41 protein-coding genes and 4 pseudogenes are annotated in these 51,042 nt (G+C 66.7%); 28 read left to right on the top strand and 17 right to left on the bottom strand.

Annotated features, from left to right (window positions below):
- From ACWCO2_RS29850 to exaC, 4 genes are all read right to left on the bottom strand, one after another.
- A partial coding sequence (locus ACWCO2_RS29850; protein ID WP_450131122.1) for a hypothetical protein occupies positions 1 to 182 on the bottom strand: 182 nt, incomplete at its 3' end.
- 63 nt (positions 183 to 245) lie between these two features.
- A complete protein-coding gene (locus tag ACWCO2_RS29845; RefSeq protein ID WP_450131119.1) occupies positions 246 to 941 on the bottom strand; it encodes an adenylate kinase in 696 nt (231 codons plus the stop codon).
- Positions 931 to 1,305 (bottom strand): DUF779 domain-containing protein, encoded by a 375-nt coding sequence (locus ACWCO2_RS29840; protein WP_450131118.1) that lies wholly within the window; start codon positions 1,303 to 1,305, stop codon positions 931 to 933. The genes ACWCO2_RS29845 and ACWCO2_RS29840 overlap by 11 nt, the downstream gene beginning before the upstream one ends.
- Complete coding sequence (exaC, locus tag ACWCO2_RS29835) at positions 1,305 to 2,828, bottom strand: acetaldehyde dehydrogenase ExaC (protein WP_450131117.1); 1,524 nt, start codon at positions 2,826 to 2,828, stop codon at positions 1,305 to 1,307. The genes ACWCO2_RS29840 and exaC overlap by 1 nt, the downstream gene beginning before the upstream one ends.
- Positions 2,829 to 3,051: 223 nt before the next feature.
- Here exaC and ACWCO2_RS29830 point away from each other — a divergent pair, with 223 nt between their 5' ends.
- The 5 genes from ACWCO2_RS29830 to ACWCO2_RS29810 all read left to right on the top strand — a co-directional run bounded on the left by ACWCO2_RS29830 (position 3,052) and on the right by ACWCO2_RS29810 (position 8,647).
- Complete coding sequence (locus ACWCO2_RS29830; protein WP_450131116.1) at positions 3,052 to 4,530, top strand: GAF domain-containing protein; 1,479 nt, start codon at positions 3,052 to 3,054, stop codon at positions 4,528 to 4,530.
- 195 nt (positions 4,531 to 4,725) lie between these two features.
- Positions 4,726 to 5,541 carry an iron-containing alcohol dehydrogenase gene (locus ACWCO2_RS29825; RefSeq protein WP_450131115.1) on the top strand — a complete coding sequence of 272 codons (816 nt, stop codon included), beginning with the start codon at positions 4,726 to 4,728 and terminating at the stop codon, positions 5,539 to 5,541.
- Entirely contained in the window at positions 5,538 to 6,920 is a 1,383-nt protein-coding gene (locus tag ACWCO2_RS29820; RefSeq protein WP_450131114.1) for a MadS family sensor histidine kinase, read from the top strand. The genes ACWCO2_RS29825 and ACWCO2_RS29820 overlap by 4 nt, the downstream gene beginning before the upstream one ends.
- Complete coding sequence (locus tag ACWCO2_RS29815; protein ID WP_450131113.1) at positions 6,913 to 7,596, top strand: MadR family response regulator transcription factor; 684 nt, start codon at positions 6,913 to 6,915, stop codon at positions 7,594 to 7,596. Before ACWCO2_RS29820 ends, ACWCO2_RS29815 begins: the two co-directional genes overlap by 8 nt.
- Before the next feature lie 310 nt (positions 7,597 to 7,906).
- Positions 7,907 to 8,647 carry an IS630 family transposase gene (locus tag ACWCO2_RS29810; RefSeq protein WP_450131112.1) on the top strand — a complete coding sequence of 247 codons (741 nt, stop codon included), beginning with the start codon at positions 7,907 to 7,909 and terminating at the stop codon, positions 8,645 to 8,647.
- 48 nt (positions 8,648 to 8,695) lie between these two features.
- Here ACWCO2_RS29810 and ACWCO2_RS29805 read toward each other — a convergent pair whose 3' ends face one another.
- On the bottom strand, positions 8,696 to 9,340 hold the full coding sequence (locus ACWCO2_RS29805) for a hypothetical protein (RefSeq protein ID WP_450131111.1): 645 nt from the start codon (positions 9,338 to 9,340) through the stop codon (positions 8,696 to 8,698).
- A gap of 478 nt (positions 9,341 to 9,818) precedes the next feature.
- Here ACWCO2_RS29805 and ACWCO2_RS29800 point away from each other — a divergent pair, with 478 nt between their 5' ends.
- The 13 genes and pseudogenes from ACWCO2_RS29800 to ACWCO2_RS29740 all read left to right on the top strand — a co-directional run.
- Positions 9,819 to 11,333 (top strand): acyl-CoA carboxylase subunit beta, encoded by a 1,515-nt coding sequence (locus tag ACWCO2_RS29800; protein ID WP_450131110.1) that lies wholly within the window; start codon positions 9,819 to 9,821, stop codon positions 11,331 to 11,333.
- A gap of 40 nt (positions 11,334 to 11,373) precedes the next feature.
- Complete coding sequence (locus ACWCO2_RS29795; protein WP_450131109.1) at positions 11,374 to 12,570, top strand: thiolase family protein; 1,197 nt, start codon at positions 11,374 to 11,376, stop codon at positions 12,568 to 12,570.
- A gap of 25 nt (positions 12,571 to 12,595) precedes the next feature.
- Positions 12,596 to 13,360, top strand: coding sequence for a TetR/AcrR family transcriptional regulator (locus ACWCO2_RS29790; RefSeq protein ID WP_450131108.1), 765 nt, complete (start codon positions 12,596 to 12,598; stop codon positions 13,358 to 13,360).
- Complete coding sequence (locus ACWCO2_RS29785; RefSeq protein WP_450131107.1) at positions 13,357 to 13,617, top strand: biotin/lipoyl-binding carrier protein; 261 nt, start codon at positions 13,357 to 13,359, stop codon at positions 13,615 to 13,617. Before ACWCO2_RS29790 ends, ACWCO2_RS29785 begins: the two co-directional genes overlap by 4 nt.
- A 376-nt stretch (positions 13,618 to 13,993) precedes the next feature.
- Positions 13,994 to 14,815: an enoyl-CoA hydratase/isomerase family protein gene (locus ACWCO2_RS29780; RefSeq protein ID WP_450131106.1), complete on the top strand. Its 822-nt coding sequence runs from the start codon at positions 13,994 to 13,996 to the stop codon at positions 14,813 to 14,815.
- A gap of 43 nt (positions 14,816 to 14,858) precedes the next feature.
- Positions 14,859 to 16,520 carry a methylmalonyl-CoA mutase family protein gene (locus ACWCO2_RS29775; protein ID WP_450131105.1) on the top strand — a complete coding sequence of 554 codons (1,662 nt, stop codon included), beginning with the start codon at positions 14,859 to 14,861 and terminating at the stop codon, positions 16,518 to 16,520.
- Positions 16,521 to 16,547: 27 nt separating this feature from the next.
- Positions 16,548 to 16,958 (top strand): cobalamin B12-binding domain-containing protein, encoded by a 411-nt coding sequence (locus tag ACWCO2_RS29770; RefSeq protein WP_450131104.1) that lies wholly within the window; start codon positions 16,548 to 16,550, stop codon positions 16,956 to 16,958.
- Between the two features lie 23 nt (positions 16,959 to 16,981).
- Positions 16,982 to 17,878 (top strand): 3-hydroxyacyl-CoA dehydrogenase family protein, encoded by an 897-nt coding sequence (locus tag ACWCO2_RS29765; RefSeq protein ID WP_450131103.1) that lies wholly within the window; start codon positions 16,982 to 16,984, stop codon positions 17,876 to 17,878.
- Between the two features lies 1 nt (position 17,879).
- Complete coding sequence (locus ACWCO2_RS29760) at positions 17,880 to 18,905, top strand: MBL fold metallo-hydrolase (protein WP_450131102.1); 1,026 nt, start codon at positions 17,880 to 17,882, stop codon at positions 18,903 to 18,905.
- Positions 18,902 to 19,885, top strand: coding sequence for a methylmalonyl Co-A mutase-associated GTPase MeaB (gene meaB / locus ACWCO2_RS29755; protein WP_450131101.1), 984 nt, complete (start codon positions 18,902 to 18,904; stop codon positions 19,883 to 19,885). Before ACWCO2_RS29760 ends, meaB begins: the two co-directional genes overlap by 4 nt.
- Positions 19,886 to 19,930: 45 nt before the next feature.
- A pseudogene (locus ACWCO2_RS29750) lies at positions 19,931 to 20,152 on the top strand (acetyl/propionyl-CoA carboxylase subunit alpha); the annotation flags it as partial.
- A gap of 142 nt (positions 20,153 to 20,294) precedes the next feature.
- A complete protein-coding gene (locus ACWCO2_RS29745) occupies positions 20,295 to 21,869 on the top strand; it encodes an AMP-binding protein (protein WP_450131100.1) in 1,575 nt (524 codons plus the stop codon).
- A 207-nt stretch (positions 21,870 to 22,076) separates the two neighbouring features.
- Positions 22,077 to 22,884, top strand: a pseudogene (locus ACWCO2_RS29740) (IS630 family transposase); the annotation flags it as partial.
- Between the two features lie 235 nt (positions 22,885 to 23,119).
- On the opposite strand, the gene ACWCO2_RS29735 reads toward ACWCO2_RS29740, so the two are convergent.
- Both ACWCO2_RS29735 and ACWCO2_RS29730 read right to left on the bottom strand, forming a co-directional pair.
- On the bottom strand, positions 23,120 to 24,772 hold the full coding sequence (locus tag ACWCO2_RS29735) for an APC family permease (RefSeq protein WP_450131099.1): 1,653 nt from the start codon (positions 24,770 to 24,772) through the stop codon (positions 23,120 to 23,122).
- A gap of 44 nt (positions 24,773 to 24,816) precedes the next feature.
- Positions 24,817 to 25,248, bottom strand: coding sequence for an Lrp/AsnC family transcriptional regulator (locus ACWCO2_RS29730; protein ID WP_450131098.1), 432 nt, complete (start codon positions 25,246 to 25,248; stop codon positions 24,817 to 24,819).
- A 112-nt stretch (positions 25,249 to 25,360) separates the two neighbouring features.
- Here ACWCO2_RS29730 and ACWCO2_RS29725 point away from each other — a divergent pair, with 112 nt between their 5' ends.
- On the top strand, positions 25,361 to 28,276 hold the full coding sequence (locus tag ACWCO2_RS29725) for an aminotransferase class III-fold pyridoxal phosphate-dependent enzyme (protein WP_450131097.1): 2,916 nt from the start codon (positions 25,361 to 25,363) through the stop codon (positions 28,274 to 28,276).
- A gap of 413 nt (positions 28,277 to 28,689) precedes the next feature.
- On the opposite strand, the gene ACWCO2_RS29720 is transcribed toward ACWCO2_RS29725, so the two are convergent.
- Positions 28,690 to 29,853, bottom strand: a complete 1,164-nt coding sequence (locus ACWCO2_RS29720) for a TDT family transporter (protein WP_450131121.1) — start codon at positions 29,851 to 29,853, stop codon at positions 28,690 to 28,692.
- A 70-nt stretch (positions 29,854 to 29,923) separates the two neighbouring features.
- Between ACWCO2_RS29720 and ACWCO2_RS29715 the strand changes: the two genes are divergently transcribed.
- Both ACWCO2_RS29715 and ACWCO2_RS29710 read left to right on the top strand, forming a co-directional pair.
- On the top strand, positions 29,924 to 30,847 hold the full coding sequence (locus ACWCO2_RS29715; protein WP_450131096.1) for a LysR family transcriptional regulator: 924 nt from the start codon (positions 29,924 to 29,926) through the stop codon (positions 30,845 to 30,847).
- A 97-nt stretch (positions 30,848 to 30,944) separates the two neighbouring features.
- Positions 30,945 to 31,208 (top strand): annotated as a pseudogene (locus ACWCO2_RS29710) (IS3 family transposase); the annotation flags it as partial.
- Between the two features lie 98 nt (positions 31,209 to 31,306).
- Here the strand turns inward: ACWCO2_RS29710 and ACWCO2_RS29705 are convergent.
- On the bottom strand, positions 31,307 to 31,681 hold the full coding sequence (locus tag ACWCO2_RS29705) for an endonuclease (protein ID WP_450131095.1): 375 nt from the start codon (positions 31,679 to 31,681) through the stop codon (positions 31,307 to 31,309).
- Between the two features lie 80 nt (positions 31,682 to 31,761).
- On the opposite strand from ACWCO2_RS29705, the pseudogene ACWCO2_RS29700 reads away from it, so the two are divergent.
- Positions 31,762 to 32,001, top strand: a pseudogene (locus ACWCO2_RS29700) (PhzF family phenazine biosynthesis protein); the annotation flags it as partial.
- 226 nt (positions 32,002 to 32,227) lie between these two features.
- A complete protein-coding gene (locus ACWCO2_RS29695) occupies positions 32,228 to 33,154 on the top strand; it encodes a LysR family transcriptional regulator (RefSeq protein ID WP_450131094.1) in 927 nt (308 codons plus the stop codon).
- A gap of 85 nt (positions 33,155 to 33,239) precedes the next feature.
- Here ACWCO2_RS29695 and ACWCO2_RS29690 read toward each other — a convergent pair whose 3' ends face one another.
- The 8 genes from ACWCO2_RS29690 to ACWCO2_RS29655 all read right to left on the bottom strand — a co-directional run bounded on the left by ACWCO2_RS29690 (position 33,240) and on the right by ACWCO2_RS29655 (position 45,244).
- Positions 33,240 to 33,458, bottom strand: a complete 219-nt coding sequence (locus ACWCO2_RS29690; protein WP_450131093.1) for a formate dehydrogenase subunit delta — start codon at positions 33,456 to 33,458, stop codon at positions 33,240 to 33,242.
- A gap of 3 nt (positions 33,459 to 33,461) precedes the next feature.
- Positions 33,462 to 36,284: a formate dehydrogenase subunit alpha gene (gene fdhF / locus ACWCO2_RS29685; protein WP_450131092.1), complete on the bottom strand. Its 2,823-nt coding sequence runs from the start codon at positions 36,282 to 36,284 to the stop codon at positions 33,462 to 33,464.
- Entirely contained in the window at positions 36,281 to 37,840 is a 1,560-nt protein-coding gene (locus tag ACWCO2_RS29680; RefSeq protein ID WP_450131091.1) for a formate dehydrogenase beta subunit, read from the bottom strand. Before ACWCO2_RS29680 ends, fdhF begins: the two co-directional genes overlap by 4 nt.
- Positions 37,837 to 38,310: an NADH-quinone oxidoreductase subunit NuoE family protein gene (locus ACWCO2_RS29675; RefSeq protein ID WP_450131090.1), complete on the bottom strand. Its 474-nt coding sequence runs from the start codon at positions 38,308 to 38,310 to the stop codon at positions 37,837 to 37,839. Before ACWCO2_RS29675 ends, ACWCO2_RS29680 begins: the two co-directional genes overlap by 4 nt.
- A 473-nt stretch (positions 38,311 to 38,783) precedes the next feature.
- On the bottom strand, positions 38,784 to 40,469 hold the full coding sequence (locus tag ACWCO2_RS29670) for a PQQ-dependent dehydrogenase, methanol/ethanol family (protein ID WP_450131089.1): 1,686 nt from the start codon (positions 40,467 to 40,469) through the stop codon (positions 38,784 to 38,786).
- Between the two features lie 14 nt (positions 40,470 to 40,483).
- Complete coding sequence (locus tag ACWCO2_RS29665) at positions 40,484 to 40,945, bottom strand: MSMEG_3727 family PQQ-associated protein (RefSeq protein WP_450131088.1); 462 nt, start codon at positions 40,943 to 40,945, stop codon at positions 40,484 to 40,486.
- Positions 40,946 to 41,357: 412 nt separating this feature from the next.
- Positions 41,358 to 43,601: a catalase/peroxidase HPI gene (gene katG, locus ACWCO2_RS29660; protein ID WP_450131087.1), complete on the bottom strand. Its 2,244-nt coding sequence runs from the start codon at positions 43,599 to 43,601 to the stop codon at positions 41,358 to 41,360.
- Positions 43,602 to 43,849: 248 nt separating this feature from the next.
- Positions 43,850 to 45,244 (bottom strand): LytTR family transcriptional regulator DNA-binding domain-containing protein, encoded by a 1,395-nt coding sequence (locus tag ACWCO2_RS29655; protein ID WP_450131086.1) that lies wholly within the window; start codon positions 45,242 to 45,244, stop codon positions 43,850 to 43,852.
- A gap of 708 nt (positions 45,245 to 45,952) precedes the next feature.
- Between ACWCO2_RS29655 and ACWCO2_RS29650 the strand changes: the two genes are divergently transcribed.
- The 5 genes from ACWCO2_RS29650 (at position 45,953) to pqqE (ending at position 50,898) form a co-directional block, all read left to right on the top strand.
- Positions 45,953 to 47,404, top strand: a complete 1,452-nt coding sequence (locus ACWCO2_RS29650; protein WP_450131085.1) for a LytTR family transcriptional regulator DNA-binding domain-containing protein — start codon at positions 45,953 to 45,955, stop codon at positions 47,402 to 47,404.
- Between the two features lie 506 nt (positions 47,405 to 47,910).
- Positions 47,911 to 48,813 carry a pyrroloquinoline quinone biosynthesis protein PqqB gene (gene pqqB / locus ACWCO2_RS29645; RefSeq protein ID WP_450131120.1) on the top strand — a complete coding sequence of 301 codons (903 nt, stop codon included), beginning with the start codon at positions 47,911 to 47,913 and terminating at the stop codon, positions 48,811 to 48,813.
- A complete protein-coding gene (pqqC, locus tag ACWCO2_RS29640) occupies positions 48,810 to 49,505 on the top strand; it encodes a pyrroloquinoline-quinone synthase PqqC (protein ID WP_450131084.1) in 696 nt (231 codons plus the stop codon). The genes pqqB and pqqC overlap by 4 nt, the downstream gene beginning before the upstream one ends.
- 35 nt (positions 49,506 to 49,540) lie before the next feature.
- Entirely contained in the window at positions 49,541 to 49,780 is a 240-nt protein-coding gene (pqqD, locus tag ACWCO2_RS29635) for a pyrroloquinoline quinone biosynthesis peptide chaperone PqqD (protein ID WP_450131083.1), read from the top strand.
- The gene (gene pqqE, locus ACWCO2_RS29630) at positions 49,777 to 50,898 is read left to right on the top strand and encodes a pyrroloquinoline quinone biosynthesis protein PqqE (protein ID WP_450131082.1); all 1,122 of its coding nucleotides are present in this window, start codon (positions 49,777 to 49,779) and stop codon (positions 50,896 to 50,898) included. Before pqqD ends, pqqE begins: the two co-directional genes overlap by 4 nt.
- Positions 50,899 to 51,042: the final 144 nt, after the last annotated feature.

Below are 51,042 nucleotides of genomic sequence, written 5' to 3'. Positions count from 1 at the left end.
GCCTGCTCGGCCCAGAACGCATCCCGATCGGCATCCGCCTGGTCGTAGAGCTCGGCGGTGGCGTTCGCCTGCGACGCGAACTCCGCCGAGGGCGGATGGCCCCGTTCTTCGGTGAGCAGATTGTCCAAAGTGCTCTGTGCGTGTTTGCCCACTTCCGACCTCTCGACGCGATCACGTGACAGCGTGATCGCTTTTTCGTTGCGGCTTTCCCAGATCCGTCAACCTGTTGGACGAATCTACGGCGGTCAACGTTGCGGCGACGTTGCGCTGTTGTTCGGTCGGGCGCCGAGCGCGGCGGCCACCCGCTCGCCGACAGCGTCGACCGGACCGGACGCGTCGACCCGCACCAGCCTGTTTTTCTCCTGGTAGTGCACGAGCATCGGTGCGGTCTGCTGCTCGTAGAGCTGCAGACGGCGTCGGATCGCGTCCTCGCGGTCGTCGTCGCGCCGATGCAGCGGACCGGCGCAGGCGTTGCAGCTGCCCTCCACCCTCGTGGCGTTGAAATCCACGTGCCAGCTCCGCCCACACGTGCCGCACACGCGCCTTCCGTTGAGGCGACGAACGATTTCCTCCGCGGGCACCTGCAGTTCCAGCACCATGTCGACGGTGCGTCCGGAGTTTCGCAGTGTGTTGTCGAGAAACTCGGCCTGCTCCCGGTTCCGGGGGAACCCGTCGAGCAGGAAGCCGTCGGCGTCGTCCTCACCGAGACGTCTGCGCACCATTTCGTTGGTCAGCTCGTTCGGAACCAGGGCGCCGCTGTCCATGTAGGACTTCGCCCGCAGTCCGAGATCCGTGCCCTCGCCGACGTTGCGCCGGAAGATGTCCCCGGTGGAGATGTGTGGAACACCCAGTCGGGCCGAAATCGCTTCCGCCTGCGTTCCCTTGCCGGCGCCCGGCGGCCCGATCAGGACAACGCGGCTAGGCTCGTGTTCAGCTCGCATTCAGTCGTTTCCATTCCTCTTCGGTGAGCAGCCGGGACCGGATGAGGAAGCGGACACCATCGGGCGCCTCGAGGGAGAAGCCGCTGCCCCGGCCTGGTACGAGGTCGATGGTGAGGTGGGTGTGCCTCCGGTACTCGAACTGCGATCTGGACATCCACACCGGTACCGCTTCGCTGTCCACCGCCAGGTCGCCGAGGTGCACGTCGGCTTCGCTGGTGGCGAATTCCCCCTCCGGGTAGCACATAGGGGCGCTGCCGTCGCAGCATCCGCCGGACTGGTGGAACATGACCGGCCCGTGCTGCGCCCGGAGGCGGCGGATCTGCTCCGCAGCCTCCGGGGTCACCGCGACTCGGTCGCTGGCCATCAGAAGAATCCCAGCGCGTTGTTGGAGTAGCTGACCAGCATGTTCTTGGTCTGCTGGTAGTGGTCCAGCATCATCTTGTGGGTCTCGCGCCCGATGCCGGACTGCTTGTAGCCGCCGAACGCGGAGTGGGCGGGGTAGGCGTGGTAGTTGTTCACCCACACCCGGCCGGCCTGGATGTCGCGGCCGGCGCGGTAGGCGGTGTTGCCGTTTCGGGACCACACGCCGGCGCCGAGGCCGAAGAGGGTGTCGTTGGCGATCTTCATCGCGTCGTCGTAGTCTTCGAAGCTCGTGACCGCGACGACCGGGCCGAAGATCTCCTCCTGGAAGATCCGATGCTTGTTGTGTCCCGCGAACACCGTCGGGGCGACGTAGAATCCGCCGGCCAGTTCGCCTTCGAGCTCGACCCGGTGGCCGCCGGTGAGGAGCTTCGCGCCCTCCTGCTCGCCGATGTCGATGTAGGAGAGGATCTTCTCCAGCTGGTCGTTGCTGGCCTGCGCGCCGATCTGGGTGTCGGTGTCCAGCGGGTTGCCCTGCTTGATCTTCTCGGTTCGGGCCACCGCGTCGGTGAGGAACGCGTCGTAGATGCTGGACTGGACCAGCGCCCGTGACGGGCACGTGCACACCTCGCCCTGGTTGAGGGCGAACAGCGCGAACCCTTCCAGCGCCTTGTCGTAGAAGGCGTCGTTGGCGTCGGCGACGTCGGAGAAGAAGATGTTCGGGCTCTTGCCGCCGAGCTCGACGGTGACCGGGATGATGTTCGCGCTGGCGTACTGCAGGATCAGCCGGCCGGTGGTGGTCTCGCCGGTGAAGGCGACCTTGCGCACCCGCGAGCTGGAGGCCAGCGGCTTGCCGGCCTCCACGCCGAAGCCGTTGACCACGTTGAGCACGCCCGCGGGCAGCAGGTCGGCGATCAGGTCGATCAGCACATGGATCGACGCGGGCGTCTGCTCGGCGGGCTTGAGCACCACCGCGTTGCCCGCGGCCAGTGCCGGAGCCAGCTTCCAGGTCGCCATCAGCAGCGGGAAGTTCCACGGGATGATCTGGGCGACCACGCCCAGCGGCTCGTGGAAGTGGTAGGCGACGGTGTCGTCGTCGATCTGCGAGAGAGTGCCCTCCTGGCCCCGCAGCACGCCCGCGAAGTAGCGGAAGTGGTCGATCGCCAGCGGGATGTCGGCAGCGAGCGTCTCCCGGATCGGCTTGCCGTTGTCCCAGCTCTCGGCGACCGCCAGTTTCTCGAGGTTGGCCTCCATCCGGTCGGCGATCTTGAGCAGGATCCCCGAACGCTCCGCCACCGACGTGCGGCCCCACGCGGGCGCGGCCCCCTCGGCGGCGTCGAGCGCGCGTTCCACGTCGTCGGCCGTGCCGCGGGCGACTTCGGTGAACGTCCGGCCTGTGACCGGCGTCGGGTTCTCGAAGTAGCCCCCGCCGACCGGAGCCACGTACTCGCCGCCGATGAAGTGGTCGTAACGCGAGCGGAACTCGACCGCCGAACCCACCGTGCCCGGCGCTGCATGCAGAACCATCTGTTCGCCTCTCGTGTGCTGGTGCGGTCCTCCGCGGGCCGCCGTGAGCTGGGCCACTCATGCCTCTGGTGTGGCGAGAAGCTACGAGTCGCAACGTTGCAGCGACGTTGCAACGGGGTGAACCGGTGTCGCGGGCGCACTTGCCCGTAACCTGTGTCACCCCGCACTATGAGTCTTTCGGCGACCGGATGTTCCCGCGTTCTCGACACTTCTGCGCAGGCGAATGGACACCAGCTACGACACCTCGGTTGATCCGCTCGAGCGAGCCCGACTGCTCGAGCGGGTGCACGCTGCCGTCCTGGCCGGTGACCGGCTCTCGCACGAGCCGCGACCGGTCATCTCCGAGTCCTGGAGGCGTTCGCTGGCAGCCCGGATCGATCCCGATCTCAGGCAACCGCCGCTGGCGTTCGACTCAGGCAGGCTCGACGACGTCCGCCAAGCGCACCCGCTGGCGCGCTGGGTGCCGATGCTGCGCCAGACGCTGCTCGATGCGGCCGACGGCACCAGCCACGTCATGATCATCACCGATGCCGACGGCAACATCCTCTGGCGGGAAGGACATCCCCAGGTCTGCCGGGAAGCCGACCGGGTCCAGCTCGCCGAAGGCACCCGGTGGGCCGAGAGCGCGATCGGCACCAACGCGATGGGCACCACGCTCGCCACCGGGGCTCCCGTGCAGATTCACTCCGCCGAGCACCTCGTGCGGACCTACCACTCCTGGACCTGCGCCGCCTGTCCGGTCCGCGATCCCGATACGGGTGCGCTGCTCGGAGCGGTCGACCTCAGCGGGCCGCTGCACACGATGCACCCGGCGCTGCTCGCGCTCGTGGTGGCCGGTGCGCGGCTGGTCGAAGGCGAGCTCCGCTGGCGCCTGGCCGCCTCCGACGACCTGCTCCGGGAGCGCAACGCCCACCACCTCACCGAGTCCGGTCGGGATGCGGCGCTGCTGAGCCCCAGCGGACGGATCGTCGCGAGCGCACCCTCGACGCGGTTCGTGCCGGGGCAGCGGATCGGCCTCGACGACAGCGGAACGGTCCGGCTGGACGACGGCGAGGATGCCGAGGTCGAACCGCTCGACGGCGGCTACCTGCTGCGCGTCGGGCAGCGCCGGTCCCATCGCAGGCCGCAGTTGTCGTTGAGGCTGCTCGGCGACGAGGTTCCAATGGTCACAGTGGACGGTGTCGGGTGGGAGCTGAGCCTGCGGCACGCCGAAATCCTCGCGCTGCTGGCGATGAACCCCGGCGGGCTGACCGCGGAACGGCTCGCGCTGCTGCTGCACGGGGAGCAGGGCAACCCCACCACGGTCCGGGTGGAGATCCACCGCATCCGCAACGCCCTGGGCCAGCACGTGGTCAAGACCAGGCCGTACCGCATCGCGGCGGATGTGGACAGCGACCTGCACGCCGTCCGCGAGGCGCTGCGCCAGGGCGATGCCGACGCCGCCGTGGACCGAGCCGGACTGCTGCTGCCGCACTCGGAGTCCGTCGCGATCCGCGCCGAGCGCGACGAGCTCGTGGCATCGTTGCGCGGCTGGGCACTGGGCAGCGGGGACCCTGAACTGCTCTGGCGCTTCGCCAACACCGATGCGGGGCGCGATGATCTGGAAGTGCTGGAAAGAGCACGGGACCTGATAGCGCCGGATGCTCCGCAGCGCAACGTGCTCGAAACCCGGCTGCGCCTGCTACTGGAAGAAACTGCGTAGCGCACCTGTCCGATCGGACAGGTCAGGGGTGCTCATCCGGACAGTTTCGAGGTACAGTCCCGACTGTAGGTTCACCTGTGGTTTACGCCACAGTAATGCTTCTGGTCTGCCTGCAGCTGGTCTCGCCGCGGGCCGCGCACCGGCCGGACTCGTTCGCAGGCGAAGGCTCATCGGCGGGTCGGGAGGACCACGAGAATGCCGGAGCTGGAAATCGCGTTAGAAGATGTGGGCGTGCCGCGCCAACCCAGCCGTGACGATGTCGGCGAGCAGTGCCCGGCCTTGGCGAAGTTCCACGCGCCGGAAATTGTGTTCGGCCCCGATTCGCTGGCCGAGCTTGGCCACTCGGCTCGACGGCTCGGCGCGCGCCGCCCCTTCTTGGTCACCGATCCGGGCATCGTGGCGGCAGGATGGGTGCGCGAGGCAGTGGCGCACCTGCGCGAGGTGGGTCTGGAACCGGTCGTCTGGCACGAGCTGACGCCGAACCCGAAGGACCACGAGGTGCAGGCGGCCTACTGCGAATACGCCCAGGCCGGCGCGGACGTGATCATCGCCGCAGGCGGCGGCTCGTGCATCGACGCGGCCAAGGGCGTGGCGATCGTGTCCGCCAACGGCGGGGCGTTCACCAACGCGATCCTCGGCGCCACCCACGCCATGAGCCACCAGGTCGGCGGGCTGCTCGACGCGCCGCACGGCGTGATCAACGGGGTTCTGCTGCCGCACGTGATCCGGTTCAACGCGGAACTGAGCCCGACTCGCTACGTGCCGCTGGCCGCCGCCGCGGGCATCGACACCGACCGCGTACCCGCGGCCGAGGTCGCCGAGGTGCTCGCCGATCGGGTCCGCGAGCTGGCCGACTCCGTCGGCGTCCCGCGCGGTTTGTCCTGCCTCGGGGTCGGCGAGCACAACGTCGCGCACCTGGCCAGGACGACGATGAAGGACGCGTGCCTGGCGACCAACCCGCGCCAGGTCACCCAGGCGGAGATCGAGTCGTTGTTCCGAAAGGCCATGTGAGGTCGAAGGTGTCCGGTGGTGGCCGCGTCCGCGCGGGGGAGACGACGCTCGGTGAGCTCACCGGGATGCGATCGAGCAAGCGGTCGTTCTACCCCGAGTACCGGCGCTCGAACGAGCGGCTGGCCGTGGCCGTGCAGGCGCTCGACGAGATCTCCCGCGCTGTGGTGCGCTCGGCGGAGGGGCCGAGGGCGCTGGTGGAGGCGGTCGTCGTGGCCGCCGTCGAGCACCTGAAAGCCGAGTGGGTGCTGCTGGCCTTCGCCGACGGGGCGTTGCGGGGGATACGTCCGGGTTTCCTGTTCGCCCGGAACGGCGAGCTGATCGACCAGGAGCACGATCTGCCCGCCGAGGTCCGCGAGCAGCTCGAGGTGATCCGCCAGCGCCCGTGGGAGCTCGAACCGGGTGAGGCCGGGCCGGGCTGGGTGCGCGCGCCGATGCTGCTCGACGAGGAGCCGGTCGGCGGCGTCGTGGGTCGGCCCGGTGCGGGAGTGGAAGTCACCGGGACCGACCTCGCGGTCCTGCGGGTGCTGGCCAATCAGGCCGCGGTGGCGCTGTACAACTCCTACCTGTTCCACACCGCGGCCCAGTTGAAGGGGCACGCCGAGCAGTTGAACGAGGAAGCTTCCCGGCAGGCCAAGGATCTCGTCGAACGCAACGCCGAGCTGCAGGAGGTCCAGCGCCGGCTGACCGAGGTGATGCAGCGGCAGGTCATCGACGAGGAACGGCGCCGCATAGCGCGGGAGCTGCACGACAGCGTGACCCAGGCCGTGCTCAGCGCCGGCATGACCGTGGAGGTGTGCCGGTCGGAGCTGGCGGCGATGGGCGCCGACGCGCGGCAGGTCGCCGAGCGGCTCATGGTGGCCAGGGACCTGACCCAGCAGGCGGTCGCCCAGCTGCGGTCGGCGATCTACGCGCTGCACCGGGGTGCCGACGAGGGCCCCGGCTCGCTGCCGGTGCTGCTGGAACGGCTGTCCAACGTGCACCTGCCGACATCAGTCGACGTTGTGGTCCGGATCGAGGGCAAGCCGGTGCCGCTGCCCGGCGAGGCTGAGCACTCGCTGCTGCGGCTGACCGGCGAGGCCCTGTTCAACACCGCGACCCACTCGGGCGCGGGTCGCGCGTCGGTGCACCTGAAGTACGAGACCGACCGCGTTGTGCTGTCGATCGCCGACGACGGCACCGGGGTTCCTGCACAGCTGCGGCGAATGCTGCGGGCGGCGCGCACCAATGACCTCAACGGGCACCACCGGGGGCTGGCGAACATGGCCGCACGAGCCGAAGAACTCGGCGGTGAGCTCAACATCGGCAGGGCGAAGATGGGCGGGGTGCTCATCAGGCTGGAAGTGCCGATGCCGCTGTCAGAAGGGGACACCGATGTCTGAGGAAGCCGCGTGGCAGTCCGGGGGCGCGGTGAGCGCACCGCCGGGTCCGGTCCGGATCGTGATCGTCGACGACCACTCCATCGTCCGGCAGGGGCTGCGGTCGCTGCTCGAACGGGAACAGGACCTCGAAGTGGTCGGGGAGGCCTCCACCGCGGCGGAGGCGGTCGCGGTGGTCGGCCGGACGCGGCCCGCGGTGGTGCTGCTGGACCTCAAGCTGTCCTCCGGTGAGGACACCGAGGGCCTGGCGCTGTGCGAGCGGTTGACCGGGGAGCACGAAGGGCTCGGGGTCCTGGTGCTGACGACCTTCCTGGACGAGAAGCTCGTCGTCGACGCCGTGCACCGCGGTGCCCGTGGTTACGTGGTCAAGGACGTCGACACCACCGAGCTGGTCCGGGCGATCCGCGCGGTGGCCCGCAAGGAGAGCGCGTTCGACTCGCGCTCGGCCGCGGCGATAGTGCACTCGATGAACAACCGCTCCACCGCACCGGAACTGACCGAACGCGAGCTGGGTGTGCTCCGGCTGATGGCCACCGGGTCGAGCAACCGGCACGTCGGCGGCCAGCTCTACATCTCCGAGACGACGGTGAAGTTCCACGTGCGCAACATCATGCGCAAGCTCGGTGTCTCCACACGCGCGGAAGCCGTCTACGAAGCAAGCAAGCGCGGGCTCATCTGAGCGTGGATCTTGACCTGTTGCAGTGTCGATCACGATGTGGTGCCACGATCACCAGCAACGGCCCTTCCCAACAGTGCTCAAGGACCGACACGCCCCATTAGCCTCCGTGTTTCTCGCGCCCAGCAGGCTGGAGGTGACCACGTAGATCGTCTGTGGTCGTAAGCTTGTCGTCGCTTGCCGGTGTGAGTCCGGTCCGGGGAGTTGCCAGGAAGCCCGGTAGCAGACTCGCGGCTTGGTCTGGAAACGGGTCAGGTCGAAGCCCAGTGTCGAAACCCCTGTTCAAAGGGGGAGCGACTGTGCGGTCCGTAGCATGACGCGAATCCTGCGGCGTCGTTACGTGGCGAAACTGTGGCGGGATAACGGGTTGTGGCCCCACCGGCAGGGCACGTTCAAGGTCAGCAAGGATCCGGCCTTCGCCGAGAAGGTAGCCGGCATCGTCGGGTTGTACCTGGATCCGCCGGGAGGGGCGGTGGTGCTCTCGGTTGACGAGAAGACTCAGGTTCAGGCATTGGACCGGACCCAGCCGGTGCTGCCGATCGCCTTTGATGCCAGCGAGAAACGTACTCATGATTACGTACGGCATGGCATCACGAACCTCTTCGCAGCGCTCAATGTGGGCACCGGCGAGGTGTACGGGGAATGCAAACCGGTGCGGGATGGCGCCAACTTCCTGGCCTTCCTGAAGAAAGCCGTCAAACCCCACGCGGACAAGGACATCCACATCGTGCTGGACAACCTGTCCACGCACACCACCCCTGACGTGATGGGCTGGCTGGAGAAGAACCCGAACGTCACGTTTCACTTCACTCCGATCGGTTCGTCGTGGATCAATCAGATCGAAACCTGGTTCGGCATCATCACTCGCCAGGCCATCCGCCGCGGCACATTCACCTCAGTCAAGGTCCTCATTGGACAGATTCGCGACTACATCACCCACTGGGACACCAACCCCAAGCCCTTCACCTGGACCGCTACCGCCGACGAGATCCTGGCCAAGGTCCGCATCGTCCAGACCAACATCAGAAAACTCGTCGACAACAACGCAAAGTAAGAAGATCAGGATCACAGGACACTAGGGCTGGTCAGAGATCCCCCTTTTTTAGCCCTGACAGAGGCTCCGTCCAGGACGGCGGCGATGCGCGGTAGGCACGTCCGAGGTACTGGGGTGGAGTGCAGTTTCTGGAAGTTCGGTGCGATCGTGCGGGTGGAGCAGGCTCGGTCCAAACCACGGCGGCCGCTTGTCTCGGAATGCGGCGATGTCCTCCCAGCCGTCCGACGTGCCGACAAGGCTCGCGATAGTGTGCGCTTCTTCGCTCGAGTGTTCTTCCAGGTGAGCATGCGGAGTAGCCCGCATCAGTCGCTTCGTCTCAGCGATCGCTTTTCGCGGGCCTTGGGCAAGCAGCACCGCGGCGGTCATGGCCTTGATGTTCAGCTCGCCATCTTCGACGACACGGCTGACGAGGCCACTGGCTCTTGCTTCCTTGCAGACAACCAGCGCCTCACCGAGGCCAACACGAGCCTGCGGGAGTGCAGCGACGCGCTCAAGCAGCGCATTGCTGAGTTCGAAGACGATCTGGTCGCAGCCCGCACCAGCCTGCGGCGGCACTCGTAGACGCGCACCGAACGAGCCGCTTGGGTCGTTCTTCTCCACTACGAACACCGAGATCCTGCCGCGGGTCTTCTTGTCTGGGGCGGTTACCGCCATCACCGTGTAGAACTCCGACTCCCGGCGTTGATGATCCACCGCTTGGGGAAGTTGTTCATGGCGGTCCCTTCTCGGGATGGTTCTTCACCGGTGTCTTGTCGAACTCACAGCTCGTGTGGTGGCCACTGCCAGTCCGTGAGGCGCGTGAGGGCCTGAAGGAACTTGGCCGGACCGCCGAACGATTCGCGGCGATGTCCCGCCCGCGTCTCGTAGAGCACGCCAGCCCATGGATCGTCCGCCGCTATCACGAGCTTCCAGCGAACGGGTCGCTTCGATGACCCCGGCTCCGTGGCCATCGAAGCGTCGGAGGTGTCCCGCGCGGGCGCGTGAGCTGACCGCGGTGCCTTGGTGGCGCTGTCCTTTCGCATGTCCTCCTCCTCTTCTCGCGGACTCGCGGCGCCTCCCGGCTCAGATTTCCGCGTCCGCGTGGTCGGCGTCCCCAGAACCATAGAAGTCTGTTGCTCCATCTTCAACCGGTTGGTAGGTTTATCTACCGACTAGACAGATAGGGGTAGTCATGATCGTCGACCTCAACAGCACCGAACGGGCTGGCGACCAGATCGGACCTCTCCTCGCGCGCTCCGAGCGCCTGAGTCGCCTGGACGTCAAGCCGCCGCGGCATCTCTCGGCTCGAGATCGGGCTCGTTCGCTGTGCGACGATGGCGCCTTCCGCGAGATCATGGCGCTCCGGGAGGGTCGGCGGTCCCTCGCTGACGGCTCGGACGTGCCGCTCCCGGGAGACGGCGTGGCGGTGGGCTGGGGCCTTGTCCACGGGCGACCGACTGCGATGGCGAGTCATGACTTCAGCGTCACGGGCGGCTCGATCGGCGCCGTGTTCGCCGACAAGGTGGAACGCCTTCAGCGGTTCGCCATCGACAACGGGATGCCCATCGTCTACATCAACGATTCCGGTGGAGCGCGCATCCACGAGGGGATCGAGGCGCTCCACGGTTGCGGCCGGATCTTCACGCAGAACGTGCGGGCCAAGAAGCACGTCCCCCAGGTCTCCGTGATCATGGGACCGTGCGCTGGCGCCGCGGCCTACTCTCCGGCCTTGACCGACTGGACGATCATGGTGGGCGGCCAAGGCCGGCTGTTCCTCACCGGGCCGGAGGTAGTCAAGGCGGCGACCGGCGAAGAGATAGACCCCGAGGACCTTGGCGGAGCCGGACTGCACACCCGGGACAGCGGAGTCGCTCATCTAGAGGCCTCCGACGAACGGGAGGCGCTGAAGCTCACCGGCGTCCTGCTGGGTTTCCTCCCGCAACGCCGCGGCGGCGAGCTACCGCTTCATGCCGCGCGAGACCCTGAGGGGGACCCGGAGGATCTGCGCGAGATCATCCCCCAGGCCAGCAACGTTCCGTTCGACGTCCGCCGGGCGCTCTCCTGCATCGTCGACGCAGGAAGTCACCTAGAGATCGCGGGCAGGTTCTCGCCGAGCGTCGTGACCGGCTTCGCGCGGCTGAACGGAGTCCCGATCGGTATCGTCGCCTCCCAGTCCTGGCGCCGAGGCGGCATCCTGGATGCTAAGGCCGCCCAGAAGGTGGCGCGATTCGTCCGGTTCTGCGGTCGGTTCGGGGTTCCGATCACGACGTTCGTCGATGTCCCCGGGTTCATGCCGGGCGCGGTGGAGGAGCAGCGCGCCGTCATCACGCATGGCGCGGACATGCTCGATGCCTACGTCGACGCGCAGTCCCCCCGGCTCACCGTGATCATGCGCAAGGCCTACGGCGGGGCATACATCGCGATGGGCTCCCGGTCGCTGGGAGCCGACTTCACGTGGGCGTGGCCCGGTGCCGAGGTCGCCGTCATGGGTCCCGAAGCGGCCGTGGGCATCCTGAACCGCCGGGAGCTGGCGGAGGCAGAGGAGCCGCGAGCGGTTCGCGCCGAGCTCGCCGCGCGCTTCCGAGCCGAGTTCACGCACCCCTTCCGGGCCGTCGACGCCGGAATTGTCGACGACGTCATCGCGCCGGAGCGGACCCGGGAGACCCTCATCGCCGCCTTGTGCAGCATGGGGCTCGGCCTCCACTAGGCATCCGAACACCCTGCCTCAACTATCGAAGGAGACTGCGATGGCGAAGGTCTATCTGATCGACGGCGTGCGAACCCCGATCGGCCAGTTCGGCGGCAGCTTCAGCTCCCTGACGGGAACCGATCTTGCCACCACCGCAGCGCGCCGTCTCTTCGAGCGAACGGGAGTAGCGGCCTCCGCGGTCGATCACGTCGTCGGCGGGTCCGTGCTGCAGAACATGACCGAGTCGAACCCGGCCCGGATCGTCAGCCAGCGAGTCGGCGTGCCGGACTCCGCGCCTGCTTTCACGCTCAACATGCAGTGTGCTTCAGGAATGGCTGCCTTCATCAAGGCTGCACAGGCGATAGCCCTCGGCGACGCGCAAGTGGCGCTGGCCCTGGGGCAGGAGTCCATGAGCAACGCGGCCTTCACCGTCAACGGTGCTCGCTGGGGATTGCGGCTGAAGCACGGACAGTTCACCGACTCCCTCAAGGAATGCACCCTCGCCGGTTCACACCAGTGGGGTGAGCCCTGGTACATGATCGATGTCGCCGAGCACCACGCCGTGGTCGACCAGGTGTCGCGTGAGGACATGGACGCCTACGCCGTGCAGTCCCACATCAAGGCTGCGCAGGCCCGGGAGGCCGGTCGGCTGGCCGGCGAGATCGTGCCGGTGGAGGTCGCCGACAAAGGTGGAAGTCAGCTGGTGAGCGAGGATCAGCACATTCGCCCCGATGCCACGATCGAGAGCCTGAGCGAACTCAGCTCCGTCAAGCCCGGCGGTGTCATCACGCCTGGCAATGCGTCGGGCATCAACGACGGTGGGGCCGCCGCGCTGCTCTGCTCGCCCGAGGCAGCGGAGCGGCTCGGCGTGGAGCCACTGGCCGCGCTCGATGTCACGCACACGGCTCTCGCGGGGTGCAACCCGTACCTCATGGGGTACTCGGCCGTCGAAGCACTCAACAATGCACTGGAGCGCGCCAAGCTGTCGCTCGGCGACCTGGACCTGATCGAGTGCAATGAGGGCTTCGGGGTGCAGGGTGTGGCTTGCGAACGGCTGGGCGGTTGGCCCAGTGAGCGGGTGAACGTCGACGGCGGGAGCCTCGGGCTGGGGCATCCCGTCGGTATGTCCGGGCTTAGGATCGTCATTCACCTCGCTCATGCGCTGCGCGAGCGGCAGCTGCAGCGGGGGGCTGCGACGGTTCCCGCGGGTAGTGGTCTCGGTGCCGCCGTCGTGCTCGAGGCAGTTAATCCCTGAGAGGTCCATGAGAAAGGGGCGCGTGGTGGAACGAGGGCCGAACGCGCAGCGAGTGACGTACCAACGGCTGGTCGCGGTAGCGGGGGAGCTGTTCGCCGAACGGGGCTACCGAGCGACGACGCTCGACGATGTCGCCGACGCACTCAACGTGAAGAAAGCGTCCCTGTACTACTACATTGACTCCAAGAACAGTCTGTTGCGGGCGATCTACGACCAGATCCTGGGGCGGATCGCAGACCAGGTTCTGCCCATCGCCGAGCTGGACTTGCCAGCGGACGAGCGGCTGCGTCGGATGATCCAGTCGCACATCGAGTTCGTCACCCAGGAGCGCAGCCTGCTCTCGGTGGTGTTCCAGGAGGAGTCGGAACTGCCTGATGAGATGCAGGAGAGCATCAAGCACACTAAACGCAGGTACGAGGACGCGTTCGAGAATGTGGTTCTCCAAGGCCAGAAGGACGGGATGTTACGCCCGGGTTCGGCGCGGCTGATGGTGCTCGCGCTGCTGGGCATGACGAACTGGATGTACACCTGGTACGCCCCAGGCCGACACGACCGTCGCGAGATTGTCGGTGAGTTCGTCCAGATGCTCGAACGAGGCTGGCTGTCCTCCGACGCGCCGACCCGTCCGGCGTGGCCGCGCGCTGATTCGGTCGAGTCCGCGCTGGCTGATTCCTTCACACTCCTCAACCAAGTGCGCGAAAGCTATGAGGCGCTCGAGGTAGAGCTCTCCTTCGCCAAGGAGCGTCTGGAAGAAGGTGTCATGAACACCGAGAACGGAGGCTCATCATGACAGACTCCCGAGCTAGCAGCACTCTTGGCGAGCACGAGGTCCGCGCAGAACTGGTGGCCAACGTGTTCCGGATCCTGGTCGATGTGGGTGAGGTCGTGTCCAAGGGCGACCAGCTGATGATCCTCGAGTCCATGAAGATGGAGATCCCGGTGATCGCCCCCCGGCCTGGGACGGTACGCCGTCTCGGAACGACGCCGGACGCAGTCGTCAGTGAGGGCGACGTGCTTCTGGTGCTGGCTGATTCCGACCCGGGCTGAGCGACAGCGCCAGCCTTTTCATCCGGCATCCGGGCCACCGATCCCTCGTCGGTCCGGAGACCCGGCTCGCGGTCCACCGTCACCACGGCGAGCCGAACCGTCTGAGCGACCCACGTAGCGTACGGCGCGACCGGGTGGTCCTCGGGTCTGGACCGCCGCTGCGGCGTACCCCTAACTGCACCACGCCGGTGAGGCTCATCCCTGTCGCCCCGGAGCCGTCCGGGGAAGGCGAGGCCCTTGCTTGCAGGGGCTCGGACGTATCCTCTCCCGCCCGTCATAACACGAATCGGCAGTCTGCCCTGGCACCGTTGACACTGCTATTTCCGATCAGTAGGTTCACTGACCAATTAGTCGGTAGATAGGGGATTGTTGCCGAATGAGCACCGTGGAGATCGAACGCCGCGACTCGGTCGGCGTGGTGCGGCTCAACCGTCCGGAGCGGGGGAACGCACTGGACAGCACCATGCCGACTGGCGTTCGTTCGGCGATCGAGGAACTGGGTTCGGACACCGCCGTGTCCGGGATCGTTCTCACCGGAGCGGGCCGGTTGTTCTGTGCGGGGGGAGATATCTCGACGCTGTTGGAATGGCGAGAGCTCGACCTCGACGGGCGAACCGGGAAGTACTTGGCCTCCCAGGAACTCGTGCACGCCATGAAGGCTTGTCCGATTCCCATCATCGCCGCCGTCAACGGGGCGGCTGCTGGGGCGGGTGTGGACCTCGCGCTCGCTGCCGACCTACGGATCATCGCTGACACGGCCAGCTTCACCGCGGCATTCGCGTCTGTCGGTCTCGTCCCCGACCTCGGCGGCAGTTGGTTCCTGGCGCGCACGATCGGCGTTCCGCACGCCTTGCGCTTCCTGCTTGCCGGGCAGCGGATGAGCGCGGCCGAGGCATTGGAGAAGGGCGTCGTGGACCAGGTCGTCGAGGGCGAGATGCTTCTGCCCACCGCGTGTGAGGTGATCGCGGAGCTCACCGCGCAGGTGCCACGGCAGGTGGTGACGGAGACCCTGCTGGCAGTTCGTGGCGCTGTGGGGCAGGACCTGGCGACGTCCATGAGCCTCGCAGCGCGGTCGCAGGCACGACTGATGTCGAGTCCGGAGCACGAGGAGCGCGTGGCCGCGTTCTTGTCGAGCAGCCCCCGTTTGACACCACAGGTAAGGAGAACGTCACATGCTCTCGGAAGACGACCGGCTTAAGTCCCAGCGTCTGCAGGAGGGCTGGGAGGCCGACTATCACAGGATGGTGAAGCGTTTCGGTGACGCGGTGCCGAAGCAGGCGACGCAACCGGCTTCCCACTCGGGGCTTCCGCTGAAGAGCGCCTACTTCCCCCACGACATCGAAGGGATCGATGTCGAGGAGCAGATCGGTCGGCCGGGGGGATATCCGTTCACCCGCGGGAACCTGGCCGCTCAGCACCAGCTGATGGCGTGGGCCAACCAGCCGGTGATCGGGTACGGCCTGCCGGAGAACACCCGCGACCGGATGGACTACCTCGAATCGCAGGGCATGGTCGGATACTTCGGCCAGCGTTTCTACAACCTGGTCTACGACTTGGTTTCGCACGAGGGACTCGATCCCGACCACCCTGCCGCCCGAGGACGGGTCGGCCAGTGCGGAATGGGCGTCTACAACGTTCGTGACATGGCGCGTCTCTTCGACGGGCTGGACCTGCGCAAGATCAACGTCGTCCACATCACCTACTACCAGACGATTCCTGCGTTGGCGCAGTACATCGCCTACGGCGAACGAATGGGCGTGCCGCCCGAGGACCTGCGCGGTAACTCGATGAACTGGTACCACCAGTCCGCGTACGTCGGGATGAGCGCGTTCCCGCCGGATCAGGGGCTCAAGCTCGCCACGGAGCTGGTGTCCTACTGCGCCAAGCGCATGCCGCGGTGGAACACCACCAACTTCTTCGGTTACGGCATCGAGGAGGCGGGTGGCACGGCTGCACAGGAGACCGGCCTGATGCTCGCCTTCGGGCGCGAGCTCGCCCGAGCCTGTCTGGCCGCGGGCATGGAGGCGGACCAATTCCTTCCCCGGTTCGGATTCCAGTTTTCCCAGGCGAACGACTTCTTCGAGGAGATCGCGAAGATCCGGGCGATGCGCCGGATCTGGGCGACCACGATGCACGACGAGTTCGGTGCGAGGGACCCGCGGTCGATGCACGTCCGCATCCACTCGCACACATCAGGCGCAGTGCTGACCGCGCAGCAGCCCCTGGTCAACCTGATCCGGACCTCCATCCACGCGCTGGGTGCGGTGATCGCCGGTACGCAGGCGATGGAGGTCTCGGCCTACGACGAAGCCCTGGCCATCCCCTCCCTGGAGGCGCACACGCTGGCCCTGCGGGTCCAGCAGGTGGTCCAGGAGGAGACCAACGTCACCGCCGTGTCGGACCCGCTGGCGGGCTCCTACTACGTCGAGTCGCTCACCGACCAGCTCGCGCAGCGCGCGATGGAGATCGCCGACGAGGTGGAGAAGCAGGGCGGGTACGTCGCGGCGCAGCAGTCCGGCTGGATCCGGTCCGAGGTGGAAGCGTCGGCCGAGCACTGGCGCGACCTCGTCAACCGCGGCGAGCGCCGCATCGTCGGGTTGAACTGCTACCAGGTCGAGGAAGAGGAGGAGCGCGAGGTCTTCTCGGTGGATCCCGCGGTGGAGCAGATCGCCATCGAGCGGATTCGTGAGCTGCGTGCCACCCGGGACCAGGCCCGCTTCGAGAAGGCGATGGACGGGCTCCACTCCGCTGCAGAGCAGTTTGCGAATGCCGAGGTCTCCGACCTCGGCGGCGACCATCTGATGGAGGCAGCGATCGAAGCCGCGCGGGCCGAGGCGAGCACCGGCGAAATGATGGCGGTCCTCAAGCAGCACCTCGGCTGGTCCGCCCCTCACGAGTTCTGACCCCACTAGACACAGGGAGGAATCATCATGGAGCGACTCATCCGGGTACTACTGGCCAAGCCCACCCACGACAGTCACGACCGAGGAGTGCGCTACCTGGCGCGGGTCCTTCGCGACGCCGGCTTCGAGGTGGTGTTCATGAACTTCCTGCTCCCCGAGGACGTGTTGAGCGCCGCCATCCAGGAAGACGTCGACGTGATCGGCATCTCCAGCTCGTCTGGAGGGCACATGCCGGTCTTCATCGATATCGCGGCGGCACTCAGGGAACGCGGACTGGAGCACATCGTGCTGATCGGCGGGGGCATCATCCCCGCCTCCGACGCCAAGAAGCTCAAGCAGGACGGCGTGGGCCGGATCTTCGGTCCCGGCAGCGATCCAGAGGAGATCAAGGCCTACATCCGCGAGCACAGCCGGCCGGTCGCCGGATCGCGCGGCTGAGTGGGGCGCAGATGAAAAAGATAGTGATCCTGGGCGGTGCCGGGCTCATGGGGCACGGCATCGCCCTGGCCTGCCTCACCGGTAGCGACGCCCACGTGACGATCGTCTCTCGCCGCGAGGAGTCAGTGAGAAGCGGCGTCGACGCCGTAGTGAACGGACAGTACGGCCTACGGAAGGCGGTTGCACGGGGGCGGCTCACCGAAGATGCGCTTGACAAGGCGATGTCGCGGCTCGACGGCACGACCGACTACGGCGAGGCGCTCGATGCCGCGGATCTCATCTTTGAGTCGATTCCCGAGGTGCCGCAGCTGAAGCTCGAGGCGCTCACGGCAGTGGGGGCCGTGGCTCCCGCCCACGCGATCGTCGCCACGAATACTTCGAGCATCATGATCGCCGAGCTCAGCTCCGCGCTGCCCGACCCGTCACGACTCGTGGGCACGCACTGGTTCTACCCGTCGAACGTGATGCCCCTTGTCGAGGTGGCGGCGAGCGGGGTGACGGATCCCGAGGTCACAGCGCAGGTGGTGGATTTTCTCACCCGGATCCGCAAGCGACCCGTCCAGGTGAAGGATGCCCCGGGCTTCTTCATGACCAGGTTCGTCAACAACTTCATCGCCGAAGCGATCCGCGCAGTCGAACTGGGGATCGCCGGTCCGGCGGAGATCGATGAGATGGTCAAGACGGGTCTGGGTTGGCCGATGGGGGTCTTCGAGCTGCTCGACGATACGGCGAGCTTCGATGCTTGGTACCACGCCCAGGAGTACTTGCACGCGATGTGCGGTGAGCGCTACCAGGTGCCACCGCTGGCACGTCAGGTGTTCGCCGCCGGCTACCTCGGGGACAAGACGTTCAAGTCGTCGAGTCGTGGTGGCTGGTACGAGTTCCTGGGCGTCGCGCGCCCTGGCGGCAAGGAGACGTGACATGTGCGGAGTCACTCGTCGATCGACGGCCACGCCATTCCGGGCCAGTCCGACCGATCTCGGATTCGACACCGTCACGCTGAGGAGCGACGTGCACGTCCTCCAAGCCCGCAGCACCTTCTGGCCGGCGCCGGGGAACATCTTGGTGGTCGAGGACGACCAGGGTGTGGCGCTCTTCGACTGTGGTTTCGGCACCGAAGAAGCCCGAGACGGCCTCGCAGCAGCACTGGAGACGTTGGGCTACGAACTCGACGCTGTGCACACGGTTGTCGTCACCCACCCGCACCTCGACCATGCGGGTGGAATCGCGCTGCTGCCGGGGCACGTGCAGGTGCTGGGACCGTCGAGGGTGGGATCGCTGGTGGCCGATGCGTCCGCCGCTGCCGAGCTCATCTTCCCTGCCGCGGTCCGGGAGATCGCTCCTGAGCGGGCCGATCTGGACATCGTCGAGCACTTCCGTACCGACTGCGGGGTGGCGCCGACCCCGGTGCCGACCACGCCGGTCGAAGCCGGCGACGTGATCTCGCTCGGGCGTACTCGTTGGGTGGCCGTCTCAACGCCGGGGCACGAGTCGGGAATGTTCTCCTACTTCGAGCAACAGCTCGGCATCCTTGTCTGCTCCGACATCCTGGCCTCGCGCGGCACCGCGATTCCGTGGTACGCGCCGGGCGGGGGCGGCACGGCCGCCTACCTGCGGGGACTGTCGAGACTGTCCGAGCTCGAGATCACCCTGGGCGTCCGGGGACACGGGGACGTGATCTATGGCGCCGCACCTGTCTCGCAGGCGGTGACGGCCACCGCGAGTCGCATCACGCGTCGCACCGAGGCGGTGCGGGAGGCCTTGAGCGCTCGACCGCTCACCTTCGCACAGCTGGAGCAGCAGATCTACGCCGAGCGTGTCTACGAGGTGATTCCGTGGGCCGCGAGCGTGCTCGCCACTCATCTGCTCGAAGGTCTCGAGGACGGCACGCTGCGCCGCGAGGAGGACCTCTTCGCGGCCACGGCAGGAACGGAGGTACGGGTATGACGACACAGGTGCGAGAGCAGCAACCCGGGCTCGACGTGGACGTGCTCAAGGGGGACCACCGGGCCATCGCCCAGGCCATCACCCTGGTCGAGAACGGCGAGGGTGCCACCGATCTGCACGCCGCGCTGTTCCTCCAGACCGGTCGAGCCTTCACGATCGGGATCACCGGCCCCCCCGGGGCGGGGAAGTCGGCGCTCGTCGACCAACTCATCGCCCAGTATCGTGCGGAAGGGTTCACCGTCGGCGTCCTCGCCGTCGATCCGTCTAGCCCGTTCACCCATGGCGCCCTCCTCGGTGATCGGATCCGGATGCGGTCCTTCGCCGGCGACCCGGGGGTGTTCGTCCGGTCGATGGCTAACCGCGGGCACGTCGGGGGTCTGGCGCTGGCCACCCCGCGAGCGATCCGGATCCTCGACGCCGCCGGATTCGACCGGGTGCTGGTCGAGACGGTGGGCGTGGGACAGTCGGAGATCGACGTGGTCGGTGCGGTGGACTGCACGATCGTCGTCGACGTTCCGGGCATGGGGGACGTCGTGCAGACGATGAAGGCGGGCCTGATGGAGATCGCCGACCAGTTCGTGGTGAACAAGGCCGACCGCGACGGCGCCGCGCGGCTGGCCCGTGAGCTGCGGCGCCTGCTGCATGAGCGAGAGGGCGAGCGCTCGGCCTCGACCGTCGCGTTGACCCAGGCGCACAAGGGCATCGGTATCCCCGAATTGGTGGAGTCGATCGAGCGGTTCCGGTCGCGCCAGACCGAGAGTGGCGCGCTCACCGAGCGCCAACAGCACAACCTGGCCCGGGAAGTGGCCGCGTTCGTGGGAGAGCACGCACGCCGGCGACTACTGGGCGAAGACCAGCTACGGCTGCCCGAGGAGACGCTCGCGGCTCTCCGGCACCGCAAACAGGATCCAGAAGGACTCGCTCTGGCCATCGTCGAGGCCGGGCTGCGTCCACCGGCTGCCGCCAAGGAGGCACCGTGATCGAGTCGTTTCTCGTGGCCAACCGTAACGAATCGTGCGGGCAATTTCGTTAACTTGCACTACGATTCACTGCTGGCCAAGTTGTGCGTCTGGCACAAGACCCGCGACGCTGCCGTGGCACGGGCGCGCGCCGCGGCAGCCGAGTTCCGGAGAACAGGAGTCAAGACCAACCTCGAGTTCCTCCGCGACCTGCTGGACGCCCCAGCCTTCGTCAGCGGCGAATACGACACCCGCTTCGTTGAGTCCGGTGGCGTCCCCAAACGGTGACTGTCCGCCGAGCGGACGACCTGAGCCCGCTCCTGAAACCGGCCATGACTCGGTCAAGGCAGATCGTTGTCCCACACCACTTTGACCCAAAACCGATCGCGAAACCACAGCGTCCGGAATCCGAAGTGAGGAGTTCAGGACAATGTCGGACAATCTCACCATGGGAAGCGTTGTCAGACGCGCTGCGACCCAGTACCCCAATCGGACCGCGATTATCTACGAAAACCGGACGTACACGTACGCAGAGTACAACCGGCGGGTGAACCGCGCGGCCCACATGCTCACGGAACTGGGGGTGGCGTTCGGTGACCACATCGCGGTGCTCGGGCGGAACTCCGTGGAGTACTTGGAGGTCTGCCACGCATCGGCCAAGATTGGTGCCGTCTTCGGCACCGTAAACTGGAGGCTCGCGCCGAAGGAGATATCGTTCATCGTCACCGACAGCGACTGCAAGGTACTCGTGGTCGAAGCCGGTTTGCAGGACGTGGTGGCTCCGGTCCTCGACGAGATGCTTGGGGTCACGGTGGTTGTTTTCGATGGCGACATCACGCTCCTGGGCGCGCTGTCCTACGAAGACCTGACCGAAGCCGCATCCGACGCCGAGCCGTCCGCCGAGGTGGGGTGCGCCGACGACGCGCTCATCATGTACACCTCAGGCACGACCGGTCTTCCGAAGGGCGCTGTGCTGACGCACGGCAACGTTTGCTGGGACGCCATCAGCTATCTCACCTACGCGTCCCCTGCGCAGTACGACGCGCTGCTGGTCGGCATGCCGATGAACCACGTGAGCGGCCTGCACCTGCAAACCTCAGCGTTCCTCATCCGCGGGCTGCCGTTGGTTCTCATGCGGCAGTGGGAGCCCCAGGAGGCTTGCCGCCTCATCCAGAAGCATCGGGTGACAGTAGCCACGATCCTGGTCACCCCGTTGCAGCAGCTCCTGGACTTCCCTGAATTGGCCGACTACGACCTGACCTCGCTTCGGCTCGTGCTCACGGCTGCCGCCAAGTACACCCGGGAACTTCCCATCCGGACGATGCACCGACTTTCCCTGGACAGGTTCCTGTTCGGTTATGGCCTAACCGAGGCTGCGCCGTTGGTCAGCGTCACCGAGTTGTCCGGAGAGGCACTGGCGCTCGAGAACACCTTGGGCTTCCCGCTGTGGTACAACGACGTCCGGGTGGTCGATGAAAACGACGAACAGGTTCCCGAGGGTGAGATCGGCGAAGTGGTGATCCGGGGCCCGAACGTCTTCAAGGGGTACTACAAGCGACCGGATGTCAACGCGGAGGTCCTGCGCGGAGGGTGGCTCCACACAGGGGATCTGGCTTTCTTCCGAGACAACTACCTGTTCTTCGTCGACCGAACGAAGGACATGATTAAGAGCGGCGGCTTCAATGTCTATTCGCTCGAGGTCGAGATGGGGTTGCTCGCCGCCAATCCACAGCTTGCCACAGCGTCGGTCATAGGTGTTCCCGATGACAAGTGGGGCGAGGCTGTGGTGGCCTTCGTGGTGCCACATCCAGGAGAAGCACCCACGGCCGAGGAAATCATCGCGAATGCCCGGCGGCACATCGCCAGCTTTAAGCTACCCAAACGCGTCTATTTCGTAGACGAGCTCCCGACGAACGTGTCCGGCAAAGTCCGGAAGACCGTGCTCAGAGAATGGGCGTCCGAGCGCCTCTCCACCTCCTTGGAGGGTCAATCCGCGCTGGCTTGAGCCATGCGGGCGGAGGCCACGTAGCCTACCGAAATACGAATCGGTAGGCCGCGTGCGGAGAACCGCACGTTTCGCTCGAAAGGAGAGAAGGGAAGCAGGCTCGCAGGCGCGCTGTGCCCCGGTACCAATGGTCAACCTCACTCGTATCTACACCCGCACCGGCGACGCCGCCGAGACGCGGCTAGTGTTCTGAGTCGTTAGTTCGCGGTCGAGGCGGTGATCGCGAAAACACTTGAGGAGAAACCGGATTCGGACACGCACTGGTCGACGCAGTCGATGGCCGAGGCGACCGGGATGTCGCAGTCGGCGATCTCGCGGATCTGGCGTGCCTTCGGCCTGAAACCCCACGCGGTGGAGTCCTGGAAGCTCTCCACCGATCCGCAGTTCGTGGACAAGGTCCGTGACGTCGTCGGTCTCTACATGGCCCCGCCGGAGAACGCCCTGGTCCTCGCGGTGGATGAGAAATCGCAGATCCAGGCGATCGACCGCACGGCTCCGATCCTGCCGATGATGCCCACCACCCCGGTGCGCGCCACCCACGACTATGTCCGCAACGGCACCACTAGATTTGTTCGCTGCGTTCGACATCGGTTCGGGTTCGGTCATCGCCCAGTACTACCGCCGCCACCGGCACCAGGAGTTCCTGCGGTTTCCTCAAGCTCATCGACCAATCGGTGCCGAAAAGCCTTGAGCTGCACCTGGTTTTAGATAACTACGCCACTCATAAGACCCTGAAGGCCAAGGAATGGCTGATCCGGCGCCCCCGTTCCACCTGCACTTCACCCCGACCTCGTCGAGCTGGCTCAACCTCGTGGAACGCTGGTTCGCCGAACTGGCCAACCGCAAACTCCGACGCAGCGCCCACCGCAACGTGGTCGAACTCGAAGCCGACATCCGCAGTTGGATCAACAACTGGAACGCCGATCCCAAACCCTTCGTCTGGACCAAAACCGCTGACCAGATCCTTAAAACCCTCGCCGCATGCTGCAGCCGAAATACCGACTCAGAACACTAGAAGCAGCATAGGTGGAGCCCTCCACACTTCGGGGGGAGAGCTCAGCAATCAGTTCCCCGGTTGGCGTGGGCGTCGTTCGCAGCAGACTCGATTGTTCTGATGGGAAGCCTTGGTGCGGATTTCCGGGGGTCTTCGCACGCCTTGATGCCAAGGCGTGCTGAGGTCATGTCGATGGTCGACAAACCGAGCGTGCGCGACCGCGCTTTTCCCGGCGGTCGCGCACGCGCCGACCGCGTCAGGAGTCATCGCCTGCGATGTTTGCGACGGTGTTCTCGAAGCTGGGGCGGTTGATCATCGCGTAGGCGTAGATGGCTGCGCTGAAAACCGCCATGATCACGGTGCCGGAGACCATGCCGATGGGACCGTTGCCGCCCGGCAGCAGGGCGTCCGGGTCGGCGCCGAACTCGCCGAAGTAGCTGATGATCGCCATGCCCGCGATCCACAGCATGCACCATGACCCGGCGCGCAGGTCCAGCGCGGGCAGTTTGCGCCGGGCGAACCGCCGGTAGCCGATCAGGAAGATGTAGCCGAGCGCGATCGCCAGGAAGAGCTTCTCGTTGATCTGCCACCCGGTCCAGAACACGATCAGGTTCGCCGACAGGAAGCCCAGGTAGGCGATGGTGTCGCCGCCGGGCAGCCGGAACGGTCGCGGCTGGTCCGGCAGGGTTCGCCGCAGCGCGCCGTAGACCACCGGGCCGAACGCGAAGGTGAGCACCGTCGCCGAGGTGATGAAGCCGATGATCTTCTGCCAGCCGGGGAAGGGCAGGAAGAACACGCAGCCGAAGACGAAGGTGAACACTGCGGCCAACCACGGCACACCGCGCCGGTTGAGCTTGGTCAGTGCCAGCGGTGCGTTGCCGTTCTGGGCGTTGGCGTAGGCGATCCGGGTGGTCACCGCGGTGTAGATCAGCCCGGTGTCGCCGGGGGAGACGATCGCGTCCGCGTAGAGGGTGATCGCCAGCCAGGTCGCGCCGAGCAGGGTCGCCAACCCGGCCAGCGGGCCTGCGACGTCGGTGAAGGTGACCTCGGACCACCCGGCGCCGAGCAGTTCGCTGGGCAGTCCGGTGAGGAACGCGATCTGCAGCAGCACGTATAGCAGACCGGTGACCACGATGGAGCCGATCACCGCGAACGGCACGTTGCGCTGCGGGTTCGCGGACTCACCGGCGAATTCGACGCCCTGCCGGAAGCCGAGGTAGGCGAACACGATGCCGCCCGCGGGCAGCGCGGTGAACACCGCGGCGCCGCCGTTGGGGAACATCCCGCCGTGCGCGACCAGGTTGTCCGGGTTGAACGACAGCGCGAAGAACGCGCCGACCACCACCACGATGACCAGCAGCTTCCACCAGACCAGCAGGTCGTTGAACCGCACGAAGGCCTTCACCCCGAGCACGTTGATGACGCTGAACACCGCCATCAGCGCGATCGCGACGAGCAGCCCGGACGGGGTCGCGACCAGCACGCCGTCCTCGGAGGTCATCAGCCACGGCAGGTAGGGCTTGGCGTACTGGATCACCGCGAGGACCTCGCTCGGCGCGGACGCCGCGCAGGCCACCCACATCACCCAGCCGGCGAAGAAGCCCGCGAAGGAACCGAATCCGTACTGCGGAAACCGGATGACCCCACCGGTCACCGGGAACATCACGGACAGTTCGGCGAAGGTGAGGCCGATCAGCGTCACCATGACCGCACCGATGATCCAGGAGAAGATCGCACCGGGACCGGCGATTTGCGCCGCGCTCAGCGCGCCGAACAGCCAGCCCGAGCCGATGATCGATCCGACGCCGGTGAACAGCAGGCTCCGGCGCCCGATGTCCCGGCGCAGCCCGGTGTCCATCCTGACGGTGGTGCTGCGACTGCCTGGTGTGGTCGGTGAAGGTGCTGCCATGCCGTGCCTCCCTGCAGGTTCGGTGGGACGCGCGGGACGCGGGGTCAGCCCCGGCTGACCAGTTCGGTGAGCAGGATCTGGGTCCTGGTGTGCACGACTGCCTTCGTCCGCTGCAGCCGCAGGATGATCTGTTCGAGGTGGTCGGAGTCCCGTGCGTGGAGCAGCGCCAGGGCGTCGGCACTGCCCGCCGTGGTCCACGCCCGCACGATCTCCTCCTGCTCGGTGAGCAGTGCGGTCAGCGCCTCTCGGGTGATCCCGGCGGCGGCGAAGACGCCGATCAGGGCTTGCAGTCCCAATCCGAGCCTTCGCCGATCGAGTTGAACCGTGTACCCGCGGATCACACCCGATGCTTCGAGCCGCGCCATGCGACGTTTGACAGAGGATGCGGCGAGCCCGGAAACCTCGGCAAGACGTTCCAGCGAGGTTCGGGCATTTCGGCTGAGTTCGCGCAAGATTCTTCGATCTACGTCGTCCATGTCCGGGATTCTTGCATTTCCGGGGGAAGTTGCGGTCGTTTCATCGACATCGGTTCCGGCGCGACTTAGCTTCCGGCGTATGGAGATTCGCCGGAGGACCTCATCGGCCGAGATGCTTTCCGCGGTTGCCGCGGACGTGTTCGGGGTGGCAGCGGAAGTCACGCCGTTGCCGGGAGAGCGCCACGCCAACGCGCGGCTGGACGTCGGCGGCAGCCCGCGCTACCTGCTGAAGGTCTACTCGGCGGACACCGCGGAATCCGATCTCGCGCTGCAGAACGCTTTGCTGGTATGGCTTTCCGATGCCGGCACGACGACGCTGGCGGCGTCCGGCACCGCCGTGGTGGACGGGGAATCCCGGACCGCGCACCTGCTCGACTGGGTGGACGGCCGCGAGTGGTCCCAAGCCGGTCCGCCGGAACCGGCGCGGTTCGCGGCCTTGGGCGCGGCGGTCGCGCGGCTGGACCAGGCGCTGGTGGGCTTCGAGCACCCCGAGCTGGATCGGGCCTACCGGTGGAACCCGTTGCAGGCGAAGGAACTCCTGGCGATGCTGCCGCTGGTCGACGAGACCGATCGGCCGTTCGTGGCCGCGGCGCTGCAGCGGTTCGGCGAACTCCTGCCGGATCTGCTGGAGCTCCCGCAGCAGGCGATCCACAACGATGCCAACGATAACAACGTGATCGTCGCGTACGACGGGTCGATCGCCGGGATCATCGACTTGGGCGATGTAGTGCGCGCACCGCGTGTCTGCGGGCTGGCGGTCGCAGTGGCATACGCGCAGCTGGGGGTGCCGGACCCGGTTTCCGCAGCGTGCCAGGTGGTTTCCGGCTACCACCAGGAATCGCCGCTGACCGCGGCCGAACTCCGGTTGCTGCCCGAGCTGGTCGACGCCCGGCTCGCGATGAGCATCACCAACGCCGCCGAACAGCGCGTCGCCGACCCGGGCAACCGGTACCTGTCGATCAGCCAGCCCGCGATCCGCGCGCTGATCTCGGACCTAGCCGCGGAGCCCCGACCGCTGCTGACCGCGCGATACCGCGATGCCTGCGGCTACCGCGCGGTCGCGGCCGAGCGAAACGTCGTGACCTGGTTGCGGTCGGCCGCCTGCGATCCGGCGCCGATGCTGCGCACGGATCTGAGTACGGCTGACGTGCACTGCATCGACTGGACGGCGCGGGGACCAGCGGAATTGCAGATGCAGCGCGGTGCGGATCGGGTTGCAGCGGCCATCGACGCGCAGGTCCGGGCCACCGGCAGCGCTATCGCGCTGGGCCGGTACCGGGAGGACCGCGTCGTGTACCGCTCCGAGGCGTTCGCGGGGCAGCGCGGCCGACGCAGCGTGCACATGGCGATCGATGTGTTCACCGCCGACGACGAGCCGGTGTTCGCGCCGCTGGACGGCGTGGTCGCCGCGGTGGACTACCGCCCGGCGGACTGCGACTACGGCGGCGTGCTGCTGCTCGAACACCGCTGCGGGGACGGTACGCCGTTCTGGCTGCTGGTGGGGCATCTCAGCGAGGCGAGCACGACCGAGCTGCGGCCCGGCGACGCCGTCCGGCGAGGCGAGCGGATCGGCTGGACCGGTTCGGCGCCGGAGAACGGCGGCTGGCCACCGCACATCCACGTGCAGTTGTTCACGACCTTGCTCGGTCGCTCGACCGATCTGCCCGGCGCGGTGCGCCCGGACGAGGTCGACGTGTGGGAGAGCATCTCGCCGAACCCGAACCTGATCCTGCGCGCGCCGGAGCCCACCGCGGTCGATCCCGTCCGCTCCGCGGCGGACATCGCGGCTCGTCGCCGGACGAACCTGTCCACCGCGTTGTCGCTGAGCTACGCCGAGCCGCTGCACATCGTGGCCGGTGAAGGCGCCGAGCTGATCGATGCGGACGGGCGGCGCTACCTGGATCTGGTCAACAACGTTTGCCACGTGGGGCACTGCCACCCGCGGGTGGTCGAAGCGCTGTCCGCGCAGGCGGCGGTGCTCAACACCAACACCCGGTACCTGCACGCCGGGATCACCGAGTTCGCCCGGCGGCTGGCGGCCACGTTCCCGGATCCGCTGAACGTGGTGCTGCTCACCAACTCCGGCAGCGAGGCCAACGACCTGGCGCTGCGGCTGGCGCGCACCGCCACCAGGCGGGAGCACGCGTTGGTGCTGGACTGGGCCTACCACGGCAACCTGAGCTCGTTGATCGAGATCAGCCCGTACAAGTTCAACCGCGCCGGTGGCACCGGGCCGGGGGAGCGGGTGCGGATCTGCCCGGTTCCCGACCCGTACCGGGGCGAGTTCGGCGGAGATGGCCCGCGGTACGCGGCGGAGGTCGCGGCGCAGTGCGCGGAGCTGCCGCCCGCCGCGTTCATCCACGAGTCGGTGCCCGGGTGCGCCGGGCAGCTGGAGCTCGCCGATGGTTACCTCGAAGCCGCCTACGCGGCCGTTCGCGAGGCAGGTGGTCTGTGCATCGCGGACGAGGTGCAGTGCGGGTTCGGCCGGGTCGGCACGCACATGTGGGCGTTCGAAGCGCACGGCGTGGTGCCGGACGTCGTCACGCTCGGCAAGCCGATCGGCAACGGCCATCCGATCGGCGCGGTCGTGACGACACCGCAGGTGGCGCGGCGATTCGTGACCGGCATGGAGTACTTCAACACGTTCGCGGGCAATCCCGTTTCCTGCGCGGTGGGCCTCGCGGTGCTGGACGCGGTGGAGGACGAGCGGTTGATGGCAAACGCGGCGACCGTCGGCGCGCACTTCAAGGACAGGCTGTCGGTCTTGGCGGCGCACCACGAGGTAATCGGGGACGTGCGCGGGCGCGGGCTGTTCCTCGGCGTCGAGCTGGTTTCCGACCGCCGGCGCAAGGAACCGGACGCCGCGGCGGCGCGGCGGGTCGTGGAGGAGGCCAAGCGGGAGGGCGTGCTGCTGTCCACCGACGGGCCCGCGGACAACGTCTTGAAGATCAAACCGCCGGTGGTGTTGACCGTGGACCAAGCAGATCGCGCGGTGGCGGTGCTCGACCGCGCGTTCCGGGAGGGGTGAAGCCCCGGTGCCGCCCCCGGGCTGATCAAGACGCGGCAACTCCCCGGTAATCCAACTTCAGGTGTCCAGCCAGCTGAGCCTGCTCGGCGACGGGGCGACGCACGATGTGCGGCTCAGCTACGAACCTGCCGAAGAACTGGCGGAGCACCCGTAATCCACTTATGGACCCGCGAACGGGAGCAATGCGCCGGTTGCGGCGTGACCATGGGCCGCCCGTTGTGCATGGAGACCCACTCCTGCTGGTGATTGATGCGGTCCAACAGAGTGGATCGGCGATGATAACGAGGCGGGCATGGAAACTTTCCGTTGATCACGACGGCCTCAGCAACCTCATGATCAACCAGGACCATGCCCGCTCCCTCATCTACCCTGCCGGGCGCCGCGCCTTGACATTCAAACTCCTGGGGTTTCTTTCAGTTCGCCGCTACCGGTTGCGAACCGGGGTGCCGGAACAGGTGGCCGTGGTAGCTGCCGCGGGCGGTGCGGATGGCGACTGTTGCCCAGGCGACGAGTAGAAGCAGGTAGAAGGCCATGGCGGCGGCTGTGAACATGATGGAGCCGGTACGGTTCGACAGTGCGCTGGTTCCGGTCACGATCGTTCCTACCGGGAAGGTGAAGCTCCACCACGTCAGCGCGAACGGCAGCTTCTGACGCGCGGTGCGTAGCGTGAGGCTGACCGCGAGGACAAACCAGAGCATCGCGAAACCCCAAGCGGGCAATCCGTAGAACAGGCCAAACGCTGCGGCGGCGTCGCCGTAGGGAGCGGGCAGGATTCCGGAGGCGTTGTCCGCGAGCAGATTCGCAGCGGTGATGGACTGGCCGAGAGGACCGAGGACAATCCACACCGTGGGCACAGTGGCTGCGGCGCCGGTTTTGTGCTGCACGAGCCGTTGCCACACCTGCGGGACGATGCACATGGTCGCGAACAGGCTGATGCCGAACAGTGCGTAGCAAGCCATGAGCATGCCCAGCTGGGCTTGTCCGGCGGGCAGGTAGGGGATCAGCAGGGAGCCGTTGGCGGCCGACACCATCGGCGGTACCACCGGCATCAGCCAGCCTGCGAATGCGCTGTCGGACTTGATTTCGTGGCTGGTCATCATTCGATAGGGGATCCACACGCTGGTCACCACGCCCAACAGCGTGCCGACGGTCCACAACGTCCAGTCGATGTACAGCGCCGGGGGCAGACCGATCCAATCCTTGCCCAGCAACAACGCTCCGGCCCCGACGGTCATCAACGCCATCGGTGGAGCACCCCAGAACTGCGCCATTACCGGATCATGTGCATGAGCCCGGGCCCTAGCCCGGTGTCGCGTCCAGTGCACCAGCCATGCCGCACTCAGCGCGCAGAGCATGAATGCCGCGAATGCCCACACCACGGTGGCGGCCAGGCGCAGGCCGGGAATGTGCACGGGAAGGCTGGCCGCCGCGTTTGCGACGATGCCGGTTCCCATGATCGAAGCGAACCAGTTCGGGCCGAGGTTGGCGAACAGTTGGGCGGGATGATCCAGGTCGCGGAGAAAACCGATGCGGGGCTCGGCTGTTCGGTGGTGCGTTGTTCGCGTCGGTGTTGCCATGCTTTCACAATCACGCGTTCGATCCCGGCCAGGTAGGGGCCTATCTGCGATGGAAGCATAAGCTCTGGTTATGCCGCTTTCCGCTCGGGTCGTCGACCTCACCGGATATGACCTGCTGCTCAGCGTCGCGGAGTTGGGCAGCATCGGGCGCGCCGCCCGCGCGCACCGGATGTCCCAACCCGGGGCCAGCAGCCGCCTGCGCCGCCTGGAGGACCAGGTGGGCGTGTCCTTGCTGGAGCGTTCGCCGAGCGGCGCGAAGTTGACTGAGGCGGGCAAGCTGGTGGCTGCCTGGGCGCGGACCGTGGTGGATGCAGCGGAGGACCTGGACGCGGGCATCGGCGCTCTTCGCGCCGACCGCCGCAGCCACGTGCGCATCGCCGCCAGCCTCACGATCGCCGAGTACCTGTTGCCCCGGTGGCTGGTCGCGCTGCGCGAGGTGGATCCGGACACAGTTGTGGCCCTGAACTCGGGTAACTCGACCGAGGTCGCGCATCGGGTGCGTGCCGGAGAGGCGGATCTCGGGTTCATCGAAGGGCCGGACCTGCCCGAACACCTCGACTCCCGCGAGATCGCCCGCGACGAGCTGATCGTGGTCGTCGCTCCCACGCACCGCTGGGCTTCCCGACGCCGTTCGCCCGACGCCGCTGAACTCGCTCGCACCGGCCTGATCAGTCGCGAACCCGGCTCGGGTACGCGGCTGGCGCTCGAACGTGCTCTGCGCGAGTACGATGCGGGCCCGCTCGCCTCACCACTGCTCGAACTGTCCTCGACCACGGCGATCAAAGCCGCGGTCGCCGAAGGCATTGGACCCGCTGTGCTGAGCGCTTACACCGTGACCCCGGAACTCTCGGCCGGCACCCTGGTCCGAATCCCGGTTGCCGGACTGAGGATCAGCCGCAGCCTGCGAGCGATCTGGCCGCTCGGCCAACCACCCCGGGGACCCGCACGAGACCTCCTTGCGATCGCCCTGCGTCACAAACCCAACCGCCCCTGAAGACTGAGCATGGGTTGTGCGGGCTCAGCCGCGTGTCCCGAACGGTGTTGGGCACGGTGATCGTCCCGTTCCGCACCGTCGTCAGCTCCGGCAGGTTGGCAGCCAATACACGTCCGCCGAGTTTTCCCGATTCTGCAAGGAAAATCACGGTCGTACCAGCGTAGGGCGAACCGGGGTGTGTTGGGACAACGCCGCCGCCGAGTCGTTCTTCGCTTCGCTGAAAAACGAGATGTACCACCGCGAACCGTTCCCCACCCGGGCCCGCGCCCGCTTCGCCGTCGCCGACTACATCGAAGTGTTCTGCAACCGGAAACGACTCCACAGCAGCCTCGGCTACCGCACCTCCGCCGAGGCTCACTGAGACCACCTCACCGCGGCCGCGGCCTGAGGAAACCCACCGAGGACAGCCCAAGATCTTTGACACACCTCAATCTTGTGTGTGCCAGGACAACAGCACACTCAGGCGCGCAGCGGTGAGCTCGTTGCCGCTGTCTCCAACGATGCCGGGGGAGCGCACCAGAAAGTACAGGGCGGCCCGCACGACTGGCCCCTTTCCGGAGAAGGGTTTGAACCCCTCGTCCTCCCGACAAGCCGCAGGCGTGCCGAACCTTTTCCTCGAAGTCGGGGAAGTCGACATAGGGGTCGTTGCCGCGGAAGCTGTTGCACCCGCTTTCGCAAGGCGAACAGGTGATGCAGGTCGCCGCGCATCGGTTCCCGGTTGCCGAACCGGGACTGCGGCACGACGTGCTCGCAGTTGTAAGGCAGGGCCGCCTCCAGCAGGTCGAAGTCCCTTTCCAGCAGGGACGGTCCGGCAGTGACTTCCTGCGGCAGCAACTCCAGCTGACGTTGGATTCGGGCGGCCTCGGTGGCCGCGTCGGCACGAATGAACTCCTCCGGTCACGACCCGATTCTTCAACCCTGGCTCGGGGCTCGACGAGGACCCCGCTACCGGCAGCGCCGCAGGGCCGTTGGCCGCGTACCTGGCGCACCTCGGGCTGCTCGACGTCACCGGCGAGCTCTCGGTGCGCCAGGGAGACTCGATGAAACGCCCCACCACCATCACCGCACGGATCCAAGCCAACACCGACGTCGCCGTCAGCGGCTCGGCCGACCTCAGCGCCCAAGGCTGGCTACGCGGCCCCTCCCCGCGTTGACAACGGTCCCCGGGCCCGCGCTTTTCCCGGCCAGTGCAATAGCCCGTCCGTCATCGGTGTCGTCCAGCCGCCGATGGCGGACGCACGCGTCCGGAACGACAGTGACCACGCTGCCGCTCCAACTGCACGTGGGAGCTGTGAATTCGGTGAGCTCGCCGACCCCTGCGGTGGACGGCGTTGGCTGTTGATCGGCGAAGCGGGATCGTCGTGGAGCTAGCATGCTCGCATGCTGATCCGGCAGTTGGAGTACCTCGCAGCTCTGGCACGAGAGCAGCACTTCGCCCGGGCAGCCGAGGCCTGCTACATCTCGCAACCGGCGTTGTCGGCCGCGATCCGCAAGCTCGAGGCCGAGCTCCACGTGCCGATCGTCCGGCGAGGTAACCGGTTCCTGGGATTCACGCCCGAGGGAGAGCGCATCCTGAAGTGGGCCTACCGGCTCCTGGCGGAACGCGACGCCCTGGTCGAGGACGTGGGCGCCATGCGCGAGGGACTTAGCGGACGCCTGCGCATCGCCAGCATCCCCACCGCTCTGGGCGTGCTGCCCGTGCTCACCGCGCTGCTGTTCGAGGCGCAGCCCCGCGTCCGGATCTCGGTGCGGTCGATGACGTCGATCCAGATCCAGCGCGACCTGTCGAACCACGAGCTGGACGTGGGCGTGACGTACCTGGACAACGAGCCGCTGAGTCGAGTGCGCGCGATGCCGCTCTACCGCGAGCGGTACCTGTTGCTGGTCAGCGACGACACCTTCGCCGGTCGCACCTCGGCGACCTGGCGGGAGGCCGCTGAGCTGCCGCTGTGCTTGCTCACCGACGACATGCAGAACCGCCGCATCTTGGACGGGATCTTCGAACAGGTCAACGTCGAGCCCGTTCCGGTCGTGGAGACCGATTCGATCCTCGCGCTGTACGCGCACGTCCGGGAGGGCCCGTGGGCGACGGTGCTGCCGCAGGCGTGGTTGTACCGATTCGGCGCGCCCGCGGGGATGCACGCCGTCCCGCTGGTGGATCCGGAGGTGACCAAGACCATCGGGCTGGTCATCCACGACCGGGACCCGGAACCGATTCTGGCCCGGGCCTTCCTCGACGTTGCTGACCGCATCGATCTGCAGGACGCGATCGATCTCGCGGTGCCCGGCCGGGCTTTCGCGCGATGAGCGAGGCGATGTCGACGGGGCGTCCAGCGGACCGAACCTCGGACCGGGGCCGCGCCGTGATCAGCTTCGCCGACTAGCTCGCTGCTCAACGCTCGGAGGCGCTGAGCAGCTCAACCGCCGCGACGACATTCGGATCGCATCCCACCCCGTCCGCTGCCACCTGGGACTTCAGCTGCGCATGCATCCGCGGATCCCAGAACATGCGCATGTGGTTGGCGATCGCGATGGCCGCCGCGTGCGGAGGGTAGTGGCGGAACTGCACCGCGATCTCGTTGGCCAGCTTCAGCACTGGTGGCGTGCCCACAGCTCACCCTCCTTCGCCGGACAACGCAGCGGCGGTCTCGACCGGTGACGCGTTGTCGGGCAGGTGGGCCCCGGGGGTGACCTGGACTGCGGTGACCTTGTACTCCGGGCAGTTGGTGGCCCAGTCGGAGTTGTCGGTGGTGACCACGTTCGCGCCGCTGAGCGGATAGTGGAAGGTGGTGTAGACGACCCCGGTCGGCATTCGGTCCGAGAGCACCGCGCGCAGCACGGTTTCCCCGGTCCTGCTGGTGACCGTCACCTCGTCGCCGTCGCGGATGCCGCGCACCTCGGCGTCGTGGGGGTGGATCTCCAGCACGTCCTCCTTGTGCCAGAAGACGTTGGGCGTGCGGCGGGTTTGGGCGCCCACGTTGTACTGGCTCAGGATCCGGCCCGTGGTCAAGATCAACGGGAACTTGCGCGTGGTGCGCTCGCTGGTCGGGACGAACGTCGTGGGGACGAACTTCCCCTTACCGCGCACGAATTCGTCGACGTGCATGACTGGTGTTCCCTCGGGGGCCTCGGCGTTGCAGGGCCACTGCACGCTGCCGAGCTCGTCGAGCTTGTCGAAGGACACCCCCGCGAACGTCGGCGTGAGCGCGGCGATCTCCTGCATGATCTCGCGCGGATGGTCGTAGGACATCTGGTATCCCAAGGCCTGCGCGATCTCGCACGAGATCTGCCACTCGTGCTTGCCGGTCATCGGGGCCATCCCCGGCCGGACCCGGTTGATCCGCCGTTCGGCGTTGGTGAAGGTGCCGTCCTTCTCCAGGAACGACGTGCCGGGCAGGAACACGTGGGCCAGCTTCGCCGTCTCGTTGAGGAAGAGGTCCTGCACCACGAGGAGGTCCAAGGACCTCAACGCCGCGTGGACGTGGCTGGTGTTCGGGTCGGACTGCGCGATGTCCTCGCCCTGGACGTAGAGCCCGCGGAAGGATCCGTCGAGGGCGGAATCGAACATGTTCGGGATCCGCAGACCAGGCTCGGAGACCACCGGTCGCTGCCACAGCTCCTCGAACACTTCGCGCACGGCGTCGTCGGAAACATGCCGGTATCCGGGCAGCTCGTGCGGGAATGAACCCATGTCGCAGGAGCCCTGCACGTTGTTCTGCCCGCGCAGCGGGTTCACGCCGACGCCTTCCCGGCCGATGTTGCCGGTGGCCATGGCCAGGTTCGCCATGCCCATCACCATGGTCGATCCCTGGCTGTGCTCGGTGACGCCCAGCCCGTAGTAGATCGCCGCGTTGTCCGCCTCGGCGTACAGCAGGGCCGCGGCGCGCACGTCATCGGCAGGTATGCCGGTGATCTCCTCGGTCGCCTCCGGACTGTTCTCCGGCCGGGCGATGAACTCCGCCCACTCGTCGAAGCCCTCGCAGCGCGCATCCACGAACGCGCGGTCGACGAGGCCCTCGGTGACCACGACATGGGCCAGCGCGTTGACCACGGCGACGTTGGTGCCGGGCGTGACGGGAAGGTGGTGCTCCGCCTCGATGTGCGGGGAGCGGACCAGGTCGATGCGGCGCGGGTCGATGACCACCAGCTTGGCGCCCTCGCGCAGCCGTCGCTTCATCCGCGAGGCGAACACCGGGTGGCCGTCGGTGGGGTTCGCGCCGATCACCACGATCACGTCCGCCTTGGCCACCGAACGGAAGTCCTGGGTTCCAGCGGACTCGCCGAACGTCTGCTTCAGCCCGTATCCGGTGGGGGAGTGGCACACCCGCGCGCAGGTGTCGACGTTGTTGTTGCCGAACGCCGCGCGCACCATCTTCTGCACGACGTAGACCTCTTCGTTGGTGCAGCGCGAGGAGGTGATGCCGCCGATCGCGCCCGTGCCGTAGCGCGACTGGATGCCGCGCATTTTCTCGGCGATGTAGGTGATCGCGGTGTCCCAGTCGACCTCGCGCCACTCATCGGTGATCTTCTCGCGGATCATGGGGCTCAGCACCCGGTCGGGGTGAGTCGCGTAACCGAAGGCGAACCGGCCCTTGACGCAGGCATGGCCTTCGTTGGCACCGCCGTCCTTGTCCGGCACCATCCGGACCAGCTCGTCGCCGCGCAGCTCCGCCTTGAACGAGCACCCCACGCCGCAGTACGCGCAGGTGGTCTTCACCGTGCGGGTCGGCATCCCCAACTGCACCACGGACTTCTCCTGCAGCGTCGACGTCGGGCAGGCTTGCACGCACGCGCCGCAGGACACGCATTCGGAGTCCGCGAACGACTCACCAGCGCCAGCGGACACCTTGGACTCGAAACCGCGTCCTTCGATGGTGAGCGCGAACGTTCCCTGGGTCTCGCCGCAGGCGCGCACGCACCGGGAGCAGGCGATGCACTTCGAGGGATCGAAATCGAAGTACGGGTTGCTGTGGTCGGTTTCGAGATCCAGGTGGTTCGCGCCCTCATAGCCGTAGCGAACCTGCCGCAGTCCAACCACACCCGCCATGTCCTGCAGCTCGCAGTCACCGTTGGCCGGGCAGGTCAGGCAGTCCAGCGGGTGGTCGGAGATGTAGAGCTCCATCACGCCCTGACGCAGCTTCGCCAGCTTCGCGCTCTGGGTGCGCACCTGCATTCCGCCGGCCACCGGCGTGGTGCACGAGGCCGGTGTACCCCGGCGCCCGTCGATCTCCACCAGGCACAACCGGCAGGAGCCGAACGCGTCGAGGCTGTCGGTCGCGCACAGCTTCGGGATGTCGACGCCTGCCTGCGCGGCGGCGCGCAGCACCGACGTCCCCTCCGCCACGGTCACCGGTATCCCGTCGACTTCCACCGTCACCGCGGGGGCACCGTCCGGTGGCGCGGGGGTGCCGAGATCAGGTTCCTTGAACAGCGTCATCGCGCGTCCTCCTGGTACTCCTCGCGTCGAGCGGTGAAGTCCTCGGGGAAGTGCAGCAGCGCGCTCTTGACGGGATTGGGAGTCAGCCCACCCATCGCGCACAGCGACCCATCGGTCATCAGCTCGCAGAGGTCGTTCAGCAGCGCGAGGTTCGCGTCGGGATCCTCGCCGCCGACGATCTTGTCGATGACCTCGACCCCGCGCACCGACCCGACCCGGCAGGGAGTGCACTTGCCGCAGGACTCCTCGGCGCAGAACTCCATGGCGAACCGCGCCATCGCGGCCATGTCGACGGTGTCGTCGAAGACCACGAGGCCGCCGTGCCCCAACATGGCATCGGCAGCGGCGAACGCTTCGTAGTCGGTCGGCAGGTCGAGCTGCGTGCCGGGGATGTAGGAGCCCAGTGGTCCGCCGACCTGCACGGCGCGCACGGGTCTGCCCGAACGGGTCCCGCCGCCGTGTTCGTTGACCAGCTCGGCCAGCGAGATGCCGAAAGCGGTCTCGAAGACCCCTCCCCGGGCGATGTTGCCGGCCAGCTGGAACACCTGGGTGCCGCGCGAGCGCTCGATGCCCAGTTCGGCGTACGCGGTGCCGCCGTCGGCCATGATCGCTGGCACGCTGGCCAGGGTCAACACGTTGTTCACCGCAGTGGGCTTGCCGAAGAGCCCGGTGATGGCGGGGATCGGCGGCTTGGCGCGCACCATGCCGCGCCTGCCCTCCAGACTCTCCAGCATCGAGGTCTCTTCGCCGCAGACGTAGGCGCCACCACCGACCCGGAGGTGAACGTCGAAGCTGAACCCGGAGCCCAGAACGTTCGTGCCGAGCCAGCTCTCGGTTCGGGCGGTCTCGATCGCCTCCCGGAGCACAGCCGCCGCGTCCGGGTACTCCGACCGCAGGTAGACGTAGCCCTCCTGCGCTCCGACGGCGTAGGCCGCGATCGCCATGCCTTCGAGGAGGCAGAACGGATCACCCTCCAGCACGATCCGGTCGGCGAAGGTGCCGCTGTCGCCCTCGTCGGCGTTGCAGCAGACGAACTTCAGCTCGCCTGCGGTCTCCGCGACGGTCTTCCACTTGATGCCTGCGGGAAATCCGGCGCCGCCGCGGCCGCGCAAGCCCGACTCCGTCACCTCGGCGATCACGTCGGCCGGAGCGAGCTCGAGTGCCCGTCGCAGACCCGCGAGGCCACCGTGCCGGACGTAGTCGTCGGGGCACAGCGGATCGGTGACCCCAACGCGGGCCAGACACAGCCGTTGCTGGTCGCGCATCCAGGGCAGTTCCTCGACCAGCCCGACGCAACGGTCGTCGTCGGCTCCCTCGAGCATTCCGGCCGCTACGAGCTCGCCGACGTCCTCGGCGCGGACCGGCCCGTAGCCGACCCGTCCGCGTTCGGTTGCGACTTCGACCAGTGGTTCCAGCCAGAGCATGCCACGGGTACCGGTGCGCACGAGCCTGATCTGATGGCCGGCGGCCGCGGCCTCGTGCTCGAGGGCAGCTGCCACGACGTCGGCGCCGACCGATGTGGCCGCCGAGTCACGGGGCACGTAGACGGTGATCACGAGACTTCCCTCCGCACGACGTCGAGCACGCGATCAGGGGTGAGCCGTCCGTGCAGTCGGCCGTTGACTTGCGCGGCCGGACCGAGGGCGCAGTTGCCCAGGCAGAAGACCTGGTCGAGCGTCACCGAGCCGTCGGGCGTTGTCTCGCCCGTCTTGATGCCGAGGGCGGTCTCCAGTCGCGCCGCCAGGTCCTCGGCACCCACCGACTTGCACGCCTCTGCTCGGCAGATTCGCAGCACCACCCGGCCTGGCGGCTCCGAACGGAAGTCCCGGTAGAAGGTGACAACGCCGTGCACATCGGCTCGGGACAGGTTCATCTCGGCCGCCACCAGCGGCACCGCATCCGGATCGAGCCACCCCAGGCGGTCCTGGATCTCCTGCAGGACCACCAGCAGCGGACCTCGCTCGTGCCGATGAGCGTCCACAATGGATCGCACCATTTCCGGCAGATTCACTGCTGCTCGACTCATGAGCCGCTCCACGTGTGCTCGTAGTGCGTTGGTTCAGGCGGTCACTGGTGAACATGACACATCGTCGTGTTCATGTTCTTCCACCTTCCCGATATTCAGCTGGCTGCCGAGGTGGATCGCTCTCTGCACGGGTAGTGACCCTAGAATTTAGTTGGGTACGCGGTGCGAGTCAAAGTTCTTTCTTGAATATAGCGATCATCCACGTTTATGAACCCCGAACAACCGGTGCCGGCGTAGTTTCGTCGGGAAGGTGGGCACTGCGCCGAGTCGACGCGGAGTCACGCGTGTAATCCCCCGCCACGAGACGTGGCAGTGGCAGATGATTCGGATTCGCGGTGCCCTCACGTGAGAAGACCTCCGGGCGGGTCGTTCGAGCGTCGTGCGCTCGGAACTCGCCCGGAGGTCTCCCGGTTTCACACCACCACGTCGTCGACAACGGGCGTGGCAATCACTTTCCCGATCCGCCCGCCCGATCAGTCCGGCAGGGCGAAGACGATCAGCGCATCTCCGTGTCCTGCGCCGAGCATGCCGGGGATGATGCCCTCGAGCCAGCCACCCCAGCCGACCGGCACGGCGATGTATTGCTTGCCGTCGACGCTGTAGGTCATGCAGCTGCCGTGGTGGCCGCTACCGCACTGGAACTTCCACAGCTCCTCGCCGGTGTTGGCATCGAGCGCGATGAACTCGCCCGACGGGGTGCCGGTGAACACCAGATCCCCTGCGGTGGCGAGCACCGACGCGGCCATCGGATGCTGGTTTCGCCAGCGCCACTTCTCCTCACCGTGGGAGTCGAACGCGCTGACCGACCCGGCCATGTTGTCGATGTCCACCTGCACGGCGGCACCCCAGTACGGCATGCCTTCCTTGAACTCGCGACGACGCCGGGTTGCGGTGGCGCCCACGTCGGCGACCGGCACGTAGAACATGTCGGTGCGCGGGCTGTACGCCGCGTGCGTCCATTCCTTCGCGCCCGCAGGGCCGGGGTAGAAGTGGACCGGCTCGCCCTCCTTGTCCGGGTACTTCCGGGGCGTCACCTTGCCGTCGCGGGTGATGGTGCCCCAGTCGATCCGGTCGACGAAGGGAGTGACGTGCTGCAGTTCGCCGTTGGTGCGGTCCAGCACGAAGAAGTAGCCGTTCTTGTCGAAGTGACCAAGAAGCTTCTTCCCGTCCCGCTCGAACAGGATCATCTCCATCGTGGAGTCGTAGTCCCAGAGGTCGTGCGGCGTGAACTGGTAGTGCCAGACGATCTGACCGGAATCCACGTCCACCGCGACGACGCTGTCGGTGTAGAGGTTGTCGCCTTCGCGGACCGCGCCGTCGAAGTCGGGCGCCGGGTTGCCGGTGCCCGCGTAGTACAGGTTCGTCTCCGGGTCGTAGGTCCCGGTGACCCAGTGGTTCGCGCCGCCCCGCGCCCAGGCTTCACCGTCGGCGGGCCAAGTTTCGGAGCCCGGCTCGCCAGGCTTGGGCACGGTGTAGCAGCGCCAGCGGTGCTCACCGGTCTCCAAATCCCAGCAGTCGATGTGGCCGCGCACGCCGAACTCGCCGCCGGCGCTGCCGGTGATGAGCGTGTCCTTGATGACCAGCGGGGCGAGCGAGGCGCTCTCGCCTGCACGCACGTCTCCGATGGTCTTCTCCCAGACCTTCTTGCCGTTGGTGGCGTCCAGCGCCAGCAGGTGGGCGTTGGGGGTCACGAAGTAGACCTTGCCGTTGGCCACCGCGCAGCCGCGGTTGACGTTTCCGCAGCAGAGCGAGACGTCGAACGGCACCGCGTGCTTGTAGCGCCAGAGCTGCTCGCCGGTCTTCGCGTCCAGAGCCCAGAACCAGCCGTCCCAGCCGGTGACGTACATGACGCCGTCCACGACCAGGGGGCACGCCTCGAACGCGTAGGTTGAAGCACCCGCGATCTGGCCGGCGGCGCCTGCTTGGAAGATCCAGGCCGGCCCGATGCGCTTGACGTTCTCCGTGTTGATCTGATCCAGCAGGCTGTACCGCTTGCCGTCGTAGTCGCCGTAGTAGGTGATCCAGTTGTGCGACTCCGAACGCGCGTTGAGCAGGCGTTCGTGGTCGAGGTTGTGCGCCACTGCGGGTGCCGTGCCGGAGACGGTGCTCAGCGCGCCGTGGTCGATGGCCTCACCGGCGTCCACGTATTCGACAGTCATCGGTTCGTTCCTTCCTACGGGCGCGGCTGGTCGGGACGGTCGAGACGGGCCTCTGGCGGCACCTCTCCGAGCACGACGATGGCGGCGGTCAGGCCGCGGCCCTCGTCGTTGCCGCCCGGCGAGCTGTACCAGTAGTAGCCAGGGCCATCCAGGTTGAGCTTCGCCCGGCCCTTCGAGTGGTTCAGCAGCCAGAGGAACTTCTTGTCACCGTTGCTCGGCAGCAGGCAGGCGTGCGTGTTCTTGTCGTCGTTGATGACCGTCAGTTCGACATCGCCACCGTGCGGCAGGACCAAGATCGCGGGATCCCACGCGATCTCGTCCTCCTTGATCCGGATCGTCGCCTCCATCGTGCCGTCGGCTCGCTCCGTGGCCCTGGCGATCGTCCCGGTCCCGAGCACGCGACCGATCGCTCCCTTGTTCTGCACGTCCAAACCGAGCTCGTTCAGCAAGTCAGCGTGTTCTTGGGCTGTCGTCATCGGACTCCACCTCCTCATTTTGAATCCATATCTGGATTGCTCAACAAGCGGGCGCACCGCACGAACGGGTAGCCCGTCAAACCCTCTGCTGGACATTTCGTGGCGAAAGTGTCGGATGAACTTCGAATGCGCTAATCAGCTGGTGTCCCGGTCTGCTGTCGAGGAGATCGCATGACCTGATTGCCAATTGGCCGAGTAATGATTAATCGTCGGCGACGAAACTGAACTCTACGCACACCGCGGTCGCTTCGAAAGGGGGGACCGCCGGTCCGGTCGGCTGTACCGTTCGCACGGTGCGACCTACCGCTCGGACTGGACAGCCACTGCCACGAACTGTCCGAAAGACCGGGTGGCACGACAACATTCGTCGACCATCCGCCGCGGAGTCGCGGTGGGTGGTCCGCCAGGATGGTCAAGACAGGTCGAACCGATCGAGGTTCATGACCTTGTTCCACACGGAGACGAAGTCGCGCACGAACTTCGTCCCGGCGTCATCGCCGGCGTAGACCTCCGCCAACGCACGCAGCTCGGAGTTCGACCCGAAGACGAGATCGACACGGCCGGCCGTCCACTTGACCTCACCGCTTCGCCGGTCACGGCCCTCGAAGGACTCCGCGACCCCGTTGTTCCGCGATGTCGCCACCCATTCGGTGTCCACATCAAGCAAGTTGACGAAGAAGTCATTGGTCAGCACCCCCGGCGTCGTGGTGAACACGCCCAGCGGAGACTGCCCGTGGTTGGCGCCCAGGACGCGCAGCCCGCCGACGAGTACGGTCATCTCGGGGGCGCTCAAGGTCAGCTGGTTGGCACGCTCGACGAGCAGGTACTCCGCCCGCAGCCAGTTGCCCGTCCCGACGTAGTTGCGGAACCCGTCCGCGGCCGGTTCGAGCGTGGCGAACCACTCCACGTCGGTCCATTCCTGCGTGGCGTCCGTGCGTCCCGGAGTGAAAGGCACCTGGATGTCGTGCCCGGCCCTGCCAGCGGCGTGCTCCACCGCAGCACATCCGCCGAGCACGATGAGATCAGCCATCGAGATCCGCTTGTTCGTGCGCTGCTCGGCGTTGAACTGCTCCTGGATTCCTTCGAGGGTGCGCAACGCAGTCGCCACGGTTTCCGGACCATTGGCGTCCCAAGTGCTCTGAGGCTCGAGCCGGATGCGAGCTCCATTCGCCCCGCCCCGCTTGTCGCTGTTGCGGAACGTCGAGGCCGATGCCCAAGCGGTGAACACCAGCTGGGACACCGGCAGTCCCGAGGCGAGTATCCGGCTCTTGAGCTCGGCGATGTCGTCACCGTCGACGAGCTCGTGGTCCACTGTGGGCACCGGGTCCTGCCAGATCAGCCGTTCGGCGGGGACCAGCGGCCCCAGGTATCGCCGGCTCGGGCCCATGTCGATGTGCGTGAGCTTGAACCAGGCGCGGGCGAAGGCGTCCGCCAGCTGGTCCGGGTTCGCGAGGAAGCGTCGGGCGATGGATTCGTAGACCGGATCCTCCTGCAACGCGAGGTCCGTCGTGAGCATCGTCGGGTGGTGGGTCTTCGACGGGTCGTGGGGATCCGGCACGGTGCCTCGCCCTTCGCCGTCGTTGGGAATCCACTGCCACAACCCGGCGGGGCTGAGCTCGACGTCCCACTTGTAGGCGAACAGGGTCTCGAGGAACCTGTTGTCCCACGTGGTGGGGGTGGACGTCCAGATTCCTTCGAGCCCGCTGGAGATCGTGTCGGGGCCCTTGCCGGAGCCGTAGCTGTTCCGCCAGCCCAATCCCCGGTCCTGCATGGGGGCGCTTTCGGGCTCGGCGCCGAGGTGGTGGTTCGGGTTGGCCGCGCCATGCGTCTTGCCGAACGTGTGCCCACCCGCGATCAGCGCGACGGTCTCCTCGTCGTTCATCCCCATGCGCTGGAAGGAGATCCGGATGGCACGAGCCGCCGTCCTGGGGTCCGGCAGGGTGCCCGGGCCCTGCGGGTCGACGTAGATGAGGCCCATCTCGTCGGCGGCCAGTGGTTCCTGGAGGTCCCGGATACCGGTGTGGCGATCGTCGCCGAGCCAGGTGCGCTCCGGGCCCCAGTAGACGTCCTCATCGGACTCCCAGACGTCCTCCCGGCCTCCGGCGAAGCCGAAGGTCTTGAAACCCATCGTCTCCAACGCGCGATTGCCCGCGAACACCATCAGGTCGGCCCAGGAGATCTTGCGGCCGTACTTCTGCTTCACCGGCCACAACAACCGGCGTGCTTTGTCCAAGTTGCGGTTGTCCGGCCAGCTGTTGGTCGGCGCGAAGCGCTGCATCCCCCCGCTCGCACCGCCACGACCGTCGCCGATGCGGTACGTGCCCGCGCAGTGCCATGCCATCCGGAGCACGAGCGGTCCGTAGTGGCCGAAGTCGGCGGGCCACCAGTCTTGCGAGGTCGTCAGAAGCACGTCGACGTCGTGTGCCAGGGCGTCCAGATCGAGGCTCTGGAATTCGGCGGCGTAGTCGAATTCCTCGCCCATGGGGTCGGCCTCGGGCTGATTCTTGGCCAGCATCTTCAGGTTGAGCCGGTTGGGCCACCAGTCGTGACTGCTCCCACCAGCGGTCGGGTGATTGCGACTGGTGGGAGCACGACGCGTGCCCACGCTCTGGTCGTAGGTCTTGGTGATGGCGACGGCGTCGGGGTTCTCCGGCATGGAAACTCCTTCCGGGGCCTTAGTGCCTGTTTTCGAACTCGTTCTGCGTGGCGGTGCCGGTGGCGGGTTCTCAGCGTCCGCCTGGACTCCGGGTGCCCAACTTGATGTATGCCAATACACGGCAGTTGGGTCGTCCTCGCCAGGCGAACGCTGAGAACCCGCGGCGGTGCAAGCGCCGAGAGTGGGCTAAACGCCTCCGGCGTTTCAAAGACCAAGAACCAGGATCGAAAACAGGCTCTCAGGGGCCGTCAGATGTCCAGTGCCCGGCGCACGGCTGGCGCATTTCGCCGGGAAACCGGCACCATCGGGTTCGCCTGGTCATCCATGACCAGGAACAACTCGCCTTTGAATCGACGCTCGACCTCGCGGACGCGGCTGAGGTTGACCACGTACCGGCGGTGCACCCGCAGGAAACCGGCATCGCCCTGCTCGCTTTCGAGCTTGTCGAGGCCCGCCGAGGCAGCTCGCAACCGCCCCTGATCAGTGGACAGCCACACGTCGTTGCCGTCCGACTCGGCGAACGCGACCTCCTGCTGCCGCAGCAACACCATTCGGTTGCCGCGCATCGCGACGATGCGGTGTGGCCGCCCTCCAGGACGAGCTCTGGCTTCCACCCGAGGCATCTGCTCCCCTTCGGAAACACCGAATGAGATCAGGTTGCCGACCAGATGTCCGGCCAGGAAAACGGGCCGGATGCTGATCAGTTCCGGTTCGTCTGCGAGATGGGTGAAGATCTGCGTCGAACCGGCCCAGTCGGGATTGCGAGCGGACTGCTTGGCGGCGAACCGGGCGACCCAGATGAACTCCGGCAGCCCCGGGTTCCAGCGCACCGCGGGGTCGGGCGCCGGCGTGCAGCTCGGGACGCCGAGGAGCACGCTCGCCGTTTCGTCAGCGATCACCACCTTGCCCGCAGGATCTACGGCGGCGAGCGCTGCGCTCGAGCGTGACCTGGCGTGGTTGTAGGCCGCGACCAGCTCGGCGCCGCCATCCTGGGCACGCCGTCGCAATATGCGCTGGGTCTTGGTGGCAGCGTTGCTCAGCCAGGCGCCGGCGGGAGAGGGGAGTTCGCCGCGCCAACACGAGATGTTGAGCACCGCGATCGGTTCCCTGGTCACCACGTCCCGCACAGCCACGCCCGCGCAGGTCCAGTCGTGGAAGGCCTGGCACCAGTGCTCGGCACCCCGGATCATCACCGGTGCGTGCGTTTCGAGCGCTGTGCCCATGCCATTCGTTCCGGAGGCGCTCTCCGACCAGCAGAACCACGGTGCCAGGTTCGCCTTGGCGGCGAGGGAACGCGTGGCCTGGTCTCCCCATTGGGACAAGACCCGGCCGGTGGCATCGGTAATGGTCACGACGCCACCGTGGTTGCTCACTTCGCGCGCTACCGAGGCCGCGCGGAAACCGAGTTCGGCGAACACGACGTCGTGTTCGAGCCCGTGGCCGACTTCCGCGACGGCCACCGGGGCTTCGGTGAGGTTCGGGTCGACCCGGTACTGGTCCCGGCACCGATGCCAGGACACTGCCACCTCGGGCCGCACGCCGCGGATGTCGTCCTCGCCCTGCACGAATCGTTCCCATGCCCCGTACACCGCTGCCTTGCCCGGGCTGCGGGAGGTCGGGTCCAGCTGGTGCACATCTGCCATGTGAGACCGCCTTTGGTCCGTCACCAACCCGAACGGCACGAGCCGTCCCTGCCGGCCACCCGCTCATGCCGCTTGCCATACCGGCCCGGCCAGCGTCGCTGGTCGGGCTTCGAGCACCGGAGTTCGCGCTTCGCTGCACGACGCGTGGCTGCGCAGCCTCACCCGGATCGAGGATCGAACCAACCGGGAACCGAGGGACCTCCGCATATGTGGATTTCCTGCTGTGAATTCGGAAGCTAGGCCGTTCCTCGATCTGGCGGCAACCAGGTTGGGACGAGTGCGGGCGAACGGCCCACGAGCGGCAGCAATTCGACGACCAGCGGTAGCCGCCCGCCCATCAACGGGTAACACGCCGACGATCACGGACCGAGTACCTGGACCACCTCGCGCAGGGCATCCTCGCCACCCTGCTCGGCGCGCCAACGCCCGGGGAGCGACCGTGAGCGACGCGGGGTCTGAAGTTCCGCTACCAGCGCCGATACGCAAAATTGTCGAACGCGTTCCCGTTCGTCCGGTGATAGCCGAATGAGGTCTGCTGCTAGGGCTTTTGCGGCATGGAGCGAATCGCGGTCGGGCCTGCGGCAGGCGAAGCGGAGGCGGTCGCGCGGGGAAGACATGCCTTGAGTTGCTGTTTTCGAAAAGCTACCTTGTGACCGCTGTCACCGTCGCCGTTCGAGTTTGTCTCTCGCAAACGACAAGGAGGTCGTGATGACGGGGAGAGTGCCACCGCTGGAGATCGTATCGAGCGGGCACGGCGGCCAGGGCCACGTGGGGGGCGACTCTCCGTTAACAACGGTCACCGCGAGGACGGTTGCTCGTGCATGGGAGAGCTTCGCCGCCGGCGAAGATGTCGTGCAAGGTGTTCGACCGGAGATCTTGGCTTCGTGGTACCGATGTCGGGATCAGTATGAAGTCGATCCGACGCTGCACATCGCGCCTGGGGCACCGGACGACAACGACCACCTGCTCGACAACGACGTGATCTACGCCCAGCTCGGCGGTCTCGGGGCGTTGGCAGGTCGGGACGTGGAGCTGGACGGCGGTGTCGTCGCCGTGACGGACGGTACCGGGCGCATCCTCGGATCCTGGGGCGACCCCGGTGCGCGGAAGCGGGCTGAACTGAGCAATCTGGCTCCGTGGTCGTCCTGGTCGGAGCAGTGCACAGGCACGAACGGGATTGGGACGTCGTTCGAACTGCGGGGCCCGGTGACCGTGACCGGACCGGAGCATTGGTGCGAAGGCTTCCAGCAATGGGCCTGCGCGGGGATTTCCATCCGCGACGTGGTCACCGGCTTGCCGATCGCAGCGATCAACATCTCGCGGTGGAGGGCACCGCTGTCCAAGCACGTGCCAACGTGGCTGAGCAACGCCGCCGCGGGCATCGAAGAGGAGATCCGTCGCCGCGCCTTCGTGGAGGCCAAGAGCGTGGTCGCCGCGTTCAAGCAGGAGTGTGCCCAGACGAGCGGCCCGTTCATGGCCGTGGACCGCGGCGCGCATGTGATCGCTGCGAGCTGCGCAGCTGTTTCGTTGCTCAAGCTGGAAGACGACCACCCCATCGCCACTGGTGTGGTCGAATTGGCGAAACGCTGGAAACCCGATATCCCGGAGCTTTCTGACGTCGTGCGGTGGGCGATGTGCCGGGCACTGCGACGTCCGCGGTGGCGCGGCTATGCTCGGCTGGCGGTGTGCTCGGGGGAAGATGCCATTCCGATGACCCTGCGGCCCGTCGTCGCCGCCAACCACGTGGTGGGCATATTCTGCGTATTCGGGTTGGAAGAGGGCGAGCCCTACCAGAAGTATTCGGAATCGGTGGCTGTTTCGCTGCCGCCGCGCGTGATCGGAGTCCGCGACGAACGGCTGGTGCTGCTTTCTCCGTCGGAGATCCGCTATGCCCAAGCCGATCGGAACATCGTGTGGTTGAGCACGGACCGGGGAAGGATCCAAGCCGCCACCCGTGGCCTGGACAACGTCGAGGAATCACTGGCACCCCACGGATTTCGTCGAGTGCATCGTCGATTCCTGGTCAACCTTCGCCGGGTGGTCGAGTTGGAGCGGGGTATCAAGGGCGAGCTGGTTCTGATCACGGATCCCCGTGTCCGTGAGCTCGTTCCCGTTTCGCGGCGCCATGCTCCGGAGATCCGTCGATTGCTCGGTGTGTGAGGCTGTCCGTGACCGCGGGAATTCGCCCAGGTACCTCCTGACTGCCGCCCAGATCGTTCGCGCGCAATGCAGGGTTGGTGTGGCCGGGGCGCGGTGCTTGAGCCGCACCACGGCTGACTGGGTCTCGGGTGCCGAGGCGTTGATGGATGAAACCTGCTCGCGAGCCTGCGCATCGACGCTGAACCGCACGGACGTGTTATCGCTTTGTTGGATACTCGCTGGTCGTGACGCATGGCGGAAGGTTCATGCCGTACGCCGGAGCCGGCACCGCCTCAGTGCCCGGAAGTGGCCGTTCGTGGCGGTCCGGCCGCCGTTCATCAGCGATCCGGTACCGGTGGTTCATGATCGGTTGTCACGGTCCGGCAGGTCGAAGAAGCTTTGAAATGCAACACGGAGTTCAGGGCGATGACACGCGATGTTCGCCCGTACCGGAACTGCGACAGGTGACGGTAGCTGTTGTTGTCCGACCGTCGGCAGCGGTCGAATTCGAGGGAGGACATCTTGCTGTGCTTCTTCATTGTCTAGGAGTTGCCGCAGGCGGTGGTTATCCGCAGTGGAACTGCGCTTGTTCCGGATGCCGCAAGGCTCGTAGAAACCCGGAAATCGCTTCGATGCACGCGGGTATCGCAGTCTCCGGAGACGGCGAGCGGTGGTTCTTGCTGAACGCGACCCCGGATGTTCATCACCAGATAGCGGCGGATCGCTGTTTGCATCCGGGCCCGGGAGTCCGGACGACGCCGATTGCCGGTGTGCTGCTGACGGACGCGGAGTTCGACCACACGATCGGCCTGCTGATGCTGCGTGAGGAATCGTCGCTGACGGTGTACGGAACGGACCCCGTGCTGGAGACGCTCGCTCTGCGGTTTCCCGTTCGGGAGTTGCTGAGCGATTACGCAAACCTGTCGTGGAACCCGATCGAAATCGGCAAACCCCTGGACCTGGACGATCGGTTGTGCGTGACCGCTTTCCTGACCGGGAGCAAGGCCCCTCGCTACCTGGGGCGCTCGCAGCTTCGAACCGAGTCGGAGGAGTGGGAGTTGGGCTTTCACTTGCAGGACAAGGTGACTGGCGGAACCGCGGTGTACGCGCCGGCTCTGCCCCAGTGGGACGAGGAGTTTGCCGAGCAGGTGGCGTCGGCCGATTGCGTCTTCTTGGACGGCACGTTCTGGACGGACGACGAGATGTCTTGCCAGGGTGCGGGAAGTCGTTCCGGCCGCTCCATGGGGCACATGCCCGTCAGCGGTGCGGATGGTTCTGCCCGCGCGCTAGCTGCACTTCCTGCCAAGCGCAAGATCTACACGCACATCAACAACACCAACCCGATTCTCGACGAAGGCTCCGAGGAGCGGCGTTGGTTGGCGGACTTGGGCATCGAGGTGGGCCGGGCCGGCCTGGAGGTGGAGCTGTGAAAGCTTGGTCTGCTGAGGAGTTCGAAGGGCGGCTGCGGTCGATCGGAGAACAGCGGTACCACCATTTGCACCCGTTCAACGAGCGGATGCACGCGGGCTTGCTCACCGAGGAGGAGTTCCGCGGGTGGGTGCGAAATCGCTTCTACTACCAGGTGAACCTGCCGGTGAAGGACGCGTTCGTGCTGACCAAGCTCCCCGGCCGGGACGACCGGCGCCAGTGGATTCAGCGCATCATCGATCACGACGGCCGAACCGGCGACGAAGGCGGGATCGAGAAGTGGGTCCGCCTCGGCGAAGCTGTCGGCTTGACCCGCCAAGAGCTCTTCGACAGCGGTTCGGTGCTGCCAGGAGTGCGGTTCGCGGTGGACGCTTACGTGGACTTCTGCCGTCAGAAGCCGTGGCTGGAGGCCGTGGCGTCGGCCTTGACAGAGTTGTTCGCCCCAGCTCTGCTCAGCCGGCGGATTGCCGACGTCCAGCACCACTACCCGTGGATCGCCGCAGATGGCTTGGAGTACTTCCGGGCTCGACTCACCCAGCAGCCCAAGGACATCGCGCACCTGCTCGACCTGGTGATCAATCATGCAACTTCCAGGGAGCAGCAGGACGCGTGCGTACGAGCGCTGGAGTTCAAGTGCGATGTCCTCTGGAGCCTGCTGGACGCCGTGCAACTCGCTTACAGCAAGAGTTCATGATGCACGAACCTGATCTGACGGCCACGCCTCGGCTGGTGACCAAGGCGATGCTCAAGCACGACAGCGTCCGCGAGGCCGAGTTGCTCCTGCTGCCGGAAAGAGTCGTGCGGCTGAATGCGTCCGGGGCAGCGATCTTGCGGCTGTGCGATGGCAGCCGGACTGTGCAGCAGGTGGTGTCCCAGTTGGAGCACGATTTCGAGGCCACTGGTCTCGCGAACGACGTGATGGCGTTCCTCCAGGATGCATGCGGCCAGGGTTGGGTGGTGGTCACATGAACGGTGTGCCGCAGCCGTACGGCCTGCTGGCCGAGGTCACCCACCGATGTCCGTTGCACTGCGTCTACTGCTCGAACCCGATGGCGCTGCTCGACCGGCAGGACGAGCTCAGCACCGAGGACTGGCTGCGGGTGATACGCGAGGCGGCCGGGCTGGGTGTGGTGCAGGTCCATTTCTCGGGCGGTGAACCCCTCGTCCGCGGCGATCTGGAAATGCTCCTCGCCGAGGCGCGCCGTTGTGATCTGTACACCAACCTGATCACCAGTGGCCTGGGGCTCACCGAGAACCGTGCGAGATCGCTTGTGTCGGCGGGTCTCAACAGCGCCCAGTTGAGCATTCAGGGCGACGCTGCCGAGTCGACGGATCTGGTCGCAGCGAGCAAGCGATTCGACAAGAAGCAGGACGCTGCACGCATCATCCGCGAAGCCGGGCTGCCGTTGAACATGAATGTGGTCCTGCACCGGCTGAACCTGGATCGCCTCGATTCGATCATTGACGTCTGTGCGTCGTGGGGAGCCGAGCGGCTGGAGCTCGCCAACACCCAGTACTACGGCTGGGCGCTTCGCAACCGCGATCTGCTGCTCCCGAGCAAGGCGCAGTTGGAGAAGGCCGAAGGCGTCTACGAACGCCGGAAGGCCGAGCTGGCGGAGCGGATGGAACTCCTCTGGATCCTCCCGGACTACTACGAGCGCTACCCGAAGCCGTGCATGGGTGGATGGGCGCAGACAGCACTGACCGTTGCCCCGGACGGCATGGCGTACCCGTGTCCGGTAGCCGCGGACATGACCACGATGGGCTTCCCCTCGGTTCATGACCACGACCTCGAGGAGATCTGGTTGAAGTCGGATGCCTTCCAGGCATTCCGGGGAACGGAATGGATGGCTGATCCGTGCCGCAGCTGTCCTCGTAAGGAGATCGACTTCGGTGGATGCCGGTGCCAAGCCTTCGCCTTGACCGGCGATCCGGGACGCACCGACCCGGTCTGCACCCACTCGCCCGACCATCACCTGGTGCAGGACGCGCTCGTTCGTGCCAACCAGGACGATGTCGCAGCCGGCGAAACAGCCCGAGCGGACCTGGTTTACCGTCGCCCACCCGCGCCGACGCGGAGACGATGACCGATCGTCAGCCGGCGGCGCCCACTCGTGCGGAGTTGGACTCCACTAGTACTGCAACGGCAGTTCGATTGGTTCGTTGTGGATCATGGTTGTTGTGGTGGTTGATGTTGCTGTTGGGGAGTTGGATGGGTTGTGTGCGCGGAT

Source organism: Saccharopolyspora sp. NPDC002376 (assembly GCF_053593195.1).
Note: the sequence above shows the minus strand (reverse complement) of the source record. Positions and strands in the feature narration are given on the sequence as shown.

Coding starts and splice junctions, on each gene's coding strand:
- ACWCO2_RS29845 (WP_450131119.1), bottom strand. CDS start 941: ATGCGAGCTGAACACGAGCCTAGCCGCGTTGTCCTGATCGGGCCGCCG.
- ACWCO2_RS29840 (WP_450131118.1), bottom strand. CDS start 1,305: ATGGCCAGCGACCGAGTCGCGGTGACCCCGGAGGCTGCGGAGCAGATC.
- exaC (WP_450131117.1), bottom strand. CDS start 2,828: ATGGTTCTGCATGCAGCGCCGGGCACGGTGGGTTCGGCGGTCGAGTTC.
- ACWCO2_RS29830 (WP_450131116.1), top strand. CDS start 3,052: ATGGACACCAGCTACGACACCTCGGTTGATCCGCTCGAGCGAGCCCGA.
- ACWCO2_RS29825 (WP_450131115.1), top strand. CDS start 4,726: ATGCCGGAGCTGGAAATCGCGTTAGAAGATGTGGGCGTGCCGCGCCAA.
- ACWCO2_RS29815 (WP_450131113.1), top strand. CDS start 6,913: ATGTCTGAGGAAGCCGCGTGGCAGTCCGGGGGCGCGGTGAGCGCACCG.
- ACWCO2_RS29810 (WP_450131112.1), top strand. CDS start 7,907: ATGACGCGAATCCTGCGGCGTCGTTACGTGGCGAAACTGTGGCGGGAT.
- ACWCO2_RS29800 (WP_450131110.1), top strand. CDS start 9,819: ATGATCGTCGACCTCAACAGCACCGAACGGGCTGGCGACCAGATCGGA.
- ACWCO2_RS29795 (WP_450131109.1), top strand. CDS start 11,374: ATGGCGAAGGTCTATCTGATCGACGGCGTGCGAACCCCGATCGGCCAG.
- ACWCO2_RS29785 (WP_450131107.1), top strand. CDS start 13,357: ATGACAGACTCCCGAGCTAGCAGCACTCTTGGCGAGCACGAGGTCCGC.
- ACWCO2_RS29780 (WP_450131106.1), top strand. CDS start 13,994: ATGAGCACCGTGGAGATCGAACGCCGCGACTCGGTCGGCGTGGTGCGG.
- ACWCO2_RS29775 (WP_450131105.1), top strand. CDS start 14,859: ATGGTGAAGCGTTTCGGTGACGCGGTGCCGAAGCAGGCGACGCAACCG.
- ACWCO2_RS29770 (WP_450131104.1), top strand. CDS start 16,548: ATGGAGCGACTCATCCGGGTACTACTGGCCAAGCCCACCCACGACAGT.
- ACWCO2_RS29760 (WP_450131102.1), top strand. CDS start 17,880: ATGTGCGGAGTCACTCGTCGATCGACGGCCACGCCATTCCGGGCCAGT.
- meaB (WP_450131101.1), top strand. CDS start 18,902: ATGACGACACAGGTGCGAGAGCAGCAACCCGGGCTCGACGTGGACGTG.
- ACWCO2_RS29745 (WP_450131100.1), top strand. CDS start 20,295: ATGTCGGACAATCTCACCATGGGAAGCGTTGTCAGACGCGCTGCGACC.
- ACWCO2_RS29735 (WP_450131099.1), bottom strand. CDS start 24,772: ATGGCAGCACCTTCACCGACCACACCAGGCAGTCGCAGCACCACCGTC.
- ACWCO2_RS29730 (WP_450131098.1), bottom strand. CDS start 25,248: ATGGACGACGTAGATCGAAGAATCTTGCGCGAACTCAGCCGAAATGCC.
- ACWCO2_RS29725 (WP_450131097.1), top strand. CDS start 25,361: ATGCTTTCCGCGGTTGCCGCGGACGTGTTCGGGGTGGCAGCGGAAGTC.
- ACWCO2_RS29720 (WP_450131121.1), bottom strand. CDS start 29,853: ATGGCAACACCGACGCGAACAACGCACCACCGAACAGCCGAGCCCCGC.
- ACWCO2_RS29715 (WP_450131096.1), top strand. CDS start 29,924: ATGCCGCTTTCCGCTCGGGTCGTCGACCTCACCGGATATGACCTGCTG.
- ACWCO2_RS29695 (WP_450131094.1), top strand. CDS start 32,228: ATGCTGATCCGGCAGTTGGAGTACCTCGCAGCTCTGGCACGAGAGCAG.
- fdhF (WP_450131092.1), bottom strand. CDS start 36,284: ATGACGCTGTTCAAGGAACCTGATCTCGGCACCCCCGCGCCACCGGAC.
- ACWCO2_RS29675 (WP_450131090.1), bottom strand. CDS start 38,310: ATGAGTCGAGCAGCAGTGAATCTGCCGGAAATGGTGCGATCCATTGTG.
- ACWCO2_RS29670 (WP_450131089.1), bottom strand. CDS start 40,469: ATGACTGTCGAATACGTGGACGCCGGTGAGGCCATCGACCACGGCGCG.
- ACWCO2_RS29665 (WP_450131088.1), bottom strand. CDS start 40,945: ATGACGACAGCCCAAGAACACGCTGACTTGCTGAACGAGCTCGGTTTG.
- katG (WP_450131087.1), bottom strand. CDS start 43,601: ATGCCGGAGAACCCCGACGCCGTCGCCATCACCAAGACCTACGACCAG.
- ACWCO2_RS29655 (WP_450131086.1), bottom strand. CDS start 45,244: ATGGCAGATGTGCACCAGCTGGACCCGACCTCCCGCAGCCCGGGCAAG.
- ACWCO2_RS29650 (WP_450131085.1), top strand. CDS start 45,953: ATGACGGGGAGAGTGCCACCGCTGGAGATCGTATCGAGCGGGCACGGC.
- pqqE (WP_450131082.1), top strand. CDS start 49,777: ATGAACGGTGTGCCGCAGCCGTACGGCCTGCTGGCCGAGGTCACCCAC.